Source organism: Ferrovibrio sp. (assembly GCF_964218355.1).
In the GTDB taxonomy this organism is placed as follows: domain Bacteria; phylum Pseudomonadota; class Alphaproteobacteria; order Ferrovibrionales; family Ferrovibrionaceae; genus Ferrovibrio.
The window spans coordinates 165,192-222,862 of the sequence record NZ_CAXPMC010000026.1 but is presented as its reverse complement, the minus strand read 5'-3'; the positions used below and the strand labels follow the sequence as shown (position 1 = coordinate 222,862).

Sequence of the window (57,671 nt, the reverse complement as noted above, 5' to 3'; positions counted from 1 at the left end):
GCGCCGGCAGCCGCTCGTTCAGGGTCTTGGCCATACCGGAGCCAAAGGCCGATTCCTCGTGGACGATCATGACCGTCTTCGCCGGCTTGCCTGCCTGGTTGTTCAGTGAGACCAGATTCTCGATTGCCGTGTCCACGATCTTGCTGAGGCCCGGACCGAAGCGGAAGGTGTTCTTAAGGCCACGGGTGACCACCTGATCCACCACGCCGACATCGACAATATGGGGAATGTTGTGCTTGGCCGCCGCCTGGGTCGTGGCCAGCGCAATACCTGAGGCAAAGGGACCGACAATGGCCGAAACACCGGCCTCATTCAGCTTCTCGACCTCGGCCACACCGACATCGGGCTTGGACTGCGCATCGGCATAGATCGGCTCGATCTTGGCGCCACCCAGCGAGGCAATGCCGCCGTTGGCATTGATCGTATCAATCGCAAGCTTGGCACCGAGACGGCATTGCTGGCCCGACGGGGCCAGCGGACCGGTAACCGGATGCAATACGCCGACTTTCAGGGTCTTGCCCTGGGCCTTCACGATGGCAGGAAAGCCTGTAACACCGGCCGCCGCAGCCACGGCGGTGCCGGCAAGGAAATGCCGGCGGGATACGCGGATTCTGGACTTGTGCTCGCTCATCTTTTTTTCTCCCCGTTGGTGGATTGCGCTGAGGTCTTATCCCCTGCTGCCGGCTGCGCGATGCTGGCCGACCAGGTATTGCTGTCTGCTCCCCGGACCCGGTCGAGGCTCATGCGGAACTGGTAGCGGTCTGGCCGGTACAGACCGACGATGTACTCGACCGGCCGCCCGGCCTGATCGTGTACGGCACGGCTGATGCGGATCAGCGGTGCACCAACGGCGGTTTCCAGCAGCGGCGCCACACGCGTATCTGCAAGGGTGGCCGCAATGGTCTGGTCAGCGCCGCCGATCACCACACCGGAGCGCTCCAGCAGGGCCAGCAGCGGCGCCTGTGCAAGTTCCTTGCGGCTGAACTTTCGACCGATATCTGCCGGCACATAGGTGGTCAGGTAGGAGAATGGCCCCGCTTCCAGCGAGCGGACACGTACCGCGCGCTGCACCTCCTCACCCGGCGCCACCTGCAAAGCCGCGGCAACATCAGGGGCGGCTGCCTCATAGCCGAACTCTATCAGACTGACCCGGGTCTTCAGGCCCATGGCCAGAAGGTTTTCCAGCAACCCCTCGACGCCCGCGCGGATCGGCGGCGGATCGTTCCGTGGCGCCACATGGGTGCCGCGTCCACGACTGCGGGTCACCAGGCCCTCGGCTGCCAGCTCACCCAGTGCCCGTCGCGCAGTGATGCGGGACACATTGAACTGGCGCGCCAGCTCTTCCTCTCCCGGTACCAGGGCGCCCTGCGCCAGTCGGCCTTCAAGGATCTGGCCACGCAGGATCAGGAATATCTGGTGATAGAGCGGCGTCGGCAGCCGCTCGTCGATTGTCGCTGCCGTGCTGGATTTAGCCATGTCGGCCGCTCCGCTGCATCTTTTTCATATTGTTATACTCATATGACATTTAAGGCGACGTCAAGGAGATTCATTGCCCTTTCATGAAATCGCCAGGTCAGGAGCTTAATCGCGATGCCGCGGGTCCAGTGCGTCGCGGAGGCCGTCGCCGAGCAGATTGAACGACAGGACCACAACGAAGATCGATAGGCCGGGGTAAATTGCCATCCACGGCGCCTGGGTCAGGAAGTCCTTGGCCGCATTCAGCATGCTCCCCCAGCTCGGCGCCGGCGGCTGCTGGCCTAGACCAAGGAAGGACAGGCTGGCCTCGGCAATGATTGCCGAGGCGATGGTCAGGGTTGCCTGCACCAGCAGGGCGGGCCAGATATTCGGCAGGATGTGCCGCAATGCAATCCGCAAGGGCGGATTGCCGATGGCCCGGGCTGCCTCGATATAATCCTCCACCTTCACTGCCTGCACCTGCGCCCGGGTCAGTCGCACGAAGACCGGTGTTGCCGACAGGCCGATAGCGATCATCGCATTGCCGAGACTCGGTCCAAGAAAGGCTGCCAGGGCAATCGCCAGAATCAGGAAAGGCACGGCAAGCATGGCATCAGTCAGCCGCATGATCAGGCCGTCGAGCAGGCCACCCGCATACCCGGACAGCAGCCCGACCGGAATCCCGAGCAGCAGCGCCAGCCCCACCGATATGACACCAGCCAGCAGCGAGGCGCGGGCGCCGAAAATCACCCGTGACAGCACATCCCGCCCCAGTTCATCGCCGCCGAAAGGATGTGCCGGCGTGGGCGCCGCGCGCAAAGCAGACCAGTCGGCTTCGGTCGGGTCATATGGTGCCACCAGCCCGGCCAGAGCCGCCACCAGGATGAACAGCGTCACCACGAGCAACCCGATCACGGCGCCCTTTCGCTTCAGCAGACGGCGAAAGGCCCGCCGCGCCGGACTTTCCTCCGTCGATCGCATCGCGGAAGCGGAGATACCGGCGGTTTCCGCAGTCATGCGCGCAGCCTCGGGTTTACCAGGTAATAGGCTATATCTGCCAAAAGGTTCAGAACGATATAGGCGGTCGCCGTACATAGCACCACGCCCTGCACCACCGCATAGTCGCGGTTGAAAACAGCGTCGACAATCAGCTTGCCGAAACCCGGAATCGCAAAAATCTGCTCGGTCAGAACCGCACCCGACAGCAGCTGGCCAAATTCCAGCGCCCCCAAAGTGATCACCGGTACGGCCGCATTGCGCAGGGCGTGTTTCCCGATCACCACACGTTCGTACAGACCCTTTGCCCGCGCCGTGCGGATGTAGTCGCTGGACAGGACCTGCAGCATGGCGCTGCGGGTATGCCGCATCATCACGGCGGCAATCCCCGTGCCGAGCACGAAGGCCGGCATGATCATGGCTTCGAGATTCTGCAGCAGATTCTCGCCCGGGCTGACATAGCCCGAAGCCGGAAGCCAGCCGAGCTCAACGGAGAACAGCAGAATCATCATGATGCCAAGCCAGAAATTCGGCGTCGACAACCCCCACAGGCCAATAATATTGGCGGCATAATCGACCCAGCGTCCGTTATAGAGGGCCGACAGCATTCCCGCAGGCAGGCCGATTAGCAGGGCGATCAACATCGACAGCACCGCCAGCTCAATGGTCACCGGCAGCTTTTCCACCAGCAGCTGACCGACCGGCATCTGAATGCGGATCGACTCGCCAAAATCACCTTGTATGACACCGGTAATCCACAGCCAGTATTGCTGTGGCAGCGGTTTGTCGAGATTGTATTTCTCGCGAATCTGCTGGATCGCAACCGGGTCACGCTCCTCGCCGGCCATGGCCAGGGCCGGATCGCCAGGCAAAAGCTGCTGCAGTCCGAAAATGATCATCGAAACGAAGATCAGAGTCGGCAGGATGATGGCCAGGCGGCGGATCAGGAAGCGCGTCATGACGGAGAATGGGGGCTGGCCGCGGCCCTGACCGCGGCCAGCCGCCTGTTCACATCTTCATGCCGGTAAAGCGGATCAAGCCATCCGGATATTCCCTGAACCCGGCCAGCTTGGCATTATAGGCCCACATCCATTTGCGGTGCAGCAGATAGATGATCGGGCGTTCAGCCAGCACGATTCTGGCCGCCTTTTCCCATGCTGCCTGGCGCTGGGCCATGTCGGTGGTGAGGCGGGAATCGTTCAGCACTTCGTCCAGCGCCGGATTGCACAGACCGGCATAGTTCAGCGGCTGCTTGCATGCGTGGAAGCTGTACAGGTTGCCGTCCGGATCCGGCCGCCCGCTCCAGGCCAGGATATAGGCCTCGAAATCTCCCTGATCGGCCATCTTCAGCGAGGTGGCAAATTCGGTGGCCTGGATACGCACATCGAAACCGGCCTCCTTGGCCATCGCCTGAACGACCTGAGCGATGTTGCGGGCATCCGTGGTGGTCGGTGTTACCAGGTTGACCACCGGGTTCGGGTTGCCGGCTTCCTTCAGCAATGCCTTCGCCCTGGCAACATCCCTTTTCGGCACCGGCAGCGATTTCGCATAATACGGGCTGTTCGGCGCGACCCACTGGTTGCCCGGCGTCGCCAGACCATCAAACACCACCTTGTTGATGCCGTTACGGTCCAGCGACAGTTCAAAGGCTTCACGGATCTTCTGGTTCGATCCGAGCGCAGATGTCTTCGCCTTGTCGCTCTTGCCGATATTGATGGTGATACCGTAATAGCCGATTTCCGTAATCGAACCGAATTTCAGCTTCTTATCCTTCTGCACACCCGGCGCGTCAGTGGCAGCGAGGCGCTCCAGCATGTCGAGCTGACCGGACCGGAGGTTTGCCAGGCGGACAGTGGCGTCGGTGAAGGGGCGGAATTCGATTTTCTGGAAGTGGATGTTATCCTTGTTCCAGTAGCCGTCATACTTCTCCAGCACGATCCGGTCCTGGGCAATACGCTCGACAAACCTGAAGGCACCGGAACAGACCGGCGCAGTGGCAAACTTGTCCCCCAGTGCGGCGCCGGCCTTGGGCGAAATCATCATGCCAGCGCGATCGGTCAGGGTCGCCAGCAGCGGAGCGAAGGGTGCCGCAGTGTTGATTCGAACCGTCAGCGGATCGACGACATCGACACTGGTAACCGCCGACAGCTCGCCACGGCGCTGCGATCCCTGCATGGTCTTGTGTCGTTCGAGATTGTACTTCACTGCTTCGGCATCGAACTTCTCGCCGTCGTGGAAGGTCACGCCTGGGCGCAGCTTGAAGGTCAGGCTCTTGTTGTCGGCTGACCAGCCCCATTCGGTTGCCAGTTGAGGAACGATCTTCAGATCAGGCGATATATCGACCAGCTTATCGCACATTGCCGAAAACACGATGCGGCCAACGAATGTACGGGCCAGCGTCGGGTCAAGGGCGTCGGGATCTTCCGCCAGGCCGAAATGCAGGGTCTGGGCCGCCGCCGGCATGGCCGCAAGAAGGCCCGCTGCCGTCAGCAGGCCGAATGTGGTTTTACGCAGCATCTGTCTCTCCTCTGTCTGTGACTCCGGCATTCTTCAGGCCGGCATGTTGGTTTGATTGTCGGCGGTACGGACAAATTGAGCCTGCAGACGGGCCAGCCGTTCGGCTTCAGGCCCCGAGCCTGATGACGGCAGCGGCGCTGCGGCAGGCAGCCCGCCCCAGTGGTGGCAGGCAACCTGGTGATCCGTGCCATCGCCCGATAATTCGGGCCCCTCCTTCCGGCACAGGTCAGTGGCAAATGCGCAGCGTGTGTGGAACCGGCAGCCGGACGGTGGATTGATCGGGCTCGGCACATCTCCGGCCAGCATTTCGCGCTGTTGGCGTACACCAGGCACCGGCACCGGAATGGCCGACAGCAGGGCGCGGGTATAGGGATGCCGGGGTGCGGCAAACAGCGCCCGGGTTTGCGCAATCTCGACAATCCGGCCGAGATACATAACGGCGATGCGGTCGGCGATGTGGCGGACCACAGCGAGGTCGTGCGCGATGAAGATCAGCGCTATGCCGAGTCGGGCCTGCAGGTTCTTCAGCAGATTCAGAACCTGGGCCTGTACTGACACGTCTAGCGCCGAAACCGCTTCATCGGCCACGATCAGATTCGGCTCCACCGCCAGAGCGCGGGCAATACCTATGCGCTGGCGCTGACCGCCGGAAAACTCATGGGGATACCGGCGGGCATGCTGTGGCGACAATCCGACCATCTGAAGCAGATCGGCGACCCTTTGCCCCCGCATGGCCGGCGGCGCCAGCCCATGCAGCATCAGGGGTTCGGTCAGGATATCACCGACCGTCATGCGCGGATTGAGCGAGGCGTAAGGATCCTGAAACACCAGCTGCATCTCGCGCCTCAGATCACGCAGCGAACTGCCTTCCAGGGTCGTGATATCGCGGCCATCATAACGGATAGTGCCGGCGCTGGGTTCCAGAAGCCGCAGCACCAACCGGCCGGTCGTGGATTTACCGCAGCCACTTTCGCCGACCAGCCCCAGCGTCTCGCCGGCCGCCAGGGTAAAGCTGATGCCATCCACGGCACTGAGATGATGGGTCGGCCGCCCGTACCAGTTCGACCGCACGACAAAGCGCTTGCTGAGACCGGAGACGTCCAGCAGCGGTATCATAGCGGCGCCCTCCGACAGGCCACGGCATGGCCGGGCTGAATGGCACGCAGGGCCGGCTGTGCCGTGTGACATTCCGTATCGGCAAACGGGCAGCGGGGCGCGAACCGGCAGCCAGGCGGGGGATTGCTCGGGTCTGGCACGCTGCCCTCGATGGCAGCAAGCTGTAACTGGTCATAATCAAGCCGCGGGATCGAACCCAGCAGACCGATGGTATAGGGATGCTGCGGCGCTTCGAACAGGCGAGCAACCGGCGCCTGCTCGACCACACGGCCGGCGTACATCACTGCCACCTCGTCCGCCATTTCGGCGATCACGCCGAGATCATGGCTGATCAGCAGGATAGCCGCGCCGCTGTCCCGCTGCAGGTCGCGCAGCAGATCGAGAATCTGCGCCTGCACGGTGACATCGAGTGCCGTGGTTGGCTCGTCGGCGATCAGCAGCTCCGGTCCGCAGGCCAGCGCCATGGCGATCATGGCCCGCTGCCGCATGCCGCCGGAAAGCTGGTGCGGATAATCGTCGACGCGCTGTTCCGGTGCCGGGATTCGCACCTGCCGCAGCATTGCGATCGCCGCGTCACGTGCAGCCGTGCGGCTCATCTGTCGGTGCCGGATCAATCCTTCCATGATCTGGTCACCTATAGTGAAGGCCGGGTTCAGCGAGGTCAACGGCTCCTGGAAGATCATGGCCAGCCGATTACCGCGCAAATCCCGCCTGGCACTCTCGGCAAGTTCCAGCAGATCGACGCCCTTGAACCTTACACTGCCGCCGGCGATACGCGCCCCCCGGGCCGGCAGCAGACCCATCACCGACAGCGAGGTCACCGACTTGCCGCAGCCACTTTCCCCGACGATGCCCAGCGTGCGACCGGCATCGACGGAAAATGTCACACCATCGACGGCACGGATCTCGCCGCGGTCGCCTGTGAAGCAGGTCTGCAGGTTCTCGACCTCCAGCAGCGCCATCAGACGCCCCCTCCTTCGGTGGCCAGGAGAGCCTCCCGCCGCGCCACTTCCGCCTCGATCACGGCACGGTCGAAAATGCCACAGGGGTTGTCCCGGGTCGGCAGGAAGCTCATGAAGGCCGCGAACCGGCCACGCGATATGCCGTAGAGCCGATGCAGTTCGGCCAATGGATTGACGTGGTCATCAGCCCTCAGCGACAGGGCCGGATATTCCTCGGTGGTGTGAATCACCAGACAGGCAGATTGCCTGCCGCGCTTGTCTCCGCCAGCGGCCTCTCCTGCCTGCATGGCCATGAGGAATCGTTCGGCAAAGGGCCGGTCGGCCGCCTGTCGGAACGCGGCAAAAGTGGCATCGACCACCTCGGGCCCGGCCAGCATATTGCCGGCCACCGACAGGTTCTCGTCGCCGCGATGGCCACACCAGCCGATGCAATCCACACCGGTATGGGCAGCAACACGGCCCTGGCGGTCAACAATATGCAGCTGCCGTGCCGCCCTGCCGGCATCGCCAGCCAGCATTTCCGCCAGAACCTCGCCGGCACCGTACCCCGCATTCAGCAAAGCCAGCCCGCGCGGACCATAGGTCGGATTGATCAGGGCTTGTGTCGACAGCGCGCCAGCACCAGGCCGGATATGCGGACAGAGTGCGCCAACGGCAAAAAAGCGTGAGGCAACCGCCACGCCATAGCTGCCATCTGCGGGGTCACGGGCAACGATCGACCAGGTCATGATGCGCGCCCCCGTTTCGCTATCTCAGCGTCCGACCGCGTAGCCTTGCATGCCGCGCGGATTGGCGCCTGCACGCAACAGCGTGCCTTCGGACGTTTCATCCGTCGCCGTTGCACAGAGCCGGCCTTCCGACCAGTCGCCGCCCACCTCGACCTTATGGCCGCGGGTCTGCAGCGCTTCGACCGTTGCCTGCGGAAAGCGTGCTTCGAGCCCGAGATGGCCCGGTTTCGCCGCACGCGGATAGAATGAACTCGGGAAATGCTCGGTATGCCAGGCTGGCGAATCAATCGCCTCCTGCAGATTCATGCCGTGATGCGCGATTTTGAGGAAGAATTGCGGCGACCACTGGTCCTGCTGGTCACCGCCCGGCGTGCCGAATGCAAGGGCCGGCTGGCCATCATACAGCGCCATCGACGGCGACAACGTGGTCCGCGGACGCTTGCCGGGCTTCAGGGAATTGGGCAGCCCCTCTTCCAGCCAGAACATCTGAGCGCGCGTGCCAAGACAGAACCCGAGTTCCGGAATCACCGGCGAGCTCTGCAGCCAGCCACCCGACGGGGTGGCCGCCACCATGTTCCCCCACCGGTCGATCACATCGACATGGCAGGTATCGCCGCCGACCGCGCCACGGCGGCTGACGGCCCCGTCACTCGCCGCAAGGCGGCCTACCGTCGGCTCTCCGATACCGGCCCCTCGCGCGGTGCCTGCCTTCACACTGGCAAGGCGGGCACCCAGGCCGGCGGGATTGCCCGGTCGCAGTTCCAGCGACGCCTGCCTGCCGATCAGGCGGCGACGTTCATCATTGTAGGAGTCCGACAGCAGCGCATCCATCGGCACATCGACATGATCGGGATCGCCGTACCAGGCTTCTCGGTCAGCGAAGGCCAGCTTGGCAGCTTCTGTCACCACATGCACAAAATCAGGGCCGTCGGCAGGCATGGCCGCGAGATCGAACCCCTTCAATAATGCCAGCTGCTGAAGAAAAGCCGGCCCCTGGCTCCAGGGGCCGCATTTCGCCACCGTCCAGCCGTGATAATCATAGGTCAGCGGTGCTTCGATATGCGCCTGCCAGCCGGCCATGTCATCACCCGTCAGCACCCCGCGGTGCCGGCGGCCCGATGAATCCATCGCCTCGGTATTGCGGCAGAAGGCATCGACTGCTTCAGCGACAAAACCTTCCCGCCAGGCACGGCGCACAGCTTCGATACCTTTCTCCCGGCTGCCGCCGGCCTGTTCGGCCATCTGGGTAAACCGGACATAGGTGGCGGCCAGTCTTTCCTGCCGGAACAAGTCATAGGCCTTCGGCAAGGCGCCCCGCGGCAGCCAGACTGCGGCCGATGTCGGCCACTCCTCGCGAAACAGCGCCTCAACGGTGGCGATGGTATCGATCACACGCGGCACCAGGGGACACCCCCGGGCGGCATAATGGATCGCCGGCGCCAGCGCCTCCGTCACACTGATCGTTCCATAGTCACGCAGCATCAGCAGCCAGCCATCCACTGCTCCCGGCACGCAGGGAGCCAGCAGGCCGGAACCGGGAATCAGGTCGAGCCCCAGCGTGCGGAAATGTGCGATCGTCGCCTGCTGCGGTGCCGGCCCCTGACCACAGAGTGCCTCGATCCGGTCCCGACGGGCATCCCACAACAGTGCCGGCAGGTCGCCGCCCGGACCGTTCAGATGCGGTTCGGCCAGGTGCAGCACAAAGCCGGCCACCACCGCCGCGTCGAAGGCGTTACCACCACGCTCCAGAACCCCCATCGCTGCCGAAGATGCAATCCAGTGCGTGCTGGACACCACGCCGAACGTCCCCTTGATTTCGGGCCGGGTGGTGAAGGCAAACGGGATACTGGTCATGTCAATCCTTGTGCTGGAACGGGCATCGGGGATGATAACGGCGTAGTCGGTCAGGCAGCGTCGGTATTCATCGCCCGGTTCAGCGCCTCCTGGTGGGTCAGGATATGCTGGCGCATGATGAGGGCGGCGCGTGCTGCATCACGCTGGGCAATGGCTTCGGCAATCTGCAGATGCTGCTGGCCCGACGTGGCGCGCCCTGCCGGTGTGCGCGCCCGCGCCCGGGTGCTCTGCCACAGCGGGTCGAAGCGGATCTTGTCGATCACCTCAAACAGGTCGAGGAACAGTCGATTGCCGGCCGCTTCGGCGAGGCTGCGGTGAAAGGCGCTGTCCCAGCGTTCCAGCGTCGAGGCATCGACCTCGGTATTGCGCGCAGCCAGCCGCTCGGCCAGCTTGCGGATCATGGCGATCTGGTCGGGGCTGGCCCGTTGTGCGGCGAGTTGCGCGATGCTCGGCTCGAGATGCAAGCGAACCTCCATGATTTCATAGAAGTTCGTGCGGCTGGCCAGCCGGCCCAGATTGGGTACCGAGGCGGCCGGCGCGGGCCCGACAAAGGTCCCCTTGCCCTGACGGCGCCAGATCTTGCCCTCGGCTTCCAGTCCGGCCAGCACTTGGCGGACCACCCGTCGGCTGACGCCATACCGTTCGGAGAGGGCGCGCTCCGTCGGCAGCGGTCGTTCCGGCGCCGCGGCCTGGACGCGCACCAGTTCGCGCAGGCCGCGGTCGACCCGTTCGACTGCGACCGTACTGTCGGGATGCAGCAGGCTCTTGTCCATAACAATTGAACCTAAAAGCAATGGTTCGATGACGCAAGCCAGAAAACCTCGACGCCATTGCCAGTAAATCAGTAATTAAGCCAAGATTTTAAGCATGTTGCCGCTTCACTGTGCCGAACCATTGATATTGGTTTGGCGCGAGCGAACCAAACCTGTCTCGGGTGGCTTGCCGAGGCTGCCAACTGAAGCAGGGAGAATGAGAGAACCGCAGGCAATACAGCCGGCCAGCACGACGGAACGGGATGGCGCTTCGATCAGCGACCCGGATGCGGCGTCATGCCCCGCGTGACAGGCAACAGCCGTTCCTGCGCCGCCTTATAAAGGCGACACCTAGATAACCAGATAAGGATGCGGGACGAACAGGGAGGAGAAAATGGCGCGCCCGAAGAGATTCGAACTCCTGACCCCCAGATTCGTAGTTTTCGGCTCTATATCTACGTTGTTGATTTTATTCGGCCCGCTGCCCGGCAGCGGGCCTCGAATGCCCCTGAATGGCCCCCCAGTCCCAGCCAAAGTCCCAGCCAGACAAAGCTCGGCAGTTAGGCATCAGCAACTGCGGCTGACCCAGCTTGGTGCGTATTCCAGTATGCTTCACATACCGCCCTTAAGCGCGCCTCGAGCTCTTCTCCGCTCTCATTGTCCAAGCATTCGATTAATACCCGAGGCCGCTCGACCTGCCGGAGCAGAAGTTCAAGCTTCTTGTCAGAGTGTCGAAAATTGAGGTTCCGGATATTTTTAAGAGGGATAATCTCAATGTGTTGCTTCTGGAGCAGAAGCATTTGATACGATGTCGCATCGATGCTGACCGCGCATGTATCTCTTGAGTTCACAGTGGAGAAATCGATTCCCAGACCTCTCCGTGAGGCCTCAAAATTAAGCCGCTTAAACAATCGTCGATCTCGCGCCTCGGCCCACCTGAACAGCAAAAGAACTGGCCCAAATATCAGCGCTGGGATCGCCAGCAGCGCACCGGTTGTCCCACCGGCCCAACCAGCCAAAGCGACGATGCCGATGCTAAGCATGAAGTAGACGGGCAACGCTACAATAGATAACAGCGACAAAATAATCGACTTCAAAGCCCCCTCCTGTCTGCCCCATCCACCGCTGGATACCGGCATGCTCGTTCAGATTTGTTCCATAACTATATTATTGGTCTTTTACGACCTACAATAATCACTTGCAAGCTGGTCGCCTCCACTTATGGATGCGACAAAAATAGTTGGCTGGAATCTAAGGAAAATTCGGGTTGATCGCGGCCTGACGCTGGAGGACCTTGCAGGCGCAGCAGAGGTGGAATCCTCTTTTTTGGCCAAAGTCGAGCGGGGTCAGGCGAACCCTACTTTGGCGTTCCTGGACAAGCTGGTGAAGGTCCTCAAGATTCGCTTGGTGGAATTATGCGTTGAGCCGGTTCCGGGAGCCCCGAGGCCGAAGGCAATGCCGAGGGGACGAAAGCCAGGCAGATAGCCGACGGTCTGACGGGTGAGCCCGGTTACGCCAGTGCCATTCTGCAATCCACGCCTGGTTTCTCTCAGATGGTGAGGTGCTGGGATGCCGTAAGTGCAGCTACCGCGGGCTTGCGAGATTGCCAAAGTAGCAGATCCCAATGCGGAGAAGATTGCGGAGGCCAGGGCACCCCAAAGCCGCTCTCGACCCTCGGCCCAGTTGCCAGCGTTCGGAGAAGCCGGGAATACCGAGAAAATACCCCGGAACTACTATTGGGGTTTAGCAGAACTTGCCCTTACCTGATCGGAACGTCAGTCCTCGTCAATGGACCCTTCACGTCCGACACATGGGTCCGACCGCGATTCCTCGGCCACTCTCACCAACTGATAGTGGCTATGGTGTAATCGAAGGCAGCCAGGAGGCGCCGGCGCGGTGGATGGCTCGATCGGGCCAAACTCGAAACTCCGAACTGACCGGCCGTGCCCTAGTATCACCGTTTCACCCAACGGGCCGGGATGAAGATCGGCAGTCAAGATTCCATCCCGGACGTCCAAGTTGGATATCTGCACTCCTCCGCCCAACGCCGCGGAGGCTGAGCAAAAATCGCACCAACGAAGGCCATCCGAATAAGGAACAAAAACGCCACCTGGCAAAGAGAGGACGCTCACATCATCATCTATAGCGGCATAAGCTGCGATATGCTCCCCACGCGTTTTGGCCTCTTCAAGCCAGTATCTTATTTCCTGCGCACGGGTAGCACCCAGTTTCCGAAAGTCTGTCCTCCATTTCGGATGCAGCCACTCACCTGGAATCCCATTCTCCTCCAGAATAAATTCCATGTTCCGCCGCCCAACTTTTTGCCAACTGGACGAGATTACGATGCGTGCGGAATGCCCGATAGTCAGTCGCCGCAACAATTCGCACGCTACGGGATCAAAGTGACGTATCCGATCAGCTCCCTCTTTGATTGGCCCTATTGGACGGTCAAACGCCTCCGGTAGAGGCGGGACATTCGTCCTGCACCATTCAATCGCATTCTGCGGAAGAAATCGCGTGCGATGAGATAGCAGGGGGCCGTCAATATCCAGGAAGATGACTTTCACGGTGTACTGGCAGCGAGATCGCCCCTGGCTTCGCTCCGCCCTACGGGCGCATGTGTCTCGCGCGCCCGAAGGGCATCCCGGGGGAAAAAGCGATCAATTACGCTCATCAGGCCAATCCAATCCGCCATACGCTGCAACACCCCTATCCCAAATTGCAAATCGTTGCTTGCAAGCCGTATTTATATAGTTGATCGACCAAACCAGGACTCACCGAAACGGTGTGAAACACCACGACATTCCGTCGCTCAAAGCCGTAGAGGCCAAGAATCGTCTGTTGCAGGCCGACGCCGGCTCTGACCAGGATCCGAGCCACTTCGATGAAATTGAAGTCGGACTCCCGCAGCATTTCGATCCGCAACGAAAAGCGCCCTCTGATCAGCGACGCATCATATGCTGGTCTTGGCTGCCGGGGGAATGTGGATGGCCACCGCATTCAGACACCACCTTCTTCTGTTTTCCTCATTCAATACGGAATGGGTCTGTATCACCCCACTACAATGCCGCCAATTCATGCTGAGCAAGCACATACGGCGAAGTATCATGCACACGGTTAAACGAAAACATCTTCAAATAGCACCTGTCCAATGCCTCATCAGGGTCGTAAGGCGTGAGACGATAGTGACAACCGTCCTTTATTGATACGGCCAGTTTGTGCACCAAGTTGAAGTAATACACTCTGTCTACAAGAGGCCTCGACTTGGGTGAGTTTTCGCTCTGCCTCGCGAAACCAATGATATAGAGATCACCCCCTGATGCTATCAGCCTCCATGGCTCAACATAGAGATATCCCGCTCTTGGCAAACAGAACGGATCCCGATCCCGCTGCCACTTATCTGCCCCATACCTGTAAATTCGACGGGTATCGCTTAGACGGAAGACCGCATACTTAGTCAAATCGAACTCTGGCTCTGCCCAATCCAAAACAGACCAGCTGCCGCGCACACTGGAGATCCGTCCCGCTTCATAGTCAACGAACGTGATTGACCCTGTGGACAGCGGAACTCCGTGGTCGCTCACACCAAACGCAAATATCTCGAAGCCTGACTGCAGCAATACTGCCTTTCGGAGAGCGATACCCTGAGTCCCCATGAATATTACCTCGCTTCGCTTATCTGAGCGAAGATATGAAGGCGCAAGTTTTCACGTCAAGCCTTATTGGTCCCTTATAACCTGATTTCTCTTTCGCTTCACTTCTGTTTGAGATATCATGGCTTCATTGAAGGCCCTTCCGCAGAACCCGCTTCGGGGGCTTCCTTCAATTCAAAATCCTCTTCATAAAACTCCAACCCGCCTCCTATTTTGTGTGGAGTATATTTCTCATCCGCGCTCTCGTTACCTGACGTTTTGCCAGGAACAATGTGGTTGGCATCGGCCATTCCTGATTCATTTGAGGCGCTAAGCCACGCCGAATAATCTCGCGCATTTGCCAAACGCATTCGCTCAAGGAACAGTTCGCCGACGTCACGCTTTACCTTCTTTATCGCCCTATTGATGCGCCTGAATCCGGTCAGTTTAACGCCACCTCTGTAACGATGCTCTGAAAGCATCTCAACCAGCGGACTCGCGAGAAGTGAATTGTAGCATCGATCAATCGGCTGATTGGGATCACCGCTGGACAACCGTATCGCCTCAGTTAGTGCCTCCAGGATTGAAACACTCCCCCCTCGAAGAAGCCGGGACCAAAGGCTTTTTGTAGGCGAAACCTTCCGTAACCGCAGCTGCTCCCGCGACATCGTTTCCCATAGTCGGCTGAGTTCTCCCAGGCTAAGGCGATATCTACTGAAGGACTGGCGCCAGGCGGCCCATTGAGCGGTAATGTTCGACCGTTTTGCATTCCTTGTCTTCAAAGCGGCGTATCTTTTGCTTTCGCCGGTCGTTTTTGCAAACTTTGTTATTTCTGCTTTGCGTCGGCTGAACTCATCGAGAAGCGCGACTGGCAGTCCGACGACATGCGGAACAAGGAGATTATTGGTCTCCCGCACAAACGTGATCGGGATTTTAGCACCGACTAAAGCGTCGCTAACGGCCTTTTGGTACGCTTGACCGAGGAGAAATACAGCATCACTGCGTAAAAAATACTTACTGTTCAGAGTTCGGCACTTCTGGCCATCGAAATGCGAGTTGTAGATGACGGCATGCGTGTGGAGGTGGGGGTCTCCCAACTGCTCGCCTTCTGGACGGCTGTCATAGTGATGGAATAGCGCTCCTGCAATTGCCCCCTGCGCGATCTCCTGCGTTCCATGCCGCCCAGTTCTCGTGGTTGCAAGGTTCTGAGCGAAGAAATTCAGCGTAGCCCTAACTGCAGATATGTGAGCTCGCCAAAATAGCTTGGCTGCATTCTCGTTATGAGCGGTCGCGGCGAGCGCCCAGCTCACAGACAACGGCTTGGGAGCAGGAAATAGTAATTCGAATCCAGGAACCGCATCTCCTCCTTGTTTCTGCCGCAAAGTACGGCCGGAATTGGACTTACCGCTTATGAGCCTCCGGTATATTTTATCATTGAAACCGAGGCCATCCCGTATTCCGAAAGCTACTTCCCCTTCTGGTGCACTCAAATAAAACTCCGCCGTCTCACCACCTGGAAAGAAGCTAACGGCTGGGCCCAGTTCGACCTTAAGAAACTCGGCCTCAATGCGCTGGCGGGCGATTTCATCGAGATAGTATGTCGTGCTGGCTGGTAATCCGATTCTAAGCATTATCGTTCCCGCTGAAGCGCATTCATTTCATCCAGGCGCTCTCTGAGTTCGTGCAACAACTTTTCCACTGCGCTAAGCCTGCCCGTCATACTCTCGCGCCTCTCCAGCATCACGGCGATCCGCTCAAGGACCTCGCAATTTCGACGGATGAGATCTGGGCTGGCTGTATGAGAGACCTGACCCTCGATGGCTAGCCACCTCTTCAAAACGGACAGCAGAAGATCTTGGGTTTTAGGTGAGCCGTATATGCTTCGCGCCATCCGAAGTGGCTCGTTGAATTCCGCGGACAGGTAGATGCGCTCACCAGGCATTGTGTCAACTCCAGTTAAATTGGTTTCTGGTAGCGGATTGAACTACGGTCAAACTCCCAAAACGCAAGCTGACCAACGTAAGTATTTCATTAATCAACGAAACGTGGACACTTTGACCCAATAGGTGCCTTTGGTTCAGGGCGGAGGAGTTTGATCGCACAAGAATGGAGGCAACACTCTCACTGATCCGCCGAGTTTCTGCTCTTACACCCCATCGTCGTAAGTTCGCTCTGTCAGGCGATTGTGCCGACAGAGAAAAAGGAACTTCCAAAATGGGCTTCGATCCCCAATCACTCCGTAAACTCATCGAGCAGAAACACACGGCGATACTTCAAAGGCGGGCACGAGAGTTACCCGCGGAAGCCGTTGGGCTTGCCAGGGAACTTTATCGGGACGGTGTCGCAATCCGGACGATCCACGAAGGCCTGAAGGAGCAGGGCCTCGTAATCAGCACTCACAAGCTCTCGAAGCTCATCCGGGCGCGCCGCGCTCGACGCACCGGGGGTAACGGAGGCAACGGCCACCCCGCTTTGAGCGGCTCACTACCTTCAAACCCTAATCACCCTCAAACGTCTGCTGCCGCAGAAGTGCCGGGGCGGGATTCTCGAACGCTTATGGATGAGCTTTCGAAAGCAGTAGTTACGGAGCGGACACAGCGAGGGCCGCAGTTTTGATCACCCCTGACGAGGGTCAGTCACCTCGAGCCTGCCCGGCCCTCGACTTGGGTTTTCAAATCAACACCGTATATCGCCTGCAGAAGCGGACGAACCAACCCATGACTGACCTCATCCTCAGATACGCGTTACCGACCAAAGAGGCTGCCAAAGTGCTCGGCTGCGATCCCAGCCGGGTTCGCAAGCTGGTCAATCAAGGCCTCCTCGAGGGTTTCAAGGATGGCGCCTCGACCCGTGTATATGTGGATAGCCTAATAGCATACCAGGTCAGCCGGGCGGTTGGACAGTGTCTCCCTCTGCCCGCTAAGGGTGACGTCACGCCACATCACACCGGACACCGTCAGGCGATGCAGCGCCTGCAATCCCGTGGACTTCTGACAGGATTCGTTTCATGAGCGTGTATTTCCGAAAGTCACGGAGACAATGGACGTATGACTTCACCCTCAAGGGTGAACGGCATGTTGGATATTGCAAGCATACTGACACCGGGCAGCCTGCACGCAACAAGCGGGAAGCAGAAGCAATCGAAGAAACTCTGAAGGTCGCGCTCAGGTCCAGGCCCGCTAATTCTCTGTCCTCCACGCCGGAATACACGATTGCCGAGTGCTTCGCCGATTGGCTTGATTCAATCCAGGGCACCTCCAATTACCACAACGCGGCCGACCACATTGCCGAGTTTCTATCATGTCCGGAATTTGCACCCGACAAGCCAGTAACAGCGATCTCCGATACTGACATTGAGCGATATGTCCAGCGGGCTCGACAGCACAAGCTGCGCATATGGATAGGCGGGCCCGACCGAGACCGCGCCATCCTGCAGCATAAGCAACACAACCGACCTCTATGGAAGGATTCCGATCGGTTGCGGTCGGCATCGACGATTAACCATTATCTCGCAACCCTGTCGGCCGCCCTTAGGCGCGCTCACGAAACCCGCAATCCAGCAACCGGCGCACCCCTGCTACCGATGATGCCGCGGATCAAGAAGTTGAGAGCAAGCCAGCGTCTTCCCAGGCAGCTGCCGGATTCAGTGATTGGAGCACTGATACGCAACGAAGGGGTTAAGCGTGTCCGGACCAGGGTGGGCACAAAACTTGTAGCCCGGAAGCCCCCCGCGCAGCACGTTGTAGATGCCGTCATGCTCTGTCGTCTCATGGGATTCCGCAAGAATGAGGTCGTCAATCTCGACTTGCGTCAAATGGACGACGAGCATCGGAGCTATCGGCTGCCGGGCGACGCGACGAAGGGAAAACGTGATGAATTTGTTCGAGCCAACCCGCTTGCATGGGAGATTCTCACGCGCCTCCGCAAGCAGGCGCTCGAATCCGGCAATACCCGGCTGATCCTTGTGCGAGGGTCACGCGGGCAGAGTAAGACGGAGCCCCTGCGACCAATCAAAAGTTTCCGCTCTGCATTCGACCGGTTGATGGACGACATGGAGCTGAAGGGCATCTACATGTTCCACAACACGAAGGCGACCTATGTCACATCGATCTCGAAAGTGACTGACAGTGCCACCACACAGAAGCTCGCACGGCATATCGACTACAAGACGACCCAACGGTACATCGATCTGGTCGATGAAAGGACAAAGTCTGCTGTAGAGGCCATGGATGTCCGCATCGACCTTACCGCCCGGGCGCCTGATCTCGATGGTTGGTCGTCGATCGTAACAAAACACCTGTTCGTGCTTCTGGGCGAAGCCATTCGGCGGTCGCCGGGAGAGTATGAATGATGACTTCAGAAAGAAATGAGGTGAACCATGCCAAAGCCCAAGCGAATCATCGATCGCAGCGAAATTTTCCACGGCCTGATATTGAAAAACGTCCTTGACGGGTTCGGTGAGTATTTCGGCGCGATCGAAGTTGACGGCGAAACAGTCAGCTATTGCATTGCCGAGGGTGAACCAGTCTGCCCAACCTTTGCAACAGAGCTGATGATCTCAATTGAGGCAATCGCAACCCGCTTTCCACAACCCTGGGCCCTGCCGGCGGCTATCCACGTATCGGAAGACGATGGTTTATACCGTTGTAGCATTACCACCAGAACCGCAGATGAAGCCAAACATTTCTGCTCTGCAGCCGTGATTGAGGAGCTGTTTCGCCTCCATTTACCGAGGCCAACAAATCTCTACATGCATATCTTTATCGGAGAATATGAAAGGCACAGGGAGTTTCATCTGCATACAGCTGCGTTCTTGTGAATGTCATGAGTTCACTTGCGAAGTGGTTCGTCGAGTGAATTCTGGCGCAAGAAATTCATAGAACTCTTACAGGACCGATACTCGGAGTGATATCGATCTCGCGGCCTTTGACGGCCAGGCTGGTGTGGCCATCCTGCGCCCGGTGGCGTTCGGCGAATCGAACCTGGCCATGATCTTCAGCCGTGACACCACGGCGGCTCGGCTCTGCGGCGGCGCCTTCTCCACCTTCTGCAGTACGCCATCAATACGATAGTGCAACACCAGGATGGCTTCAGTGGATTCCAAATGCACGCCGCGCTCGACCGCATACTCGATCCAGCGGTTGACCATCCGGATCACCGGTACTTCCGTACTAATGAATAACAAGGTCGGCAACTTCACACGCTTTGCGCATCTCATGAGGCTGCTGGCCGAGCGGAATTCCGGCTCGTTCGTCGGCTTGAACTCGATTAACTGACGAATACGCGGCTTGGAATTTTTGAGCCTATATCTCTCTCGCTTTCCATTTCTGGAAAATCATGGGCGCTTCCGAGTTTCGTCGTCGTTTTGGTGTTTGTCATTGCACTACCGCCTGTGCGCCATGGGGTTTCTCTCGTAATTTCGCGACCCCGCACTCTGGGAACAAAAAGCTAGACAGCCGCTTCTCAGCTACATGGGGACCGCTCCTTAGCTGCCTGCTCTGGCTGGCCGGTGCAGTTGACCGAATTAAAGGCTCAAAACCTCAAAGTTTTGGCCGTGGGTTCGGGACTGGTGGCTTCGTTCCCGGTTTTCCACCAGGGTCTACCCCCCAGCTTCCGCCGCTGACCGTCGGCTGCCTGACCACTTCCGGGAGATCATCGGGTCGCACTTGCCCCGCGGTAGCGAACGTAGAATGGGTGAGGGAAGTACCGTTTGCGCGTGCAATGCCCCAGCGGTACCACACTGCTGCAATTCAACACCCGCCAGCGCGGCGCCTTTTGCGATCGCTTCTTGAATGGTCAAAGACCCTCCGTTTGCGCCTCCATAAGCAAGCTGTAGCAGGAGCCTGTCAAACATTAGGCAGACCCTGCCGCCATATGTACAGATTTCCTAGATAGTTTACACACTGGACATAGACACACTTGGGGTCCGTATTTCCGTAATGCAAATTATCCAATTGGTGGGACGTTCTAAAGGGTGTTGCCTTTTGCTGTTCCATGATCGCTGAGAGCAATGGGGTCAGCCGCGGAGCCCCCAATAGCTCAAGCGGATGGCCCCATTGCGGATCGAACAGCCGCCGGCCTATGTGACCACTGACGGTCCAATGTCGGGTTCAGGTGTGCGGTCTCGATGACTCTAAAAAATATCAAATCAGCGTCAGTCCCGGATGCGCTCCAGGGATACTGCCTAATTGACAGTTTGCGGCCCCGCTATTGGCCCACAGTCTGGGCAGCAACTGCTGGAGCACGCCTAGCCCCAAGCACGTTGTCACAGAGGCTTTCGCATATTGACCGCCTCTACGCATTTAGCTGCCAGCTCCAGGGCTCCGATACCCTCGACCAACATCTAGCGCATCTCGATTTTGATCAGATCGAGACATGTCTTACGTCGTACTTTTCATACGTCCAGAACGCTGGGGCGCGACAGCCAGAAAAGCATCCTATGGCTTGGCCGGCCGCTTATCGGTTCGTATTGGATATCCTGACATGGCTCACACAGGTTGAGGCCCAGAGCCATAAATTGACGTCACTGTTTCGCCGGTTGAATCGCCTTACAAGCCTATACCAGAACCTAAGACCTCATCGGTCTCGCTCATACCGGAATGTGCGCGCATTACCATCAAGCGTCATTGAGGAGGTATACGAAGTCTCCACGCCCGATAGTCGCCGAAATCCATTTCGGACCCAAGCAGCTCAAGAGAGAAACTATGCTCTTATTCTGCTTTTTCTACATCAGGGACTGCGCAGATCTGAAGCTTTGTTGTTGCATGCCAACCCGGTTAATAGAGCAGACAGCAGCATAAGAGAAAAACAATACACCTGGCTCAATATAGTTGATTATAGCGGGCCACTCGACAAGAGATCGTTCCGGCCTTCACTTAAAACAACTGCATCTCAGCGTCAGATACCAATCTCGTCGCCACTGGCAGATATTGTTACAAACTACTCTGATAACTGGAGGGGCAAGCAGCCTCATCCCTTCTTATTTAGTAATAATCGACATCAACCGATGTCGGTAAGGAATGTCAATCGAATATTCTTCTCCCTCTCCTCGTCGCTGTCAAAAGGCGCTGCGGCCGATTTATCGAGAGTACTTGGAAGGCAAGTAATCACACCTCATGATCTTCGCCATACATGCGCTGTCGTTCGACTAACCCAGTTTATTGATGCTGGCACTGAGATGGCTGTGGCTCTCCAAAAGCTAAGAGCATTTTTTGGATGGTCATATGCTTCAGAAATGCCACGGCATTACGCTCGTGCATATTTTGAGAATAGATTGTCGACAGTCTGGTCAGATCAATTCGATATTCACACGGACGCTTTACGGCGGTTAGAGAGCACCAATGGTTAGTGCATCTCCCACTAATCCAACAAACGACTACAGCACTGTACTGAATGTGGTGCGCACCTCCCTTCCCGTTATGCCGACAGTTATCCGATACGAAGACGACTACGCGGGAAAGATTCGATCTGTTTCAACAGAAAAAGACCCCAATGTTTGGGAAATAATTGCCGACGGAAAGCGCAAGATTATTCGATGGGATACGCTTCCATTAGAATCTGTGCCGTTTTTAAAGGGGTGGTTGGCGTGGCATTTGGCTCGGCATGACGCAACTTCGTCATTGTATAGAGCCTCTTCAATGGCATCCCAGGCAACAGATCTAGCAGTATTCTTGGGAGGGCTTCTCAATGAACCGCATGTATCAGCGGCATACTGGCGAGATGTCGTAGTTACTACGGCTCGCCATTCGAGTCAGCTAGAACTGTTAAAATCAATTCTCCAGTTCTTCTGTGAATCGTTCGTTGGCCCCTGGACGCCGGCGCATGCAGACATGGTTCGTCAATGGCCCTGGGGAATCCGGAAAGATTTTAGAAAGACAGTCCGGACAGGTGAAGCATTCCTGACAATGGATGAAGAGCGCCTCATTATATCTTACTTTGACGATTTAAACCGACAGATTCATCAGGGACATTTTGTCAGTTCCGCTGAACTCCGTTCGGCTTGCATTCTCTACTGGTCATATCAACATGCTTTCCGGACGATTCAGATCGCTTCCCTAAATGTAGAAGACATTACTATCAGAGAGCCTTTTTCATCGGGTCCGCCCACAATTCACGCTAAGTTTTATGCGGCGAAGCAAAGAACAAGCGAAAAGCGTGTTCCAATGCTTCGGAAGGTTAAATCTGAGTGGGCGTCAATGATGGCTGAGTATCAACGAAGAAGGATTGCTTCTCCGAATATGTTTGTAACCGAAAAGGACAGACCACAGTCTTTTTTCGGCCTGCCGCCCCAGAGAATCCAAATTATCATTAAGGCCGCAACCTTCAAAGTTACCGCGATAGAGCGCACGCAAACTGAGCTCAGGCATACGGGTGCTCAGAGACTAGTAGATGCTGGTGCCACCGAAATTGAGCTAGCCGATTATCTCGGGCATTCTGACATCACGAGTGGGCTTGCATACTTCGAGGCATCTCCCACACAGGCAGATAGAGTCAACAAAGCATTGGGCATATCCCCAATATTTGGAAACATCACAAGTTTTCTGAGCACCAGTATGCTTCGTAAAGAGCAGCTACTAAAGCTGCCTCCTGATAGTCAAGTTGGAGCTGTCCCTCATGGAATTGCTATTTTTGGCATAGGTGGTTGCTCCCAGGGACAATCTCTTTGTGAGAAGAATCCGGCTCTTTCCTGCTACACATGCAGTAAATTTTTGCCTTTAGCTGATAGCAAAATTCACAAGGAAGTCCGTGACCATTTCCAAGGAGTGGTAAAGTTCTTCGCCGATGAATCAAAAGGAGAGTCCGCCAGCCCAGCATTCATGCAATTGCGCCGAACTCTCGAGGCTGTCGAGTCATTGATACTGACGATCGAGGAAGAAGAATGAGTGAGGAAAGGTTTAAAACGATAGTAGATGCCGCTAAGTCTGTATGTGAGAACCGAGGTCTGGAGTGGTTCATCACTCCTGATCTAGCGGGAAGAGTCGATGATAAAATTGCATGGAATCTGACGTCATTATCTGGCTTGGCCCCTCCCCCCATACACTATCTCAATAATTTCTTCGCCATCTCCATCCTTGTTGAAGCGGCACATCAATTACAGCCGGAATTAGTCGACTCCAGCAGTCCATTTGTAATTTCTAATCCTTGGCAAGAAATGATCAAGGCTGCAGTTGTGGACGGTTTATTCCGACGACGCATTCAGCCGGCATCAATCTATGGAGCAACCTATCGGCCCCTTCTCGCATTGGCTTCGGTTTGTAAGGACATTCCGCCATGGAAATTGACAAGAGCACATGTAGATCTCGCTGCGCGCGCCGCCAAACAGGTTCAGGCATCTGGAAAGCTATCTATCGACATTGGAGGTATTGTTTCTCGACTCTTCGACAATGAAGGTCTCTCCGAATATTGCCCTCTATCAGCGCTAAGTGGTCGCGGCAACACAAAGACAACAATGCGCCCCAGATCGGCGAAGGCCATAAAGAGATCGTTGGAAGAGCGTTCATCAAAAAACAAGCTCCCTACCGAAGCGGCCTTTTGGGAGATCTTACGAATTTCCTACGAATCACAGCCAATCAGCATCTTGGACAAGCTTCGGTTCGCTGCAATTAAGACACTTATCTTCACTGGACTACGTGTGAATGAAGTCTTCACCATTCCTTCTCAATGGGCGAAATCGCGAGATTATTTTGACGTTCGCGGAAATCTAGCCGGCAACAGTGGCGGAATAAGCACTTCACTGATGGTGCGATACTTTGGCGAGAAGCAGAGGCTGTCAGACGCAAATAAGTTGGCGCTATTTCCGACTGCGCAGCACGTTCCTAGTATATTTGAAGCCGAAATAGAGAAGACATTGAATGACGTCGTTGAGCTTACTTCGCCCTTGCGATCTAGGCTTGAAATGCAATGTCAGTCCGGAAGAATTTTTCCGGAATTTGAGTTGCAGGAACTGATCTCGGTGACAGACCTATATACTCGCTTAACTGGAGACCCATTTCCATATGTTGATCCGCATCGTTCTTCTTTAATAGATGAATATAAGAAGGCCTATAAGACAGACATTCTTGATGAGATAGGGGGACGACAGGAAACGCTAAGGAGGTCTGGAGCAAGGATCGATAATAGAGTTCGATACTATTTCTCCACAAAAGGCGGCAGCATTGATTTGAGAAAATTCGCACGTGATTGGTGTGGCGCACCGATGGAAAGTATGAGTTACGAGGACGCCCACTTTTTAGTCGATGACCTCGAGAATAACCTTCCAACATCTCTTCCTTCGAAGATGTCAGATACTATTTCGCTTCCACTATTGGAAAGCACCGGTTTATCTCCTGCGGATCTGCTTTTTCTAATGCCGAAGCGAGCAATCGCGGAAGAACGGAACGGCGGTATTTGTGACCTTCGACGCTATGCTTTTGTCGGAAGAATGATTTCGTCAGACCTTGATCGCTCTCTAGGGGACCTGGTCACTAGCCGATCGTTATTCGCAAAATACTCGGATATGGAAGAGGTTAAGAACTTTTCGATTAACACGCATATGTTTAGGCACTTGCAGAATACTGAGCTCTTTCGACTAGGTGTCGCTGACACAATCATAACAAAGCGGTTCAATAGAAAGTCCCTCGCTCAGTCGTATGATTATGATCATCGAAGTCTTGCCGAAGAGCTCGCCGATATGAGCATCCCAGGGGAAATTCAAGATCTATTTAACGACCGTTCGATTAGTGCTCTTAAGTTAATCAGGTCTGGTCGTGCCGCGGGTCCAATCGTGGATGAATTTAAAAGGATACAAGTCACGGAAGGAGACGAGGCTGCCTTTATTTTTTTAGCGACCGAAGCAGACGGTTTTCATACAACGCCCTACGGACATTGCCTCAATTCATTCACAGTCGATCCGTGCCCGAAATCCCTAGAGTGTTACTCAGGCTGCCGGCATCTCACGGCGACTAATATATCGCATCATACCAGGAACCTGACTGCACTTCGTGATCGATATAAGAAGCTCATTTCCAGCATTGATGATCATCCTGCTCCGCCAATTGGAAAGGAGAACATGTTAGCGCACGCAATTAAACGACTAGAGGGTATAGAAGCGGCTCTAACGACACAGCCAGGACAGCAAGTGTTTCCTACTGGAGAAGATTTGTTCGTTGCCGTCAAACAAACATTTAAAGGACCATTTAGAGATGCCTAGAGTTCGATCAAAGGCAGCAACTTCTCGCGATATCCAGCTTTCTGATACGTTGGCGTCAATGCTCAACGAGGGAGAGCCGATTACTGCTCGTTCAGTTGCTAGAAAATTTAAACTAGCACCAACTTCACTCACTAGAGACAAATTGCGTATGTCTCTAATTAGTGCCGCGGTCAATCAGCAAAGTCAGAATCTCGCATGGCTCGCGACGCAGAAGAAGTAGTCGAAGGAATCGCTTGCGAGAGCCCTTGGTTTAAGAGATGCCAAGATTGAAGAGTTAACGGCTGCAGTAGAGGTACTTCAGGCAAGCCATAAAGCTATGATCCTTGCGATCGGAGAGATTGGCGGCTTTAAAGCCTGGCAGAAGTTCTTTGATCAATGGTCTGAAGTGTCTTCAAACACCGCTCTCATCGCCGTAGTAAAAAAATGTAAATAATCACTCCCCTTTTTTGACGGCAAAGGACTTTTCTTTTCAGGCCAACTAATGCTGGTGGAATGCCACCTGTATTAGTTGCGTCCAAGCTGCTCGTTTGCAGTCATGGATGTGAAGAAAATTGTCGGCCGCAATCTGCGTAAATTGCGTGTCGAGCGTGAAATGACGATTGAGGATCTCGCCGGCGAAGCCGAGGCTGAGGCCTCTTGGACCGCTCGGATCGAACGGGGCACAGTCAACGTCGGGATCGATCAACTGGCGAGATATGCAAAGGTCCTCAAGGTCAGGATCGGCGATCTATTCATTGAGCCTGCGCCAGGTGCAGCTGCACCGAGGCCCTTGAAGCCTGGTCGACGGCCATCAAAGACAACGACAAAACGACCTTCCCGCTGATCCAGGACTGATTTCTCCCATTGTTGCCACGAGGGGCTGTCCCGCATTGCCGGTAGCATACATTAGTATGCGACTCGACTTAGTTTTAGACCCCAGCAGAAACAAGATGTTGTGGTCGGTGGGAAACTGCAGGTCGGTCGGATTTATTTTTTGCCGACAACCCCGAGTCGCATCCGATTCGTTACAAGTCGGATACTAGTTTAAGTATTAAGCGGTTGACCAAAACCATATTTAGGGGTACTCGGGCAGAGCGATATACATTGGGTGGCCTATCGGCCCATTGTACCCGGTGCTCTAGCTTTTTCCGAAATAGCCTGTATAGATTGAGGGGCGAGACTTTGCGGGTCCCGCCCCTCACGAAGTGGTGTCCAGGAGTTTGCGGCCCTTGGATACCACCTGTGGTTCGTCACGCAGTGCGGACGCTCCAGACAAAGCAACCGTACTCCGTGACGCGCCAATGTGCAACGGCCGTCTGGAGAAAAGTCGTGGCTTTTCAACGTACTACTACGTGTGATTGGGCGTATAACGCCTTCATTCAACGCGAAAAATCGCCCAAAACTACAGCTAAGCTGCCTCTCGCCAAGGTCGTAACGACCAAGGCCGGAGAAGCCGCATTGGCGCCCGTTAAGACGTCGTCCCACCACTCCTGACCTGGGACTCGGTCCTCAGGCTGCTTGGCAGCCCGGGCCGGACGATGTCATGACGACGACCTTCCACTTCCTCAACGTAGGCCATGGGGATTGCACGATCATCGAGCACGATGACGGTCAGTACACCATCGTCGACATCAACAATGGCAGCGACCTGAACTGGAACAGCCGGTTCGAGATTGCGGCCTCGATGGGTGTTCTGTCGGCCCTGGAGCTGCTTGTTTTCAGGTCGGCCAATATCGCACCGCCGTCCTATTCCCAACTGGAGCAGGCTGGATATCACGTCCGGCTCACCAACCCGGTCGACTACATTCTCCGCACCTTCAAGGGGAAGCGCCCCTGGCGTTTCATCCTGACCCACCCCGACTTCGACCACATGCGTGGTCTGGCCGCTTTGATCCAGCAGGGCCTGGCCCCTCACAACTTCTGGGACCTCCCTCACGACAAAGAGATCGCGGAGAATCTGCAGGATTGGGACGAACCTGATTTTCTCGCCTATCAGCGCCTCGCGCGTGGCGACTTTGGCAACGTCTTACAGCCGATGCGCGGCAGTTACGGATACCGCTTCAACCGCGACATCGACGGTCTCGCCGGCGGCCACGGGATCGAGATCCTCTCTCCTTCGCGCAAACTGGTCGATCAATGCAACGAGTATGGCGACTGGAACGACCTCAGTTATGTCCTCAAGGTCACCGATCACGGCCTGACAGCAATCCTGGGCGGCGATGCCGAAGATGTGGCGTGGGACTCGATTGTACGGGCCCACCGGCCGGCGGACCTGAAATGCGATCTGCTTAAGGCCTCGCACCATGGCCGGCGATCGGGATTCTACGAACCTGCCCTGGCTCTTATGCGGCCGCAGATGACCGTCGTGTCTGTGGGGAAGAAACCGAACACCGACGGTTCACACAAATACCGCCGATACACGAAGAACGAGCTGGTCCTGTCCACGCGCTGGAACGGCAACATCACCGCGACCTTCGCCCAGGACAGTTTCAAATACTGGAGGGAATATGAGCACTAAGTCGCCACTCAATTCGTATGAACTGATCGCAACGGCTGTGCCCGGGGCAATCGTGATCTTCGCCGCAACGTTCGTTGCTCCTGAACTACGGGAGTATTTTGGCAAGGATGCGCCGTCGATCGGCGGGTTCGGCCTATTCCTGATCATGGCGTATATCGTCGGTCAGTTGCTGCAAAGCGGTGGGAACCTGCTCGAGGCGATCGTCTGGTGGTTCTTCGGCGGGATGCCGAGCGCCTGGCTCCAGACTGACCGATGCAGCAAGCTGCTCTCCAAGACTCAGTGCGCGGCTCTAGATGCGGCACTGCAGAAAATGTTGCCTGGCTGCACCGCAATCAAGGATATCCAGCCTGATGAATGGAAGGGAATCACGCGACAGGTCTTTGCCGCAGTGAATGCCGCTGGCCGTGCCAGTCGCGTCGACTCATTCAACCAAACCTATGGCCTCATGCGCGGCATTGGTGCTGGCTTCTTCCTAGCAGCCGCAGCTGTATCCGTAATCGACATCGCTAATTGGAAGTTGTCGGCCTTGCTTGCGGCCGCCGGCCTCCTTGCGACCTACCGCATGTACCGGTTCGGTAAGCATTACGCACAAGAGTTGTTTGTTCAGTACTTGGATTATTCGACACCGTCTTCGAATGGTTCGAAGGCGGCGGCCTCCAAATCCTAATCAAGGACATACAGACATGACCGCGACTCTGACCTGCTACAACGTTGGCACCGCCGACTCTTCGCTCATCGAACTGGTGAGCGGCTGGAAAGTCTTGATTGATTACGCGAATTACAACCCCGATAGCGATCCGAGCGAATCGCGCATCAACCTTGAAGTCGAACTTCGCAACAATCTCCGTAAGGATGGACGCAAGGGATTCAATGTCGTCGCGTTCACCCATCTGGACGATGACCACATCCACGGTTTTTCGGATGCGTTCTGGCTCGATCACGCGAAGGCTTATCAGGACAATGATCGCTTCAAGATCGACGAACTGTGGGTGCCCGCGGCAGCGATTACCGAGGAAGGTCTGAAGGGAGAAGCACGGATCCTGCGCGCTGAGGCGCGGCATCGCCTGAAGCAGGGCAAAGGCATCCGTGTGTTTTCGCGCCCGGAACATCTGAAGGCGTGGCTGGAAAGCGAGGGGTTGACGCTCGAAAGCCGCCGTCATCTGATCACCGACGCAGGCCAGACGGTGCCCGGCTTCACGCTGACTGGAAATCATCAGGTCGAGTTCTTTATCCATAGCCCGTTCGCCTGGCGCCAGGATGAAAGCACTCTCATCGACCGTAACGAATGCAGCCTTTGCTTCCAGGCGGTCTTCCAGGAGGGCGCCCAGCAGACGAAGGTGCTGTTCATGGCCGACACCACTCATGAAATGTTGAACGAGATGGTGATCGTGACCAGGGATCGACACAAGCGGCCGGAACGCCTGGAGTGGGACATTTACAAGAGCCCGCACCACAGCAGCTATCTCTCCGTTGGGCCGGACAAAGGGGTCGATGAGACAAAGCCGATTCCTAACGTCAAATGGCTGCTGGAAACTCAGCGCCGTGCCTCGTGCCTGATCATCTCCAGCTGCGATGCCATTCCACTTAAGGGCACCGCCGAGGACGAGGATGCCTATCCGCCGCACCGGCAGGCGCACAACTATTACAAAAAAACTGCGGCGGGTGGTGATGGTGAAGTGCGCGTCACGATGGAGTTCCCGAACAAGATCAAGCCGAAACCGACGATCGTAACTATCAATTCGTGGGGCGCTACCCTCTCGAAATCGACACCGGCCGCAGCGGCGGCGATCGCAGCAGCTGCACCCCGTGCGGGATGCAAATGAGTTTGGAAAAGGACTGGATTGCCAGCAACCTGGCTACCATCGATACCACCGCTCTCGCCCGTCCGCGGGCGAGAGCGGTGGCTGAATTCTTCCGTGTCTTCGGCGATCAATATGGTGTCCAGCAGCTCGAGTGCTACAGATCAGAAATATTGAGTGCCGATGCCATCTCTGTCGATTTTCACGTCGACCGACCTCAGTTGCGAGCAGTCGAGATACACAAATCTGAACAGCTTCTTTTAGTCTTTTCCGACAGTGACATTGCGCCGTCTGTTTTCTCTCTCCGAGATGATTTCCCATTTACTCCTCATCAGAACTCTGTTCCTGAGGGGTGGCCATTCTCGCTTTGCATAGACGATCGGCCGTGGCCTGAAGCAAAGACGAGCTGGTCACCTAGTAGCTTTGTCCAGAGAATTCGGTCGTGGCTGACCAAGGCCGTTACCGGGCAATTGCACCATCCAGCGCAGGCACTCGAGCCCCTCTTTTATGGCACAGGAAGAGCCATCATCGTGCCGAGGAGCGTGATAGGCGATACTTCGGGTGACGGCATCAAGCGGCTCGTTGGATTCGTGGACTCCAGGCCAAATGCCAATCCGAATATCATTCGGACAAGAGTGATAGATGGTCATTTCAGAGAGAACGAAGCCGGCGGACGGATTGTGATATTGCCGATTCAGTTTCCAGACCAAACCATGTCCGGCATGCGGCATATTCCGAGATCCTATCGATCACTTGCGAAATTTCTTCAATCCTTCGGTATTGACCTCCCTGCCTTGATTTCCGATCAGATCTGCGCTTGGTCCGAATGGACATCAAAAGATTCTGATCTTCTTACCGGGCAACTGGCAGTATGCCTCCTTGGTGGTGTCGTAGATGGTGGGCGGCGCTTATCTGATGTTCGAATGCTTCTGTTCCCTTCGATGCGAACGTCCGAGTTTGGTGAAGGACTGGGTCTGATTGGCAAGGTTCCAAATTCGAACATTTATGCGAAAATATTGGGTGCAAAACCTTCAGAAACGTTCGATACCGGTATCTTCCCTCTCGATGTTGTATTGGATTTTGACCGACAGTTGGCTGCGGATGCATCCGGCTACACTGCCCCCTCATCTGAGCGCATCGCCTTGATTGGCGCTGGCGCGATCGGCTCCCATATTGCATCCAGTCTGAGCAAGCGAGGCGCATACACGTGGTCAATCTATGACAGCGATACCCTGTACCCGCACAACCTAGCACGGCACGCTCTGAACCGCGGGTATGTCGGGCTGAGAAAGGCCCCTGCTCTCGCCCATTTCATTCGAGTGAACTTTGGGGTGACTAGTGCTGCCAATGGATATTGGCTGGATGTTCTGCAAGAACGAGCGCAATGGCCGACGGATGCAACATCAGCGTTCGAAGACGCTGATTTAATCTTGGATGCATCAGCATCCGTAGCCGTATCTCGCAGTATATCGGATGCAGATGTTAAAGGAAGAAAGGCTTCAGTTTTTCTAAATCCAACAGGCACAGCGGTTGTATTGTTGTGCGAAGATGTCGCCAAGTCGATTACGCTGCGGGATTTGGAGGCGCAATATTATGAACTCATCCTTAGAAGTGAGCCACTAGCAAATCACTTGTCGGCAGGTCCAGAAGGTGTAGCGTACAGCGGATCTTGCAGGTCTCTGTCGAGCCGAATTCCAGGTAGTTCTATTTCTGCATTGTCAGGCCTCATCGATACAGAAATATCAGCGGCGTTTGAGTCAGAAAGGGCCATCATTTGCATTAAGACGATCGAAATCACTGGAACCGTCAGCGTCAGTAAGGTCATCGGTAGTCCTGCCCAGCGAAAATCTATCACTGGCTGGGAAGTTTCAGTTTCTGGTTCTCTAAAGGCGGCGTTGTCGGCGGAACGAATTAAATACCTACCGAATGAAACCGGTGGCGCCCTCCTCGGAATTATCGATCATGCCACACGCCACATACATGTCACGGGGTTCATTTCTGCCCCGCCAGACAGCTCTGGAACGGACATTGGTTTTGAACGGGGCATTCAGGGATTACTCCCCGCTATCAAAGACGCTGGAGAAAAAATCCTCGGACAAATTCAATATGTCGGCGAATGGCACTCCCATCCGAATGGGTCGTCTACAAAACCGAGCGCGACCGATATCAAACAAATCGCCTGGCTTGCAGCGAATCTGCACGCGGACGGATGCCCAGCAGTCGTCGCAATTGTTGGGGATCGTGATATCAATATTGTCGGCGGTCAGGCGATAAGTCTGTAATTATCGAACAGGCGGTGTCGGGGGCAATGATGAAATTTAACGATCAATACGGCTGGATGATGCCGATTGGTATTCTTTACGGCGTTATCTTGGCCCTGACTCTGGTGATGTTGTTTGAGAACAAAGATTTGGATGATGGCGTTGCAACTCTGCTCGCGGGCATCTTTGCCCTATTTGGTGGTGCACTCGCTTTTTTTGGTGCCAAAGGGCAAGCGCAATCCGCAATAACGGCTGCACAGAATCAGTCAGATACTCAGCTAAGAATTGAGCGAGATCGCCGCGATGATATGCGACGGAATCTTTCTGTTTCATTCCGGGCAATTGCGGTTGAGATCAAGAAGCTGATGCTGGAGCGGATTGAGCGAACTTATTACTATAAATCGACCGACACTGTGACGCCGGAGACCAATCTGGATGTCTATAAGGATGCTATGCGTAGCTTGATTGTTACGACACATAAGCTGTTGGCGGCAGACTTACAGACAATTTCTGTATTAGGTGGGCCTGTCGCTGAAGCAACAATAGCGCTCTACAGTCTGACAAATCGGTATGACCGCTATATAGATGAGTGTTTAGCGTATAGCGAAATTCCAGAAAGATACCTTGAATACTACGACGGTCTTTCTGTGTGCGCTATAAACTGCGTTGGCGGCGCTGATACGCTTATAAAGGCCATTGATGCATGGCAGAGCGAAAATCCAGTTCTGCCGATATCTGAAGCCGGAATGTTACCATCATCATGGCATGATTGACGCTTCCGCTCAGAGTTTTTCTGCCCAGTAGGGTGCCTGTACACATCATTATTAGAGAAATTATACTACCGGCCCTCCGATGACTACCGTCCGAACCCTCATCAGATCTTGCGCTGCCTTATGGGCATCTTCGTTTTTACCGTCCCGGCAGTAGGTCGAAATCCGTCCGATCTGCCGGTATGCCGCCATCCGCCTGGCCGCCGGCAGCTCGTCTTCCACTAGCCGGAAGGCGTTATCGATCGTCCGCAGATTGTCGCATGTATTTTCCTTCGAGAAGCTCGCCATGCCTGGCGGAGCTGCGACCACAATCGACAGCAGAAATACCAATGAAAGCAGCTTCATTATTTCGGGGTCGAGGCTGATGTCCTGCGATCAGAAACCCTGGTTTCCTCAGGCTTGCGGAAGAACGTGTAGCTCAATGTGATTTCAGCCACATCGCGGGTTTTCGGGTTCTGCAGCATTTCCGGGTCGACAAAGAACGACACGGGCATGTCAACGGTCTGGCCCGGCTGCAGCACCTGCTCCTCGAAACAGAAACAGGCAATCTTGCTGAAGTATTGTCCGGTCTTCTCCGGCGAGACATTGAAGCTCGCCTGACCTGTAACCGGCTCTGCTGTCGGGTTGGTTGCCTGGTAGAAGGCGAGCGTTTCCTCACCCGGCTTTACCTTGATCTGCCGCTGAACCGGCTGAAACTTCCACGGTAAATCCGGAGCGGTCGTGGCATTGAAGCGTACAGTCACCATGACGCCGTCGGTGTCGGCCGCGCCGGGTGCCGATTTAGCCCGCAACGGCGTGCCGGCGAAGCCGGTGACCCGGCAGAACATGTCGTAGAGCGGGGCGGCGGCGAAGGTAAAGCCGACCATCCCCGCAAATACGACAGTGCAGGCGAGTGCCAAGCGGCGGTTTCTTTTCTGCAGATCGGCACTCATGCTCACACCTCTAAGCCGCGTCTCTATTGGACACAGCGCACGATATAGCCCGGGCCGTCGGAGGCTTTTTCCGAGGCCACATATGTTGCCCCTCTGGGGCATGTCGGCTGTGCCGAGCGTATAGCTGCGACGCGGACCCCGAGTTTCTCGGCAATTTCGGCGGGGGACATGTTCATGCTGACAAGCTCCCGGACTCTGGCTGCTTCCAGGGCCTGGCCGGTCAGCGTCATACCGTAACAGTCGGTATAGACCTCATATCCCTCGTCATAACCGCGACAAACCTGCGGCGTGAAAGCCCCGGCGGATACAGACGCACCGGAAACCAAAAGGAAGGCTACGACCGCAGAATGCAAACTCTTCATATTTTACCTGTTCTATTGGGAGGTTGATCAAAGTGTCGCGCGTCGAAGGACTTCGTTTTTATTGTGCTACGAATTTGTCCGATAAAAATGTGGGAGCGGAGAAAGGACCCCCCAAACTCCGCTCCCGAGGCGCCGACAGAGCTTCTACGCTGCCGGCACGCTGTTATCGGGCGCTGACATCACCCGACAACAGCCCTCCTCTAATGTTCGATATCTCCCACAGTCAGCGCGATCGGTTTCTCACGTCCGCCGGCCAGATCGAGATGCACCTCGATGGTCTCACCATGCACCAGATCGCGGTTCAGCCCAGTCAGGCGAATCCATGCTGCGTCTTCCAGATCAAGCGTTTCGCCGGCGCGGATCGGCAGGGACCCAATCTGGGTTGCGCGCCCGGATGCGATCTTGACTTCGATGATGCTGTCTTCCGCCACGTCACTATGCAGACCCATCACTTGACGCGTACTGCCGCCGAGGTTTTCCAATCGCAGGCGCGCAATCGTGTCGTCGCCTGCCTTTGCCGGTTCGACGTAATGCTCTGAGATCAGGATGCTCCCGACTTCCTGCTGATGGGCACTCGCCGAACCACAGCCGAGAAAGGTTATGATCGCCGCTTCAACAGCAAACCGGACACGACGCAAGACTGTTAAACTCACCAACTCAATGGCCTCCTATTCCATGTAATGCTGCCAGCTCACCGGCCGCTTATACGGCTTGGCGCCAGGCTCTCGAGCCATGTCTCGCTGTAGGGCCTTGGCGCGACACTCCTTGAACGGCATCGTGTCACGCACAAACCCCTGCTCTTCGCATCGTTTCTCAATGCTGGCGTGGTAGTTCCGTTGCGACTGCTCGGGGCTGCAGCCTCCTATGGCTGCCGCTATGAGCAGTAACAGAGCTTTGGTGGCCTCATTCATGAAAACCTCCTTGCATGCCTATAACTGTCCACCCTTGGCGGCTTGTGCCCGCAGGATGGCGATGCCGTCTGTCCCGAACAGGGGTTGCTGAAGCGCATCTTCCAAGACTTCGAGCGCCTGGCGTTGCTGAACGGTTGCGTCGTACTTCGCCAGAGCTGCTACGCCGAGCTCGATGTCAGCCGACATCAATGGCGATCGGTCCATCTCGCCCAGCTGGACAGCGCGCTGAAGCTGCCCACGCCGGGTGTTCTGGCGGTTGAACTGGTCATCCGCCATTTCTGACATCCGAACCGCAGCACGATGATTGGCCAGCGCGACGTCGATGCCGTTGATGATCTGGGCCTGCAACACGATGAGCTTTGCCGCTGCCTCACGCCGCTTCGCCGTCATCTCGGCAATCGGCCCCTGATTCTGGTTCAGGATCGGCAGTTCCCCACCAATCTCAAAGGAGAACATGTTCTCCCCCTGGTCATAGGTGTAGCCCGGACCGAGATTGAGATTGGGGATCTGCTTGGCGACTTCGAGCCGAAGGGCCGCCTGGGCAGCCTCATATTCGGCCAGCAGGCCGAGCACATCGCTCCGGGTTGCCAGAGCAATCCGCCGATACTCAGCCCCCGAAGCCGCAGCCATCAGGGCCGGCGGGACAGGCCGGTCGAATTCGGCCAACGACGGCTCTATACCATTCAGCGACCGGGCCGGCACGCCCACAGCCGCGGCCAGTTTGGCGCGCGCTTCGTCCTCCTGACGGGCCGCCTCGGCAGCCAGCAAGGCCAGCTGATTGAGGTTGATACGCTCACGCGACAGGTCGAGCGCGGTGACCTCGCCGATGGTGAAACGCCGCTCCAGGGCATTGACGAAATGGTCCTGCGTTGCCGTGCGCTGGTTGATCAGGATCGTGCGTCCCTTGGCCGCCCAGAGCGACAGCAGGGCAGTCCGCACCTGTCCCCGGACCTGCCATGATGCCGTGGCGAGATCCTCACGCGCCGCCTGGACCATGGCTTCCGACTGCTCGATCTTTGCTGTCCGCTGGCCGGACACATCGACCAGGAAGCTGATCACCGACCCAATCGTCCAGGGCGATGGTGTCGATACCGTGGTGTTGTAGGATGGCAGGAAGCTCAGGATCGGGTTCGGCCGCTGCTTCGCGGTCAGAACAGCGGCTTCAGCAACCGCCAGCTTGGCCCGCGACAGCTCCATCTCCGGGTGGAAGTAGAGCGAGGCCAGGGTCAGGCTGGACAGATTCCAGTCCTTTCCCGCACCAGGTTTGGCAGCCTCGATGAACTGCGCCAGCCTGGGATCGTCCAGGCGGCGGGCTTCCAGAGCGACCGCGGTTTCCGCCGGTCGGATTGGCCGATCCTCATATTTGGCACAGCCAGCGAGAACACCGACCGTGCCTGCGAGCAGCAGAGCCGAGGTGAGAGTCCGGTAGTTCGGCCGGAGACCGATGCGCTTGGTTCGCATGTTAGACTTCCCCTGAATCTGAAATGGTGCTGATCCGATAGACCACGTCTCGGCCGGAAAGCGCCTGCCTGACGCTCTCAAGTGCCGCCTTGGCATGGGGTTGAGGCAGTACAAGACTGACCTCAACGGCACGGACGCGCCCGTGCACCTGCTCCATCGCCGTGCGATAGGTGATGTGCGCGCCGTAGACATTCACGTCACGGGTACTGAACCCGGCCGCCGATGCGTTTTCATCGGCCAGCAGGGTGTCGATCAGCTTTTCCTCAAAGGCTTTGGCGGCCGTGAAAGTGAGGCGGACGTTCTGGTTGCTCATGCGAGACTCTCCCGGCGCGACATGCCGAAGCGGCGATAGAGGACCGGCAGCACCACAAGCGTCAGCAGAGTGGAACTGACGATGCCGCCGATGACCACGATAGCCAGCGGCCGCTGGACTTCAGAGCCCGGTCCCGTGGCGAACAGCAGCGGCACCAGGCCAAAGGACGTGATGCTGGCGGTGAGAAGCACTGGCCGCATACGGCGCAGGGCGCCTTCCACGACCAGCACTGCCTGCTCGATGCCCTCTTCACGCAGTTGGTTGAAGTGACTGACCAGCACGAGGCCGTTCAGCACCGCGATACCCAGCAAGGCGATGAAACCGACCGAGGCCGGCACCGACAGATATTCGCCCGAGAGCCACAGCGCGAATACGCCACCGATCATCGCAAACGGGATGTTCACGAAGACCAGCACCGCCTGACGCACCGAGGCAAAGGTGGCGAACAGGATGACGAAGATCAGCCCCAGCGCAATCGGAACGACGACCTGCAAACGGGCCGCGGCACGCTGCTGGTTCTCGAACTGGCCGCCCCATTTCAGGCTGTAGCCCGAGGGCAGCGGCACATCCTTCTCGACAGCCAGCTTTGCCTCTTCGACAAAACCGACAAGGTCACGGCCGGCCACGTTACTCTGCACGATGGCCATGCGCAGGCCGCTTTCGCGGTCGATCTTCACCGAGCCATCCACCCGCTCCAGTGTCGCCACCGACGAAAGTGGAATCGAGCGGCCGTCATCCAGGATGACATTCAAGTTGGAGAACAGAGCCGGCGACTGCCGGATGGCTTCGGTACCGCGCAGGATGACAGGCGTGCGACGGCCATCTTCCAGAACGATGCCAAGGTCCTGTCCGACGATCTGTGCACGCAAGGCACCAGCAATGTCGTCCACGCTGAGGCCGAAGCGACCTGCACTCATGCGATCGACCTTGACGCTGAGATACTGAACACCCTCGTTCAGCGTGGTGAACACATCCTCGCTGCCGGAGATTTTCTCGATACGGGCGACGATCTGCTCGGCCAGACGGTTCAGAGTCGGGATATCCGGGCCAAAGATCTTGACGGCCACGTCACCGCGGACGCCGATGATCATCTCCTGCACACGCATGTCAATCGGCTGCGTGAAGCTGTAGGAAATACCCGGAAGCTGATCGAGTGCACGACGCAGCTCGCTCATCATCCATTCCTTGTCCTGTTTGCGCCACTCGCTTTCCGGCTTCAGGATCAGGTAGGTGTCGGTCTGGTTCAGACCCATCGGATCGAGACCGAGTTCGTCCGCGCCGGCACGCGCCACGATGCTCACCACTTCCGGCACTTCCTTCATCGGCATCTGATGAATATTCATGTCGATGGCGGCAGTCTCTTCCAGACTGACCGACGGCAGTTTCTCAATGCCGACGATGATGCTGCCTTCATCCATGGTCGGCATGAAAGTCTTGCCGATCTGGGTGAACACTCCGCCTGTTGCCAGCAGCAGGACCACGCCGGCAATCAGCACCGGCTTCTCGTGGCCGAGCGCCCAGCGCAGCGCCGGCAGATAGATCGCCGATGCCTTGCGGACCAGCCACGGGTCCGAATGACCCTTCCGCTTCAGGATGAACGAGGCCAGCACCGGCAGCACCGTCAACGACAGGAGCAGCGAACTGCCCAGGGCGAAGACGATGGCCAGGGCGACCGGGACGAACAGCTTGCCTTCCAGACCCTGGAGGGTCAGAAGCGGCAGGAAGACGATGATGATGATGGCAATACCGGACACCACCGGGATCATCACTTCCTTGGTCGCGCGATAGATGGTGTTGAGCAATGGCGTCTTCGTTGCGCCCTTGTCGTGCTCAAGATGCGAGACGACGTTCTCAACCACCACGATGGCCGCATCGATCAGCATGCCGATGGCAATGGCCAGACCGCCAAGGCTCATCAGGTTGGCTGACAGATCCATCCAGCGCATCAGCAGGAATGTGCCGAGCGCTGCAAGCGGCAGAGTCAGGGCCACCACAAAGGCTGCCCGCCAGTCACCCAGGAACAGCATCAGCAGGATGAGAACGAGGACGATGGCTTCCAACAGGGCCTTGGAAACCGTGCCGACGGCACGGTCGACCAAGCTGCTCCGGTCATAGAAGACCTCGATGAACACGCCTTCCGGCAGGGTCGGCTTCAGTTCTTCCAGCTTCGCCTTCACTGCATCGACAACTTGCCGGGCATTGGCGCCACGCAGGCCAAGGACCAAACCTTGTACGGCCTCACCCTTGCCATCCTTGGTGACAACGCCATAGCGGGTGACGCTGCCGATCTTGACCTGCGCCACATCGCCCAGCCGGACAATGCTCTTGCCATCCGACGCCACGACAATCGAACTCAGGTCTTCGAGGGACTGGACATTGCCCTCGGCACGGACGAGCAGAACCTCTTCGCCATCACCGAGACGGCCGGCGCCGTCGTTCTTGTTGTTCGCCTCGATTGCAGTGCGAATTTTCTCGATCGACACGCCATGTGCCGCCATGGCGCCGTTGTTCGGCACCACCTCGAAGCTGCGGATCAGGCCGCCAAGGGCGTTCACGTCGGCCACACCCGGCAGGGTGCGGAGCGCCGGACGGATGGTCCAATCCAGCAGCGTACGACGCTCGGTCAGCGTGAGATTGCCGCCTTCGATGGTGAACATGAACATTTCACCGAGCGGCGTGGTGATCGGGGCCAGACCGCCGGTCACGCCGGACGGCAGGTCCTTGGTGATGCCTGCCAGGCGTTCGGCCACGTGGTTGCGCGCCCAGTAGATATCGACGCCTTCTTCGAAATCGATGGTGACATCGGTCAGCGCATACTTGGTCACCGAGCGGACAATCCGCTTATACGGGATACCGAGCATTTCGATCTCGATAGGCGCGGTGATGCGGGCCTCGACCTCTTCGGGGGTCATGCCCGGCGCCTTCATGATGACCTTCACCTGGACAGGCGAGACATCCGGATAGGCGTCGATCGGGAGCTGACGGAAGGCATAGCTGCCGCCAGCAATCAGCATGACGGTCAGCAGCAGGACAAAGAGACGCTGTGCGAGGGAGAACTCTACGATTCTGGAGAGGAAGGACATTACTCGCCCCCACCCAGACCGCGCATGGCGCCCTTCAGAGCAACTAGACCACGAACCGCAATACGGTCTTCGCCCTTCAGTTCACCGGACACGGTGACGACATCAATGGACTCGAACTGAACATTGACGGGGATCGGCTGATATCCCGTCTCGATTTCCTTCAGGATGTAAGTGTCGGCCCCCATCCGCACGATCGAGCCTGACGGGACGCTCCAGACGCCCTGACCGTTTGCGCCGGCGGGAACACGGGCTTCGACGAACTGGCCCGGCCGCAGCCTGCCGTCCTGATTGGCGATCTCGGCCCTCACGACGATGGCCTGGCTGCCGCCATCAACCGCGCCGCCGATGGCAGTGACCATGCCCTTGGTCGCGATGCCGGGGACAGTGACCTCAGAGCCCAGGGCCACGCGGCCGAGATGGGCGGCCGGCACCTGCATCTCCAACCAGAGCGTGGACAGCTGGCCGATCTTGAATTGCGCGCCCGGTCCTTCAACGCTCTGGCCGGCCACTGCGGCAATCTCAAGCACTGTGCCGTCGAATGGCGCCTGGATGGTGGCAGAGCCGGTCGGCACCTTGCTGCCGGCCAGTCCAGCGATGGCCTGATCCGACATGCCGCTCATCTGCAGGGCCAGGCGGCTCTCGGCGGTCTTGGCTGTCGCAATGGCGAGTTCGTTGCGGGTCGCCAGGATCTGCTTGGGCGACACCATGCGATCCGCTGACAGCGCCTGTTCGCGGCCGAGGGTCTCGCGCAGATACTGTTCCTGCGAGATGGATTGGATGAATTCGAGCTGGGTCTTCAGCAATTCCGGACTGGTGATCTGGGCGAGCGGCTGGCCCTGCCGGACAGCCTGGCCTGGCACCACCATCAGATTGTCGACCCGGCCACCGGCCATGGCGCCGACATAGCGGACCTGTTGCGGCGGGATGGCGATGCGCGCCAGGAAGCCCTGGCTGGCAATACCTGCCGTCTCGGACAGCGTCGCCGTATCGATGCCGACCAGCTTGGCCTGATCCTTGGTGATCTTGAGTGGCTCTGCGGCGATGGCCGGCAAAGCTGCGAGCAGTCCACCGAGAATGGCGACTGAAGCAGTGCGATAGAGAATCCGACGGTCTTTCATTTTGACTTCCCCAGTCTGGCCTGCCGCGAAGGTTCGCGAGCAGGCCAGTGTTGATTGGAATACGCGGTTACATCCGCTTCATGCTGGTGTGCGGGCCCGTGACCTTGATTTTCACGGTCACGGGAGCCTTGGTGCGGTTACGCCAAAACCAGCCGTGATTGCCGTCGAAGGCAGCGGTGATCATGCCTTCGTCTTTCGTGACACCACGGCCCTTCTTGTAGCTGGTTGACTTGCCGGAGCCGTCGGCATGCATGTCGTAGTTCACTTCGTCGGTGGCGACCCACTCATAGGTGGATCGGTCACCACGCTTCATCTCCAGCTTCACCTCCACGCCTTCGCCAGGCTGGAGCGTGAAGGACCGCTCATCGACACGGTTTTGCCCTGCGGGCTGGGCCATGGCCGATGAGATGAAGAACGAGCCAAGCCCGCTGCCTGACATCGAACGGCGCTCCGGCGCCGGTGCAGGCGTACCCTGCTGATCGCGGATCGCGTCCTCTTCAGACTCTTTGGCGAGCTGGACCTTGATCTCACCCATTTCGGCAAGACCAAGTGCTCGCCCGATGCCGGTCGGGTCGATGTTGTATTCTGCGGGCAGAACGATCGAGACAAGGATTGCGGCAGCGGCAGCAATGGCGATCGCAGTCGACCGGATCAGCTGCTTGCTGCTCGGCAGTTCTGCACGGGTCGGCATGTCGGTGTTGTACATGGAGTGGGTCCTTCCGGATAAATCAGGAAACGAAATAGCCAGTGAGCTGAAGGCCGATCAGGACAAAGCCTGCAGTCATCATCACGACGTTGGCGGTATAGGCGTGGCGCAGGAAACTGGGCGTCCGGCGCCAGTAACCCATGACAATCAGGATTGCGCTGAGCGCCAGGAGCTGGCCGATTTCCACGCCCACGTTGAAGGCGATCAGATTCGGCAACAGGCCATCGGGCGAGATTTCATAATCGATGATCTTCGAAGCCAGGCCGAAGCCATGGAACAGGCCGAAGACCAACGTGGCGATCTTCGTATCCGGCTGGTAGCCAAACCACCGTTCGAACGCACCGAGGTTATCCAGCGCCTTGTAGACGATGGAACCGCCGATGATCGCATCGATGATGTAGCTGTTGATGCCGAAGTTGAAATAGACACCTAACAGCATCGTGGTCGAATGGCCGACCGCGAACAGGCTGACGTAGATGGCGATATGCTTCATCCGGTACAGGAAGAAGATGACGCCGAACAGGAAGAGGATGTGGTCATACCCGGTGACCATGTGCTTGGCACCGAGATAGGTGAACGGCAGCAGCAGAACGCCGCTCACTTCCTGGATATAGCCCTTGTCACCTTCGGCAACAGCATGCGCAAAGGCGGCGCTTTCGATCAGGAATACGAGGACGGCAGACAGAACAGGTATGGACAGACGCCGGCATATACATGCCAAGCGCTCCATACCCTCGATAAAGGGTACTTGCATCGAAACAGACCTTCTTCAGGTAAAGAGTGTTCGTAGAGAACGACTGCGATTACGCGAAGACGGCAGGTTTCGGCGGGCGATCCAGATTGGAGAGGGGTTTCGGGTCAGCGAAAGGCGCGGCTTTGGCGTGCCAGTCGCGGGCATTCGTGTGCGACAGCGACATACCGGCGGGTGGAGCGCCGGCCGTTACATGCGAGTGATCGACAGCATTGTGCCCAAGAGCGCTTTTCTGCGTCTTGGTGCTGCTATCTTCTTTGCCGTTATCGTCGCCGGCATCGTCGTCATCATGGTCATGATCGGCATGAGCGAAAATATCGCCATGATGGATGGCCGTCGGATCACCGAGAGGGTGATGCGAGACCGCGATGCCCAGGTTCGTCAGGACAAGCGCCACCAGCACCGCAAAAGCGATGATCGGTCGACGGCCGTTCCTGAGAATCACCTCAAGCATGCGTGGCTATTTTATGTGGCACCAGTGGGAGGTCAAGTTACTCGCTTGTCATATCCCCTCCGGGGGGATAGTGTCAAGGGATGAATGACCAGCCCCACCTCCACGAAACCCACCCCGAAATCGTCAAGCGGCTCCGACGGGCTGAAGGGCATCTGCGCGGCGTGATCGAGATGATCGAGAACGGCCGCGGTTGCCTGGATATCGCCCAGCAGCTGCAGGCCGTCGAAAAGGCTATCGGACAGGCGAAGAAGACGCTGATCCAGGACCATCTGGATCACTGCCTGGAAGATGTTGTCGGCGTCCTGCCGCGCAGCCAGAGGAAGACCATCGACGAATTCAAAGAAATCGCGAAATACCTCTGATTTAGAGAGATTTTGCAGCGGAGAGCAGCATGCTGCAGGTTCTCGCCAATCGCACATACCGCCACCTCTTTCTGGCGCAGGTGATTGCTCTGGTCGGCACCGGCCTCGCCACCGTGGCGCTTGGCCTGCTCGCCTACGACCTGGCTGGCCCGAATGCAGGCGCCGTGCTGGGCACGGCGCTCGCCATCAAGATGATTGCCTATGTCGGCGTTGCGCCTGTTGCCGGCGCCTTCGCCGATCGCTTTCCGCGACGCGTCATGCTGGTCGGCTTGGATCTCGTGCGTGCATTTGTCGCAGTGCTGCTGCCCTTCGTGACCGAGATCTGGCAGGTCTATGTCCTGATCTTCGTATTGCAGTCGGCCTCGGCCGCCTTCACGCCGACTTTCCAGGCAACGATCCCCGACGTCCTGCCGGACGAGAAGGAATACACTCGCGCGCTGTCGCTCTCCCGCCTGGCCTACGACATGGAGAGCCTGGTCAGCCCGATGCTGGCGGCAGCCCTGCTCACGGTGATCAGCTTCCACAACCTTTTCGCCGGCACCGTGGTCGGCTTCCTGGTTTCCGCACTGCTGGTGGTCTCGGTCGTGCTGCCCAGTCCCAAGGCGGCCGAGAAGCGCGGCATCTACGACCGCACGACCCGCGGCATGCGCATCTATCTGGCCACGCCGCGCCTGCGTGGCCTGCTGGCACTCACTCTGGCCGTCTCGGCCGCCGGCTCGATGGTGATCGTCAATACGGTCGTGCTGGTGCAGGCGCGCTTCGGCCTCAGCCAGGAAGCGACCGCAGTGGCGCTTGGTGCCTTCGGCGCCGGCTCGATGGCAGCCGCTCTGCTGCTCCCCAGTCTGCTGGACAAGATGCCCGACCGGCGCGCCATGCTGATCGGCACCGGGATTCTGGCGGCCGGTCTGTTCGCCGGCACCGCATTGCCAGGCTATGCCTTCCTACTGCCGCTTTGGCTCATCCTGGGCCTGGGCTACTCGCTGGCGCAGACTCCGGGTGGCCGCCTGCTGCGCCGCTCCTCCCAGCCGGAGGATCGGCCGGCGCTCTTCGCGGCACAGTTCGCCCTGTCGCATGCCTCTTGGCTGATCACCTATCCGCTGGCCGGCTGGCTCGGTTCAAAGATCGGCCTGTCGACGACCTTCGGCGTCATGGGTTGTATCGCCATCGCCGCGATCGTGATCGCGACCAGCCTCTGGCCCAGCCATGACCCCGACGAGCTGGACCATGTGCATCACGGACTTGCGCCGGATCATCCGCATCTCGCCGACGCCAACCAGATCGGCAGTGGCTATCGGCATCGGCACGCATTCGTGATCGACAGCCATCACCCGGAATGGCCGTATTCACTGGCCGGAGACAGCCGCTAGATACGCCGCGCTTGGCCTCAGCCCAGGGTGATGTACGCGATCAACATCGACCCCGCGATATAGAGCACGGCAGCCAGGCAAGCCGCTCCTGCGGTGATTTTCAGCAGGCGCGATATCTTCGGGAATTGCGGCATGGCCAATCCCTCTGGAAATCCGGCGGGCGATTTGTGTTGGCCGGGCAGTGCCGCCTTGGCTATTCTGCGCCCCGGACTGATTCAGGAACCCACGATGTATAACACGGATATGCCGACCCGCGCCGAACTGCCAAGCTCAAGGCAGCTGATCCGTTCGACCATCATTGCCATTCTCGCGGCGGCGGCAATTCTGGTGACCATCGTGCTTCCGGCCGAATATGGCATCGATCCGACCGGGATCGGCCGTGCACTCAGCCTGGCCGAGATGGGCGAGATCAAGCAGCAGCTGGCGCGCGAGGCTGAGGATGACCGCCGGCGCGACCAGCAAATCCTGCTCGACCGTCGCTCCAGCCTTGGGTCGGCCGTGGCCTCGCTCTTCATCAGCTCCGCCCGGGCCCAGATTGCAGCGCGCACCGAGGAAATGTCGGTCACGCTGAAACCGGGCCAGGGCGCCGAGATCAAGCTCGTCATGAAGAAGGACGCGAAAGCCTCCTATTCGTGGTCGTCAACCGGCAATGTCAATTACGACCTCCATGCCGAAGGCGGCGGCAAGACCACCAGCTACAAGAAGGGCCGCAACGAGACCAAGGATGAAGGCAGCTTCACGGCCGCCTTTGATGGCGACCACGGCTGGTTCTGGCGTAACCGCACGAGCGCGGATGTGACGGTGACCGTGAAGGCCACGGGCGATTTCAGTGGAATGAAGAGGCTGATGTAGTTAGCGGAGAATAAGATTTTCTTTATGCGTACTGCACAATACGCGACGCCACCCTCTAGTCGACATAACCCCTTCTGATCCGCAAACAGCACAGAGCGTAGTACTGGCCGCTTCTGTTTGTGAGATTAGATGATCAATCTCTGGTCCACAGTTCGCGATAAAACTGAGCCGGCCATATTTTTCTTTAACATGCAAAATTGAAAATCCATTCCGGCATGAAACATCAAGACTCTCGATCTCATCCGCTAACTTTTGCAACAAGGGAATCCATCCGTGCTCGAGTGAGAATTCCCCCGCAGTGCCATCATCAGTAAGAACCGAGAATCTTCGACGAAGAGCAGTTAATGCTTCCATCTCTCTTGCCTCATATCTTCAGATTTAGCTATCCGCACTAACTGGTAAGCGCTTTTGACGCAGCGAACACACCCAATTGGCGCTTCGCTCGGATCCATACTTATCGGCCCAAAATTATAACGTGCGGGAGTGTTGCCCAGTCGCTCAATGGGCTTCTCGCCGAGTGCGCCAGTCGAAACGTCCGCGACAAATTCTCCATCAACCAGGTCAAAGCCGTTTACGACAATACCTCCACCTAATGCTGCTGATGCTGAGCAAAAATCTGACCACCTCAAGCCATCCACATATGGGACTAAGATGCCGCCAGGTAAATTTAAGATATTGGGGTCGTCGTCAATTGCGGCGTAGCTAGTTACTTCCTCGCCTCGCTCACCTGCCTGTTGTAGCCAGGTTAAAATCTCAGCTGATCGAGTTGCAGTTAATCCGATAAAATCAGTCGACCATTTGCGGTGATGCAAGCACGGTGGTATTCCATTTACTTCTAGGATTGCTTCAATGTTGCTTTTTCCAATTTTGCGCCAACTGGACGAGACAACAATTTGTGCCAAGTGGCCAAATACTAACTTTTGAAGAAGCGATACAGCGATCGGATCAAAAGCCGGAATTCGTGTTTTCGCGAGATCAATGTCAAGTCCATCAAGATCAATCGGCTCAGGAAGATCGATGAGATACTCTACTTCCGCTGCCGACCTCTTGGGGATAAAATACTGACTTCGATGAGTGATTAACGGACCATCGAAGTCTAAGAAGATCACATTCATGGTTTTAGCACGTGGCAACGCCCTCTAAGATTGTCGAGGTCGTATATATCCAACACATAAACATCTGTTTCTGACGGTGTGGACGCCCTGACGTCAGCAAGTAAGCTTTCGAACATCCTTGCACTATTACTGTCCGCCATCACTCCGAGATGCCAGCGCTGTTGGTCTCTCGAAGTCACAACGAAATTTGTATCTAGGCACAAATGACTGATGGCTGGAGTAACGCCCCAGCCATCCTCATTACGTGGGTGACCCGTAAGCAAACCTGCGAGGTTTAATGTTTGCCCAACCGAAATAATGCCCCAAAGCTCTGCTTGAGCCGCAGCATCGGTTTCCCTTGGGGACCATCCGTACTTTGCTTGCCATGATTTAACAGCATGCCGGTGTACTCTCTTCCAGGAATCTCGTTTAAAGGTCTCCGGGAACGATACGCATGCAAGATCGAAGCTCGGGTCGGCCCAAGTAGCCTGATATCCGCAACCGTGGTAGTCGCGCACTACACCCTGGTCGAAGTCAACGGCAGCAATGTCGCCAGATCTGAACCAGAAGCCCTGCGGATCTATGCCGAACAGGATCAATTTATCTTGCTGTTCAAACAGCATTGCCTGCGAAACGGGAAGCTTCATTCCTCTAGGGACCATTGGTCATCAGAACATATAAGCGAAGTAATATTATATTGGTGGCTATCCACCAATATATTTGAAGATTCTTGGATGACTTATCATGAAAATTTACGCTGAAATTTCGCCGACTCATTGCCTGGAGCGTTTGCGAAAACGCAACAAATCGTGCCAATTCCAGGTCACAACAGAGCCTTCAACTGTTTTTTATATAAGTGTATATAATTATTATATTAATTCACCACAACGCCTACCCGTTTATCCCACTTTCCGATACGGATGAAATTTCGTGAGCTGTTGCGTTTTGGGGTCTCGCCCGGCCAAAGCAATGGGACTAGTTGCTGTCACCCTCATACGCGGCGCGCAGATTCGGCAATCGAAATTGAACGGCATTGCCCTCCCTGCCACAGACAGTCTGAAAAGACCCCAGAACAGACAGCCTGATGACAGGGAGGTCCCAGGCAATGACTCACCACTGCCTGAGAAGTCAATGCGCTAATTATGAATGGCAGTTTCCAGACTTGGACACATCAACAATCGTGCCGCCCTCGTCAACCTTGAATCGGGTCATGCATTTATGACGCGTGGGCCCCTTCGGAAATATGGCCGTCAGGCGGTGATCATCGGAAACAAAGATGAGTACGGACCCGCCAAAGAGAATCGACTGCTCCGAGTCCGGCGGGCCTTTTGCAGCGACAAGGTCAACTCTCGATTTCCCGACCCAAAGTTCTTGATCGACTGAAGAATCAAGAGTGGTTCCCGCACAGCCGGCCAAGAGAAGGAGCGCGATAAGCGAAGCAATCCTATTCATGGCCTTACCTCCTCTGAAGCACTGCGATTCTCGCGGAAATGTGCATGCGCTTCTATCTGGCGGTTTCCAGACAGCAGCGCTGTAAATGGGACCAGACCAATTTTGGAAATCTCGGTTGAGACACCATCAAGCTCGAACCATTGGTGAGATGAAGCGAGGTCAAGATGCTCATCTGAGCGCACAGTAATGCTCGACAGGATGGAAACTTTATCTGGGGAAGACCTGAAAGAAAAAGTCGCGCTAGTGAAATACTTCGACTCAACGCCAATGAGAGTTACGGCGCTACCAGAATTGTTCAGCAGCAGAAAAGACAAGTGGTGCTTCCCATCGTGAGGGCTTACCACTATCTGTGGCTGTTCAATAGAAACGCCACCAGCATCACTAATCTCATCTGCGCGGGCCACAATGGAGAAAAAAAGCACCCAGGCGACCAGCAAAAGACACGGAGTGGATCTCATGGCGCACCTGTTCATGGAGAGCGCAGCAGGAAGCCAGTATGGCCTCATGCTGCGCCTCACTAGAAGAACCTACTTGACCTGCTCCAGCAAAGCCAAAGCGCGAGCCTTGGCCTTAGGTGGCAATTTCTCGGCAGCCGTCTTCACCTCTTCAAGATTGACCGGATCGCCAACAATCACAAAGGCGATCATGCCCAGGCCAAAATGAGGCAAGCACTTAACTCCATAGATTCCAGGGGCGGAAAAAGTCACCGTTTCCGACTTATTGAACCCGGTTTTGAAGCGCTTGGCCCCCTGAGGAAGCATGCCTGGTATCGTTTCAGCATTGTGCCCGCGATCGGTAGCTTCAAAAACCAGGGAGTCGCCTGGTTTCAGCCGAACAAGTTCAGCGTCGAAAACGTACTTCTCTCCGCCGGACTGATTCAGCATCTTTACCGAAACCTCCTTCGCAGAGGCGGATACGCTGAGAGCTATGCCAGCCGAAGCCAGCAATATGGATTTCAGAAAGACCTTCATCGAACAATCCTCTCGTCAGAACCAGAACCGCAAGCCGACGACAAAGCTCAGGTTATCCGGCTCTTCTCCCTCGTCCTTGGCATACGAAGCGGTCTGTCCAAGCTTTCTTTCGTAATTGACACCGATGTAGGGGGCGAATTCTCGGAAGATCTCGTACCGAAGCCGGGCACTCAGGCCGACGTCATTGATGCCAGACCCGACGCCGCGCTCCTTGACGGATTGCAGCGCAATGTTTGTCTCGAAGCTTGGTTCCAGGATCAGCCGCTGAGTAAACAGAAGATCGTAGGACGCTTTCAGGCGTCCGGAGACCTCGCCATGGTCGCTGACAAATGAAGCGGCATCGACCTCGAAAAAGTATGGAGCCAGCCCCTGCACGCCCAGCACGCCAAAGGTTCGCTTGGGAACCGGCTTGAAGTCGTACCGAACGCCGGCCTGCACGTCGAAGAACGTTGATATCAGCCGGCTGTAGAGTGCCTGGACCTCGGCACTCTCGACCTTCCCATCCACAAGGCGCTCCCCTTCCGTCTTCAGCCAGAGCTTGTTGTAGTCTTCCCCGATCCAGCCCTCGGCATCCCAGTTGTAGGTGTCCTTTCTGTTGCTCGCCCGGTATTCCAGCTCGTCGACCTTCAGCATTGTGAACAGCTGATCGTCCTCAGCTGCCCTAACCGGCCCGGTCGCCAGCATGACAGCGGCTACACCAAAGGACGCAAGCGCAATGGCGCCACGCTCCCAGATCTTAAAATTCCTCATCGTTCAGCCCTCAATTTGCGGAAGCGGTTTTCTGTTCGACAATGACCTTCCTGAACATTCCGGTCGCCATGTGATAGATCAAATGGCAATGGAAGGCCCACTGACCCATGGCATCGGCGGGGACATCCACTGAAAGGGTAGTGCCAGGAGCGACATTTACGGTGTGCTTCAACGGATTGAAGCGTCCGTTGCCGGTGTCGAGATGCATCCACATGCCGTGTAAGTGCATGGGGTGGCTCATCATGGTTTCGTTAATGAACTTGAAGCGAACCCGCTCGCCATACCGAAGCCGAATAGGCTCCGCTTCAGAGTACTTCTTGCCATTGATGGACCAGAAATATCTCTCCATGTTGCCAGTAAGGCGCAGTTCGATAACCCGATCCGGGGTGCGGTATTCAGTATCGGGTTTCATGGATTTGAGGTCACCATAGACAAGGACCGTTCCATCGTTGTCGCCAACCTGAGACAGCCCACTGCCGGGAGCATAGTTATCACCACGAATGACGCCTTCATCGCCCCCCATGGCTTCCATGCCGGTCATCTTGGAGTGATCCATCCCCTGCATTTTGGAATGGTCCATGCCAGCCATCTTGGAGTGATCCATCCCTGCCATAGAACCGTGATCCATGGACATGCCCATGTCAGCCATGGTCAGAATGGGGCTCTCACCAAGCTTCGGAATTTCACCGCGCATTCCTTCCCGAGGGGCAAGGGTGCCGGCGGCATAGCCGGTACGAGCCAGGGACGCGGCGAAGATCGTATATGCCTGCTCTTGCTTCGGCTGAACGATGACGTCGTATGTCTCAGCGACGGCAATGCGAAACTGGTCGACAGTCTTGGGTTGGATGTCGTTTCCATCCGCCTGTACAACGGTCATCTTCAAACCTGGAATCCGCACATCGAAATAGGACATCGCGGACCCATTGATGAAACGGAGGCGAACCCGCTCGCCCGGCCGGAATAACGCGGTCCAGTTGGCTGCGGGGCTCTGGCCGTTGATCAGGTAGGTATACCCGCTGACATCAGCGATGTCTGTCGGAGCCATTCGCATCTGGCCCCAGGAGAGCCGATCGCTGACCGTCTCGCTGAAACCATTCTTTGCAACGTCAGAGAAAAAAGTACCAAGTGTACGCTGACTGTAGTTGTAGTAATCACTCTGCTTCTTCAGGTTCGAAAGGATTGTTTCGGCTTTTGTATCCGACCAATCCGAGAGCATGACGACATACTCCCTGTCGTACTTGTAGGGCTCTCGCTTGGCAGACTCGATCACCAAAGGCCCGTAGACCCCGGCCTGCTCCTGCAGGCCGGAATGGCTGTGATACCAGTAGGTGCCGGCCTGATTGATCTTGAAGCGATACGTGAAAGTTTCACCGGGCTTGATACCGGGGAAGCTGATCCCGGGCACCCCATCCTGCGTGTAGGGAAGGATGATACCGTGCCAGTGAATGGAGGTATCTTCGTCAAGTGTGTTCTTGACGTTGAGGGTCACCTCCTCTCCTTCCTTAAAGCGGAGAACCGGGCCAGGCAGTTGCCCATTGACGGTCATGGCAGTGCGGGGGCGACCGGTGATATTCACCTCCGTCTTGCCAATGGTCAGGTCATACGTGCCGGCATTGGCGCCGGACGGTGAAACACCGAGCAGGGAAATCGCTGCTGCGAACGCCGCCGCTCTGGTCAGAATTGGGATTGTGAGAGCCATGGGAATCTCCTCGATTTCCTGTGGAAACGGATCAATTGAACTTGAACTCGCCGACCATGCCGGCCTCGTAGTGGCCCGGAATGTTGCAGGCGAACTGAAGTTCCGTCGCTTTGGAGAAGGTCCAGACAATCTCGGCAGTCTTGCCCGGCTCAACCAGCTTGCTGTTGGGGTCGTCATGCTTCATCGGCATCGACATTTTCGAATGATCCATGTTCCCCATTTTCGAGTGATCCATTTTGGACATGTCATGATTAATGCCGGTCGGGGTAAGCATCCCATGCTCCACCATCATCGCCATTTCCTTCTGGTGTTCAGCATGCATGGCAGGCGTTCCGATGTTGAATTCATGAAGAAGCTCGCCGCCATTGCGGATGACAAAGCGGATTGTCTCACCCTTCTTCACGGTGATCTTTTCGGGCTCGTAGAAATTGTCACCCAGGGTGATTTCGATCGTGCGATTGGCCTTGGCGGCAACGCCAGGGGCGCCGATCGAAGGGCCTTTGCCATGTCCTGCGTCGGCAAAAGCTGGGGATACTGCTGAGGTAGCAAGGGCCAAAGCAGCGGCAACGGCAGCCTGGGAACGGTTCATGAAACGGATCATTTTTGCACCTGTCGTCGATAGATAAGAAGAGATGGTTCGGGGAATCTGTTCTCGCAGTCGCGAGAGCCGAACTAGCCGCGGATAGGAAATAGCCCATGAGAAACCGATACGGCAGGCGGGAAACATAGCTGTCCCAGCCCGTGGCGAAGGCAGACCCCGCCAATCAATCGGTTCGCAAAATTCAGAAGCAGTTGCTGTTCTGAGAATCAGCCAACATGCCCGAGGCTACAGCCTTCAAGGCCGTTCGGGTCAGGCTGTCAGGCGCGGCGGCCGCAACGGCGGGTCACCGAAAATGGAAACGGTAACCGCGGTATTTGAGAAACAGTAGCGATCGGAAAAAACGGAAGCCGACAGCTCAAAATGAGCATCGGAGAACATCATCGGCGAGCACGCCACCGCACAACAGGAGGACCCGCTTGCAGTCCCGGATTTCCCACCGTGCCGGCCCTCATGATGGCCTGGAAGCGAGCGTCTGTCTTGCAAGTTGCCGTGGTGGTCTCCGAAAACGGCAGAGCCTGCGTCAGCAGCAGGCCGGACTGATGCTGAAAGGCCAAAACTGGAGGAATCAGTCATGGAAGACATGGCAGTCGCGCCAAAGCTGCCGAGACCGATTGCGGCCGCCAGCATCAGTCCAAACAGGGCAAGTATGAGCTGAGTCTTCCTCATGACGTCGACTAATATGTACTCAATATGGGCGGATTTCAATGGAGAATGACCTGCCAAAGCAGGGAGGAACTACAAATATGTCCATAATTTAACCTGTTTAAGCTGAACCGCCGTGCCGTTCGAAATATGAGCCGGCAGAGCTGGAGCAAATGGTCAGGCATTCACCGGCTGGCGCCTACCCGATTGTCGACAGAACCGGAAAAGTTCTGAGAAACCAGTATGACAAGGCTGAAAGATCCCCGGTCAGCATTGCCACCCCCATTGCCATCATCGCAACACCGGCGGCAAGCTTGAGAATCCGCCCTGCCCGGCTGAACCTTCTCATTCCCGAAACAAGAAAGTCAGTAAACAGCGTAGACAGCAAGAACGGGATACCAAGCCCTAGAGAGTATACCCCCAGCAGAAACATCCCCTCAGCAACCGATGATGAGGTGGCGCCAACGGTCAGAATGGCTCCGAGGATCGGGCCAATACATGGCGTCCACCCGAACGCGAAGGCCAGTCCTAATATGTAGGCGGAGGCCGGATGTCCGCCGGCGATCGAGGAATGCCAGCGAGCGTCGCGCATCATCCAGGCCGGCCTGATCAGACCGGTCAGAAATAGGCCGAAGCCAATAATCACGACGCCGGCGACAATATTAAATTCATATCGGAAGTCGTTAAGCCACTGTCCAAGGACCGTGGCGCTAGCTCCCATCAGGACGAAGACTGTGGAAAAACCAAGAACAAAGCACAGGCTCAGTCCCAATGCCTGAAGGCGGCGCTTCAAGTCGGGTCTGTCAAGGGAGCTCAATGAATGGCCCGCTACATACGAAACATAGCCAGGCACCAGTGGAAGCACGCAAGGAGACAGGAAAGAGATGAATCCCGCAGCAAAGGCAGCAACAAGTGAAATATTTGACATGCGAGCTATGCCTTTATCGGACAGGAAAGGATCAAGAATTCAGCGTTTGTTACGGGCACGTTGAACCAGGGTCATGATCGTATCCAGATCCGCGGCGCCGCGAACAACTTCATTCCCAATCACAAAAGCCGGCGTGCCATTGATGCGAAGGGATTTGGCGAGCACTTCATTTCGTCTGATTTCCGCGTCGATCAGGGGATCCTTCATGTCAGCTTCCAATTTCTTCAGATCAAGCCCCAACTCTGAAGCAGCCCTGAAAACGGAGGCTTCATCAGCCTGTCCCTTAAGCGACATGAGGCGATCATGGAAGTCCGCATAACGACCCTGTGCATTCGCAGCAAGCGCAACCCTTGCCGCAAATACGGAGTTCGGACCAAGGATCGGAAATTCTTTGAAGACCACGCGGATGTATCCATCGGATTCTATGACCCGATTGAGAGTTTGCGCGACGCTGCGGCAATAAGGGCAATTGTAATCAAAAAACTCCACAATCGTCACATTTCCCGTGACATTGCCGGCAACCGGGCTATCCGGACTCTGAAACAATGCCGCAGAATTCTGCGCGATCATACGCGCTCCGTCACTTTGTTCTTCCGCCATGCGCCGCGCCTCGAGTGCCTGCAGGGCTTCAAGGATGACCTCCGGATTCGCAAGGAGATAATCGCGGACCCGCTTCTCGAACTCCACCTTCGAGAATGTATCGTGCCCACTCTCAGCCGCTGATGGGGACTCAGGACTGATAGCAAGTAGGCTACTGATGATGAGAGCCATCAGAACCAACTTCCTGACAGCCCTGAGCAAAGTTGCATGAAGCATAAACCAGCTCATCTCATTCCCCTCCTGCCGCGACCGCGGGAATTGCAGCATGCTAAAGCCATTTTCGGATAGTCGACCAGAACCCCTGCTCTTCAGGTTTAGCCTTCAATTTTGAATGCGCGTCGTTCGTAAGCGCATTGATGAAAAGAACCATATTGACAGGGGAGAATTTGAGGCCATGAAAATTGGCACGCCACTGACCATCCCTGTCAATGATATGCGTGACGATACCATGCGCCTGGTACTCGCCATTGACCGGTGTAAAGCGATGGCCATATGCCTCAGCGAGCATCCTGGTGCTCGACTCCAACTGGTCCGGTGTCTTGGTGAGGAAACGCCAGTTCGAATGGTCAAGGCCATGGACAGAACCATAACCCGCCAACACGACAGATGAATCATGCTCAGGATCGGTTGTTACTGAAATGAACTCAACAAGCTCTTTCATCGGGGTGCGATTGACCATGTCCTGAATCTCGGCAATGCGATCGGAATGAAGCGGACAAATATCCGTACAGCTTGCATAGATGAAATTGAGAACAATCACCTTTCCAGCGTATGAGGCCAGATCAGATCGCACACCTTGCGCATCCTGCAGCTGGAATGGCGGTGCGGGTTTGTTTATGACCTGGAAATAAGCCTCTTTTCTGGAAAGATTCCCCTCGAGTTCTGCAAGAGAATGTCCAACTGCAGGGCTCCCGACCAGTGCCAGGCCAATGACCGCTGCAGAGAGGAAAGCAGAATTCGTCCTAGCCATGATCGGCCCTGTCCGGCGACGAGTATCTACGAACCTTGTGCTCGTCACTCATCATCGAAGGTTCCGTACTCGAATCACCGTCACCGATCCTGGAACCGGAAAGCCTAACCGGCTCAGGTTCGGGTGGGAGCACCTCAACCTTGGGCGGGACATACGGCGGGCGGGGCTGATTGTCGCGGCCCTCAGCATCTGCAGTCTTCTTGTGCATCATGCACAAACCAAGAGCGCACATTACAGCGCAGGGAAGCACACTCAGAAGGATCGGCGCGATGCCGATAGCTGCAAGCCAGCCCCAGTTCAGAACCAAAGCGGCAACAAGTAAAATGCCGCCAATCAAGAACATTCCGCGGCGACCACGAAGGTAGTAGCGGGCAGCATTTACCCATTCAGAGCTCAGAGAGTTTTCTGAAATGGAGTTCAGGCGATTGTCTGACATCGTATCGTTATCCTTCCTAGTATCTGAGATTGTGGCCATGACCGCAGGAAATCAGTGTCATTGTCTGTATCGCTCAAGGAACGCGATCATCTCTGGAGCGTCCCACTGTGCAGGTCCGACAAGACGGCCGATTTCCTGCCCGGTTGTGTTGATCAGAAGCGTTGTCGGCAAGCCGGTTATTCCAAGTGCGCGAGAGACCTTGCCGGAGCTGTCCAAAAAAGGTGAAAGAAACCGGATGCCGGATTCCCGGAAGAACGTCTCCACTGCGGGCATACCAGCCCGGTCAATCGAGAGTGCGACCACCTGAAATCCCTTCCCACCCAATCTGGATTGCAAACTGTCGAGCGACGGCATCTCCTCTCGGCAAGGCGGGCACCAGGTTGCCCAGATGTTAAGGAGCACGGTTGATCCGCGGAAGTCCGACAAGTTCGTTGCCGAACCGTCATGCGTGACGAACTCCACCTGGTGAATCGGTCGGGGCCTGTCGTGAATGGCAAAACCAGGAGGAACCAGAGCATCACTGGATTGAGCGGCATCAGAAAGGCCAGGCACAAACAGGAGCAAAAGAGTCAGTACGAGCTGCGGTTTCATTGAAAGTCCTGCACAAGTCGCGGTGGCGAGAAAAAGGGAAGAATGATGGAGTCAACGGTCGCGCGCGTGAGTGGGCCTATCTGCTTGTGCAGTATCTTGCCGTCGACATCGACAACAAAAGTTTCCGGTACGCCATAGACGCCCCAGTCGATTGCAACGCGGCCGGTTATATCAGCGCCGGTTCTGGTATATGGGTCTCCAAACTCATCGAGCCACTGTTCAGCGTCTCGAGGAGCATCTTTGTAGTTGAGACCATAAACCGGAATCGATCCATCAGACGCGATGTCCATTAGGATCGGATGCTCATCTCGACAGGCGACGCACCAGGAGGCGAAGACATTGACAAGCGACCTGCGACCAAGCAGATCACTAGTCGAAAACCCCATCGATCTCCCTTGCACCGGGGGAAGGCCGAACTGCGGGGCAGGTTTTCCGATCAACACAGACGGAATTTCTCGCGGCTTCAGTGTGAGGCCGATACCAAGAAGTACCGACAAGACGACAAAAACAGCGACAGGAACGACAGCCATTCGGCGCAGTTGTCGCGGACCGACCATCGTCGCCTTCTTTGTGGACGAGAAATCCGTATCCATAGTCTTCTATCTGCTGAAAAGGAATTTGATCAATGCGGCAATCGCGAGCAGTAAGGCAACGATTGCCAACCCGATCACGCCTAGAGAGACCATTCCCATCCAGCCACAGTCGCCCCCGTGCATCATGACGAGCCTCCTATTCAGTTGCGTATAAGAAAGGCTTTCCACCATTCTTGGGGACCGAGTACACAGTGAACGGTCCAGACTTTTCGCCACCCATGCCCGGCGATCCTGCCGGCATACCAGGTAAGGTAATGCCGGCAATGTCCGGACGATCACGCAGGAGTTTTCGGACAATATTTGCTGGGACATGTCCGTCAACGACATAGCCATCAATGAGCATCGTGTGACAGCCCTCCAGGTGAGAGGGGATGCCCGCCTTCTGACTGATCTCCGACAAATTATGTACAGCCTTCACGTCGACCTGGAATCCATTCTTCCGCATGTACTCAGCGTAACCCTCGCAGCACCCGCATTGTGGGTTCTTGTACAGTATGGCAGGTGTCGACTGAGCCATGGCTGTCATCGGAAAGATGAGCGCCGATGCCATCAATGTTATGAAGTGGAAACGGTTCATGACGTATCTCCATTGGTTACTGAGAGCGGCGGTCAGGTGATGCGAAGGACAGTCATCAACCCGGATTTCTGGTGATCAGTGACATGACAGTGGAACATCCAGTCGCCCGGGTTGTCGGCAACAAAGGCAATTTCAACGAGATCCCGCGGCGCAAGCAGAACGGTATCCGCCCACTTTCGATGCGGTACACTTTCCCCATTCTTCTTCAGTACGAGAAAACTGAGACCGTGGAGGTGCATGGGATGCCACCAGGCGGTGTCATTACTGATTGATAAATGATAGGTACGATGCCGTTCCAATGTAGCAAGCGGCCGCATTCCGGCATGACCATCACCTGTCATGGAAGAGCCATTGATTGCCCAGGCGGCATTTGAAGAGGCTGTGCCCATCATGCCACCCATGCCCCCCATCATTCCGCCCTGGATGGTGATTCCGATCCGGGCAGCCGCTGCAAGATCCGGCTCAGGAAGCGGGTTGCGAGGCAGGGACCACTGGCCGATATCCCCGGGAGCGCGGCCCCGGCTGAGAGAGCCAATACAGACAAAACCAGACAGGTCGTAGGATAGGG

56 protein-coding genes (2 of these 56 cut by a window edge) are annotated in these 57,671 nt (G+C 56.6%); 16 read left to right on the top strand and 40 right to left on the bottom strand.

Annotated features, from left to right (window positions below):
* The 11 genes from ACEQZY_RS19070 to ACEQZY_RS19020 form a co-directional block, all read right to left on the bottom strand.
* Positions 1-631 carry the 5' portion of an ABC transporter substrate-binding protein gene (locus ACEQZY_RS19070; protein WP_370156513.1) on the bottom strand. The gene continues 605 nt to the left of window position 1, outside the view, so 631 of the gene's 1,236 nt are visible here — the first part of the coding sequence; its start codon is at positions 629-631; its stop codon lies off the left edge, out of view.
* The gene (locus ACEQZY_RS19065) at positions 628-1,476 is read right to left on the bottom strand and encodes a GntR family transcriptional regulator (RefSeq protein ID WP_341701880.1); all 849 of its coding nucleotides are present in this window, start codon (positions 1,474-1,476) and stop codon (positions 628-630) included. Before ACEQZY_RS19065 ends, ACEQZY_RS19070 begins: the two co-directional genes overlap by 4 nt.
* A gap of 105 nt (positions 1,477-1,581) precedes the next feature.
* A complete protein-coding gene (locus tag ACEQZY_RS19060; RefSeq protein ID WP_370156579.1) occupies positions 1,582-2,436 on the bottom strand; it encodes an ABC transporter permease in 855 nt (284 codons plus the stop codon).
* Between the two features lie 32 nt (positions 2,437-2,468).
* Entirely contained in the window at positions 2,469-3,410 is a 942-nt protein-coding gene (locus ACEQZY_RS19055) for an ABC transporter permease (protein ID WP_341701879.1), read from the bottom strand.
* Positions 3,411-3,459: 49 nt separating this feature from the next.
* Positions 3,460-4,968 carry an ABC transporter substrate-binding protein gene (locus ACEQZY_RS19050; RefSeq protein WP_370156511.1) on the bottom strand — a complete coding sequence of 503 codons (1,509 nt, stop codon included), beginning with the start codon at positions 4,966-4,968 and terminating at the stop codon, positions 3,460-3,462.
* 33 nt (positions 4,969-5,001) lie between these two features.
* The gene (locus ACEQZY_RS19045; protein WP_341701877.1) at positions 5,002-6,084 is read right to left on the bottom strand and encodes an oligopeptide/dipeptide ABC transporter ATP-binding protein; all 1,083 of its coding nucleotides are present in this window, start codon (positions 6,082-6,084) and stop codon (positions 5,002-5,004) included.
* The gene (locus ACEQZY_RS19040; RefSeq protein WP_370156509.1) at positions 6,081-7,046 is read right to left on the bottom strand and encodes an ABC transporter ATP-binding protein; all 966 of its coding nucleotides are present in this window, start codon (positions 7,044-7,046) and stop codon (positions 6,081-6,083) included. The genes ACEQZY_RS19045 and ACEQZY_RS19040 overlap by 4 nt, the downstream gene beginning before the upstream one ends.
* Entirely contained in the window at positions 7,046-7,774 is a 729-nt protein-coding gene (locus tag ACEQZY_RS19035; protein ID WP_370156508.1) for a DUF1028 domain-containing protein, read from the bottom strand. Before ACEQZY_RS19035 ends, ACEQZY_RS19040 begins: the two co-directional genes overlap by 1 nt.
* Positions 7,775-7,798: 24 nt before the next feature.
* Positions 7,799-9,628 (bottom strand): gamma-glutamyltransferase family protein, encoded by a 1,830-nt coding sequence (locus tag ACEQZY_RS19030; protein ID WP_370156507.1) that lies wholly within the window; start codon positions 9,626-9,628, stop codon positions 7,799-7,801.
* Between the two features lie 50 nt (positions 9,629-9,678).
* Entirely contained in the window at positions 9,679-10,401 is a 723-nt protein-coding gene (locus tag ACEQZY_RS19025; protein ID WP_341701873.1) for an FCD domain-containing protein, read from the bottom strand.
* Positions 10,402-10,940: 539 nt separating this feature from the next.
* Complete coding sequence (locus tag ACEQZY_RS19020) at positions 10,941-11,477, bottom strand: hypothetical protein (RefSeq protein WP_370156506.1); 537 nt, start codon at positions 11,475-11,477, stop codon at positions 10,941-10,943.
* Between the two features lie 124 nt (positions 11,478-11,601).
* On the opposite strand from ACEQZY_RS19020, the gene ACEQZY_RS19015 reads away from it, so the two are divergent.
* A complete protein-coding gene (locus ACEQZY_RS19015) occupies positions 11,602-11,865 on the top strand; it encodes a helix-turn-helix domain-containing protein (RefSeq protein ID WP_370156504.1) in 264 nt (87 codons plus the stop codon).
* Between the two features lie 290 nt (positions 11,866-12,155).
* Here ACEQZY_RS19015 and ACEQZY_RS19010 read toward each other — a convergent pair whose 3' ends face one another.
* Both ACEQZY_RS19010 and mobF read right to left on the bottom strand, forming a co-directional pair.
* Positions 12,156-12,947 carry an HAD domain-containing protein gene (locus ACEQZY_RS19010; RefSeq protein WP_370156503.1) on the bottom strand — a complete coding sequence of 264 codons (792 nt, stop codon included), beginning with the start codon at positions 12,945-12,947 and terminating at the stop codon, positions 12,156-12,158.
* A 1,205-nt stretch (positions 12,948-14,152) separates the two neighbouring features.
* Entirely contained in the window at positions 14,153-15,643 is a 1,491-nt protein-coding gene (gene mobF, locus ACEQZY_RS19005; protein WP_370156502.1) for a MobF family relaxase, read from the bottom strand.
* A gap of 1,086 nt (positions 15,644-16,729) precedes the next feature.
* On the opposite strand from mobF, the gene ACEQZY_RS19000 reads away from it, so the two are divergent.
* Genes ACEQZY_RS19000 through ACEQZY_RS18990 form a run of 3 tightly spaced genes read left to right on the top strand, consistent with a single transcriptional unit; the run spans position 16,730 to position 18,831 of the window.
* Positions 16,730-17,023, top strand: coding sequence for a helix-turn-helix domain-containing protein (locus ACEQZY_RS19000; protein ID WP_370156501.1), 294 nt, complete (start codon positions 16,730-16,732; stop codon positions 17,021-17,023).
* On the top strand, positions 17,020-18,363 hold the full coding sequence (locus ACEQZY_RS18995) for a tyrosine-type recombinase/integrase (RefSeq protein ID WP_370156500.1): 1,344 nt from the start codon (positions 17,020-17,022) through the stop codon (positions 18,361-18,363). Before ACEQZY_RS19000 ends, ACEQZY_RS18995 begins: the two co-directional genes overlap by 4 nt.
* Before the next feature lie 27 nt (positions 18,364-18,390).
* Positions 18,391-18,831, top strand: a complete 441-nt coding sequence (locus ACEQZY_RS18990; protein ID WP_370156499.1) for a hypothetical protein — start codon at positions 18,391-18,393, stop codon at positions 18,829-18,831.
* A gap of 66 nt (positions 18,832-18,897) precedes the next feature.
* Here the strand turns inward: ACEQZY_RS18990 and ACEQZY_RS18985 are convergent, their stop codons facing one another.
* Positions 18,898-19,170, bottom strand: coding sequence for a hypothetical protein (locus tag ACEQZY_RS18985; RefSeq protein WP_370156497.1), 273 nt, complete (start codon positions 19,168-19,170; stop codon positions 18,898-18,900).
* Positions 19,171-20,139: 969 nt separating this feature from the next.
* On the opposite strand from ACEQZY_RS18985, the gene ACEQZY_RS18980 reads away from it, so the two are divergent.
* From ACEQZY_RS18980 to ACEQZY_RS18940, 9 genes are all read left to right on the top strand, one after another.
* A complete protein-coding gene (locus ACEQZY_RS18980) occupies positions 20,140-21,360 on the top strand; it encodes a tyrosine-type recombinase/integrase (RefSeq protein WP_370156495.1) in 1,221 nt (406 codons plus the stop codon).
* The gene (locus tag ACEQZY_RS18975; protein WP_370156493.1) at positions 21,353-22,894 is read left to right on the top strand and encodes a tyrosine-type recombinase/integrase; all 1,542 of its coding nucleotides are present in this window, start codon (positions 21,353-21,355) and stop codon (positions 22,892-22,894) included. Before ACEQZY_RS18980 ends, ACEQZY_RS18975 begins: the two co-directional genes overlap by 8 nt.
* Positions 22,891-25,200, top strand: coding sequence for a hypothetical protein (locus tag ACEQZY_RS18970; RefSeq protein WP_370156491.1), 2,310 nt, complete (start codon positions 22,891-22,893; stop codon positions 25,198-25,200). The genes ACEQZY_RS18975 and ACEQZY_RS18970 overlap by 4 nt, the downstream gene beginning before the upstream one ends.
* 535 nt (positions 25,201-25,735) lie before the next feature.
* Complete coding sequence (locus ACEQZY_RS18965; RefSeq protein ID WP_370156489.1) at positions 25,736-26,023, top strand: helix-turn-helix domain-containing protein; 288 nt, start codon at positions 25,736-25,738, stop codon at positions 26,021-26,023.
* A 699-nt stretch (positions 26,024-26,722) separates the two neighbouring features.
* Positions 26,723-27,697: a ComEC/Rec2 family competence protein gene (locus ACEQZY_RS18960; protein ID WP_370156487.1), complete on the top strand. Its 975-nt coding sequence runs from the start codon at positions 26,723-26,725 to the stop codon at positions 27,695-27,697.
* Positions 27,687-28,364 (top strand): hypothetical protein, encoded by a 678-nt coding sequence (locus ACEQZY_RS18955; RefSeq protein ID WP_370156485.1) that lies wholly within the window; start codon positions 27,687-27,689, stop codon positions 28,362-28,364. Before ACEQZY_RS18960 ends, ACEQZY_RS18955 begins: the two co-directional genes overlap by 11 nt.
* A 16-nt stretch (positions 28,365-28,380) precedes the next feature.
* Complete coding sequence (locus tag ACEQZY_RS18950; RefSeq protein WP_370156483.1) at positions 28,381-29,520, top strand: hypothetical protein; 1,140 nt, start codon at positions 28,381-28,383, stop codon at positions 29,518-29,520.
* Complete coding sequence (locus tag ACEQZY_RS18945) at positions 29,511-31,778, top strand: ThiF family adenylyltransferase (protein ID WP_370156481.1); 2,268 nt, start codon at positions 29,511-29,513, stop codon at positions 31,776-31,778. The genes ACEQZY_RS18950 and ACEQZY_RS18945 overlap by 10 nt, the downstream gene beginning before the upstream one ends.
* Before the next feature lie 26 nt (positions 31,779-31,804).
* The gene (locus ACEQZY_RS18940) at positions 31,805-32,530 is read left to right on the top strand and encodes a hypothetical protein (RefSeq protein ID WP_370156480.1); all 726 of its coding nucleotides are present in this window, start codon (positions 31,805-31,807) and stop codon (positions 32,528-32,530) included.
* A 341-nt stretch (positions 32,531-32,871) separates the two neighbouring features.
* Here the strand turns inward: ACEQZY_RS18940 and ACEQZY_RS18935 are convergent, their stop codons facing one another.
* From ACEQZY_RS18935 to ACEQZY_RS18890, 10 genes are all read right to left on the bottom strand, one after another.
* Complete coding sequence (locus tag ACEQZY_RS18935) at positions 32,872-33,459, bottom strand: cytochrome c oxidase assembly protein (protein ID WP_370156478.1); 588 nt, start codon at positions 33,457-33,459, stop codon at positions 32,872-32,874.
* Positions 33,460-34,021: 562 nt separating this feature from the next.
* On the bottom strand, positions 34,022-34,474 hold the full coding sequence (locus ACEQZY_RS18930; protein WP_370156476.1) for a copper chaperone PCu(A)C: 453 nt from the start codon (positions 34,472-34,474) through the stop codon (positions 34,022-34,024).
* Between the two features lie 15 nt (positions 34,475-34,489).
* Positions 34,490-34,732 carry a hypothetical protein gene (locus tag ACEQZY_RS18925; RefSeq protein ID WP_370156474.1) on the bottom strand — a complete coding sequence of 81 codons (243 nt, stop codon included), beginning with the start codon at positions 34,730-34,732 and terminating at the stop codon, positions 34,490-34,492.
* A gap of 18 nt (positions 34,733-34,750) precedes the next feature.
* Positions 34,751-36,193: a TolC family protein gene (locus tag ACEQZY_RS18920; RefSeq protein ID WP_370156472.1), complete on the bottom strand. Its 1,443-nt coding sequence runs from the start codon at positions 36,191-36,193 to the stop codon at positions 34,751-34,753.
* 1 nt (position 36,194) lies between these two features.
* Positions 36,195-36,506: a DUF3240 family protein gene (locus tag ACEQZY_RS18915; RefSeq protein ID WP_370156470.1), complete on the bottom strand. Its 312-nt coding sequence runs from the start codon at positions 36,504-36,506 to the stop codon at positions 36,195-36,197.
* Positions 36,503-39,589 carry an efflux RND transporter permease subunit gene (locus ACEQZY_RS18910; protein WP_370156468.1) on the bottom strand — a complete coding sequence of 1,029 codons (3,087 nt, stop codon included), beginning with the start codon at positions 39,587-39,589 and terminating at the stop codon, positions 36,503-36,505. The genes ACEQZY_RS18915 and ACEQZY_RS18910 overlap by 4 nt, the downstream gene beginning before the upstream one ends.
* Positions 39,589-40,707, bottom strand: coding sequence for an efflux RND transporter periplasmic adaptor subunit (locus ACEQZY_RS18905; RefSeq protein ID WP_370156466.1), 1,119 nt, complete (start codon positions 40,705-40,707; stop codon positions 39,589-39,591). The genes ACEQZY_RS18910 and ACEQZY_RS18905 overlap by 1 nt, the downstream gene beginning before the upstream one ends.
* 67 nt (positions 40,708-40,774) lie before the next feature.
* Positions 40,775-41,413, bottom strand: coding sequence for a transmembrane anchor protein (locus tag ACEQZY_RS18900; RefSeq protein ID WP_370156464.1), 639 nt, complete (start codon positions 41,411-41,413; stop codon positions 40,775-40,777).
* Between the two features lie 22 nt (positions 41,414-41,435).
* Positions 41,436-42,167: a HupE/UreJ family protein gene (locus ACEQZY_RS18895; RefSeq protein ID WP_370156462.1), complete on the bottom strand. Its 732-nt coding sequence runs from the start codon at positions 42,165-42,167 to the stop codon at positions 41,436-41,438.
* Positions 42,168-42,216: 49 nt separating this feature from the next.
* Positions 42,217-42,618 carry a hypothetical protein gene (locus ACEQZY_RS18890; RefSeq protein ID WP_370156460.1) on the bottom strand — a complete coding sequence of 134 codons (402 nt, stop codon included), beginning with the start codon at positions 42,616-42,618 and terminating at the stop codon, positions 42,217-42,219.
* Positions 42,619-42,698: 80 nt separating this feature from the next.
* Between ACEQZY_RS18890 and ACEQZY_RS18885 the strand changes: the two genes are divergently transcribed.
* From ACEQZY_RS18885 to ACEQZY_RS18875, 3 genes are all read left to right on the top strand, one after another.
* Entirely contained in the window at positions 42,699-42,980 is a 282-nt protein-coding gene (locus tag ACEQZY_RS18885; protein WP_370156458.1) for a metal-sensing transcriptional repressor, read from the top strand.
* Between the two features lie 29 nt (positions 42,981-43,009).
* Positions 43,010-44,347, top strand: a complete 1,338-nt coding sequence (locus ACEQZY_RS18880; RefSeq protein ID WP_370156456.1) for an MFS transporter — start codon at positions 43,010-43,012, stop codon at positions 44,345-44,347.
* A gap of 228 nt (positions 44,348-44,575) precedes the next feature.
* On the top strand, positions 44,576-45,199 hold the full coding sequence (locus ACEQZY_RS18875; RefSeq protein ID WP_370156454.1) for a transmembrane anchor protein: 624 nt from the start codon (positions 44,576-44,578) through the stop codon (positions 45,197-45,199).
* 341 nt (positions 45,200-45,540) lie between these two features.
* Here the strand turns inward: ACEQZY_RS18875 and ACEQZY_RS18870 are convergent, their stop codons facing one another.
* From ACEQZY_RS18870 to ACEQZY_RS18795, 16 genes are all read right to left on the bottom strand, one after another.
* Positions 45,541-46,314 (bottom strand): HAD domain-containing protein, encoded by a 774-nt coding sequence (locus tag ACEQZY_RS18870; protein WP_370156452.1) that lies wholly within the window; start codon positions 46,312-46,314, stop codon positions 45,541-45,543.
* Entirely contained in the window at positions 46,311-46,940 is a 630-nt protein-coding gene (locus ACEQZY_RS18865) for a hypothetical protein (protein WP_370156450.1), read from the bottom strand. Before ACEQZY_RS18865 ends, ACEQZY_RS18870 begins: the two co-directional genes overlap by 4 nt.
* 493 nt (positions 46,941-47,433) lie before the next feature.
* Positions 47,434-47,745, bottom strand: a complete 312-nt coding sequence (locus tag ACEQZY_RS18860) for a hypothetical protein (protein ID WP_341702056.1) — start codon at positions 47,743-47,745, stop codon at positions 47,434-47,436.
* Positions 47,742-48,203 (bottom strand): hypothetical protein, encoded by a 462-nt coding sequence (locus ACEQZY_RS18855; protein WP_341702055.1) that lies wholly within the window; start codon positions 48,201-48,203, stop codon positions 47,742-47,744. Before ACEQZY_RS18855 ends, ACEQZY_RS18860 begins: the two co-directional genes overlap by 4 nt.
* Positions 48,204-48,272: 69 nt before the next feature.
* Positions 48,273-48,716, bottom strand: coding sequence for a pseudoazurin (locus tag ACEQZY_RS18850; protein WP_341702054.1), 444 nt, complete (start codon positions 48,714-48,716; stop codon positions 48,273-48,275).
* 15 nt (positions 48,717-48,731) lie between these two features.
* Entirely contained in the window at positions 48,732-49,349 is a 618-nt protein-coding gene (locus ACEQZY_RS18845) for a copper resistance protein B (protein ID WP_341702053.1), read from the bottom strand.
* 127 nt (positions 49,350-49,476) lie between these two features.
* The gene (locus ACEQZY_RS18840; RefSeq protein WP_370156445.1) at positions 49,477-51,165 is read right to left on the bottom strand and encodes a copper resistance system multicopper oxidase; all 1,689 of its coding nucleotides are present in this window, start codon (positions 51,163-51,165) and stop codon (positions 49,477-49,479) included.
* A gap of 31 nt (positions 51,166-51,196) precedes the next feature.
* Positions 51,197-51,754, bottom strand: a complete 558-nt coding sequence (locus ACEQZY_RS18835) for a cupredoxin domain-containing protein (RefSeq protein WP_341702050.1) — start codon at positions 51,752-51,754, stop codon at positions 51,197-51,199.
* A gap of 853 nt (positions 51,755-52,607) precedes the next feature.
* Positions 52,608-53,336 carry a cytochrome c biogenesis protein CcdA gene (locus ACEQZY_RS18830; RefSeq protein ID WP_341702049.1) on the bottom strand — a complete coding sequence of 243 codons (729 nt, stop codon included), beginning with the start codon at positions 53,334-53,336 and terminating at the stop codon, positions 52,608-52,610.
* Positions 53,337-53,375: 39 nt separating this feature from the next.
* The gene (locus tag ACEQZY_RS18825) at positions 53,376-54,164 is read right to left on the bottom strand and encodes a DsbA family protein (RefSeq protein WP_370156443.1); all 789 of its coding nucleotides are present in this window, start codon (positions 54,162-54,164) and stop codon (positions 53,376-53,378) included.
* A gap of 40 nt (positions 54,165-54,204) precedes the next feature.
* Positions 54,205-54,906, bottom strand: coding sequence for an SCO family protein (locus ACEQZY_RS18820; RefSeq protein ID WP_370156441.1), 702 nt, complete (start codon positions 54,904-54,906; stop codon positions 54,205-54,207).
* Positions 54,899-55,342: a hypothetical protein gene (locus ACEQZY_RS18815; RefSeq protein ID WP_370156439.1), complete on the bottom strand. Its 444-nt coding sequence runs from the start codon at positions 55,340-55,342 to the stop codon at positions 54,899-54,901. Before ACEQZY_RS18815 ends, ACEQZY_RS18820 begins: the two co-directional genes overlap by 8 nt.
* 57 nt (positions 55,343-55,399) lie before the next feature.
* Positions 55,400-55,933 (bottom strand): TlpA disulfide reductase family protein, encoded by a 534-nt coding sequence (locus tag ACEQZY_RS18810; RefSeq protein WP_341702045.1) that lies wholly within the window; start codon positions 55,931-55,933, stop codon positions 55,400-55,402.
* Complete coding sequence (locus tag ACEQZY_RS18805) at positions 55,930-56,526, bottom strand: DsbE family thiol:disulfide interchange protein (RefSeq protein WP_370156437.1); 597 nt, start codon at positions 56,524-56,526, stop codon at positions 55,930-55,932. Before ACEQZY_RS18805 ends, ACEQZY_RS18810 begins: the two co-directional genes overlap by 4 nt.
* A 136-nt stretch (positions 56,527-56,662) precedes the next feature.
* Positions 56,663-57,103, bottom strand: coding sequence for a DUF411 domain-containing protein (locus tag ACEQZY_RS18800; protein ID WP_341702043.1), 441 nt, complete (start codon positions 57,101-57,103; stop codon positions 56,663-56,665).
* A 32-nt stretch (positions 57,104-57,135) separates the two neighbouring features.
* Positions 57,136-57,671: the 3' end of a multicopper oxidase family protein gene (locus tag ACEQZY_RS18795; protein ID WP_370156435.1), read on the bottom strand. It continues 919 nt past the right edge of the window; only the last 536 of its 1,455 coding nucleotides appear in the window; the start codon falls outside the window, past its right edge; the stop codon is at positions 57,136-57,138.

Coding starts and splice junctions, on each gene's coding strand:
- ACEQZY_RS19040 (WP_370156509.1), bottom strand. CDS start 7,046: ATGGCGCTGCTGGAGGTCGAGAACCTGCAGACCTGCTTCACAGGCGAC.
- ACEQZY_RS18920 (WP_370156472.1), bottom strand. CDS start 36,193: ATGCGAACCAAGCGCATCGGTCTCCGGCCGAACTACCGGACTCTCACC.
- ACEQZY_RS18815 (WP_370156439.1), bottom strand. CDS start 55,342: ATGTCAGACAATCGCCTGAACTCCATTTCAGAAAACTCTCTGAGCTCT.
- ACEQZY_RS18910 (WP_370156468.1), bottom strand. CDS start 39,589: ATGTCCTTCCTCTCCAGAATCGTAGAGTTCTCCCTCGCACAGCGTCTC.
- ACEQZY_RS19065 (WP_341701880.1), bottom strand. CDS start 1,476: ATGGCTAAATCCAGCACGGCAGCGACAATCGACGAGCGGCTGCCGACG.
- ACEQZY_RS18915 (WP_370156470.1), bottom strand. CDS start 36,506: ATGAGCAACCAGAACGTCCGCCTCACTTTCACGGCCGCCAAAGCCTTT.
- ACEQZY_RS18895 (WP_370156462.1), bottom strand. CDS start 42,167: ATGCAAGTACCCTTTATCGAGGGTATGGAGCGCTTGGCATGTATATGC.
- ACEQZY_RS18980 (WP_370156495.1), top strand. CDS start 20,140: ATGACTCTAAAAAATATCAAATCAGCGTCAGTCCCGGATGCGCTCCAG.
- ACEQZY_RS18855 (WP_341702055.1), bottom strand. CDS start 48,203: ATGAGATCCACTCCGTGTCTTTTGCTGGTCGCCTGGGTGCTTTTTTTC.
- ACEQZY_RS18905 (WP_370156466.1), bottom strand. CDS start 40,707: ATGAAAGACCGTCGGATTCTCTATCGCACTGCTTCAGTCGCCATTCTC.
- ACEQZY_RS19015 (WP_370156504.1), top strand. CDS start 11,602: ATGGATGCGACAAAAATAGTTGGCTGGAATCTAAGGAAAATTCGGGTT.
- ACEQZY_RS18850 (WP_341702054.1), bottom strand. CDS start 48,716: ATGAAGGTCTTTCTGAAATCCATATTGCTGGCTTCGGCTGGCATAGCT.
- ACEQZY_RS18955 (WP_370156485.1), top strand. CDS start 27,687: ATGAGCACTAAGTCGCCACTCAATTCGTATGAACTGATCGCAACGGCT.
- ACEQZY_RS18935 (WP_370156478.1), bottom strand. CDS start 33,459: ATGAGTGCCGATCTGCAGAAAAGAAACCGCCGCTTGGCACTCGCCTGC.
- mobF (WP_370156502.1), bottom strand. CDS start 15,643: ATGCTTAGAATCGGATTACCAGCCAGCACGACATACTATCTCGATGAA.
- ACEQZY_RS18960 (WP_370156487.1), top strand. CDS start 26,723: ATGACGACGACCTTCCACTTCCTCAACGTAGGCCATGGGGATTGCACG.
- ACEQZY_RS18820 (WP_370156441.1), bottom strand. CDS start 54,906: ATGGCTAGGACGAATTCTGCTTTCCTCTCTGCAGCGGTCATTGGCCTG.
- ACEQZY_RS18970 (WP_370156491.1), top strand. CDS start 22,891: ATGAGTGAGGAAAGGTTTAAAACGATAGTAGATGCCGCTAAGTCTGTA.
- ACEQZY_RS19045 (WP_341701877.1), bottom strand. CDS start 6,084: ATGATACCGCTGCTGGACGTCTCCGGTCTCAGCAAGCGCTTTGTCGTG.
- ACEQZY_RS18800 (WP_341702043.1), bottom strand. CDS start 57,103: ATGAACCGTTTCCACTTCATAACATTGATGGCATCGGCGCTCATCTTT.
- ACEQZY_RS19055 (WP_341701879.1), bottom strand. CDS start 3,410: ATGACGCGCTTCCTGATCCGCCGCCTGGCCATCATCCTGCCGACTCTG.
- ACEQZY_RS18945 (WP_370156481.1), top strand. CDS start 29,511: ATGCAAATGAGTTTGGAAAAGGACTGGATTGCCAGCAACCTGGCTACC.
- ACEQZY_RS18950 (WP_370156483.1), top strand. CDS start 28,381: ATGACCGCGACTCTGACCTGCTACAACGTTGGCACCGCCGACTCTTCG.
- ACEQZY_RS18865 (WP_370156450.1), bottom strand. CDS start 46,940: ATGAAGCTTCCCGTTTCGCAGGCAATGCTGTTTGAACAGCAAGATAAA.
- ACEQZY_RS19030 (WP_370156507.1), bottom strand. CDS start 9,628: ATGACCAGTATCCCGTTTGCCTTCACCACCCGGCCCGAAATCAAGGGG.
- ACEQZY_RS18885 (WP_370156458.1), top strand. CDS start 42,699: ATGAATGACCAGCCCCACCTCCACGAAACCCACCCCGAAATCGTCAAG.
- ACEQZY_RS18825 (WP_370156443.1), bottom strand. CDS start 54,164: ATGAGCTGGTTTATGCTTCATGCAACTTTGCTCAGGGCTGTCAGGAAG.
- ACEQZY_RS19000 (WP_370156501.1), top strand. CDS start 16,730: ATGACTGACCTCATCCTCAGATACGCGTTACCGACCAAAGAGGCTGCC.
- ACEQZY_RS19035 (WP_370156508.1), bottom strand. CDS start 7,774: ATGACCTGGTCGATCGTTGCCCGTGACCCCGCAGATGGCAGCTATGGC.
- ACEQZY_RS18880 (WP_370156456.1), top strand. CDS start 43,010: ATGCTGCAGGTTCTCGCCAATCGCACATACCGCCACCTCTTTCTGGCG.
- ACEQZY_RS18845 (WP_341702053.1), bottom strand. CDS start 49,349: ATGCTGAAGGTCGACGAGCTGGAATACCGGGCGAGCAACAGAAAGGAC.
- ACEQZY_RS18805 (WP_370156437.1), bottom strand. CDS start 56,526: ATGGATACGGATTTCTCGTCCACAAAGAAGGCGACGATGGTCGGTCCG.
- ACEQZY_RS18965 (WP_370156489.1), top strand. CDS start 25,736: ATGGATGTGAAGAAAATTGTCGGCCGCAATCTGCGTAAATTGCGTGTC.
- ACEQZY_RS18835 (WP_341702050.1), bottom strand. CDS start 51,754: ATGAACCGTTCCCAGGCTGCCGTTGCCGCTGCTTTGGCCCTTGCTACC.
- ACEQZY_RS18840 (WP_370156445.1), bottom strand. CDS start 51,165: ATGGCTCTCACAATCCCAATTCTGACCAGAGCGGCGGCGTTCGCAGCA.
- ACEQZY_RS18830 (WP_341702049.1), bottom strand. CDS start 53,336: ATGTCAAATATTTCACTTGTTGCTGCCTTTGCTGCGGGATTCATCTCT.
- ACEQZY_RS18975 (WP_370156493.1), top strand. CDS start 21,353: ATGGTTAGTGCATCTCCCACTAATCCAACAAACGACTACAGCACTGTA.
- ACEQZY_RS18810 (WP_341702045.1), bottom strand. CDS start 55,933: ATGAAACCGCAGCTCGTACTGACTCTTTTGCTCCTGTTTGTGCCTGGC.
- ACEQZY_RS19050 (WP_370156511.1), bottom strand. CDS start 4,968: ATGCTGCGTAAAACCACATTCGGCCTGCTGACGGCAGCGGGCCTTCTT.
- ACEQZY_RS19060 (WP_370156579.1), bottom strand. CDS start 2,436: ATGCGATCGACGGAGGAAAGTCCGGCGCGGCGGGCCTTTCGCCGTCTG.
- ACEQZY_RS18890 (WP_370156460.1), bottom strand. CDS start 42,618: ATGCTTGAGGTGATTCTCAGGAACGGCCGTCGACCGATCATCGCTTTT.
- ACEQZY_RS19025 (WP_341701873.1), bottom strand. CDS start 10,401: ATGGACAAGAGCCTGCTGCATCCCGACAGTACGGTCGCAGTCGAACGG.
- ACEQZY_RS18995 (WP_370156500.1), top strand. CDS start 17,020: ATGAGCGTGTATTTCCGAAAGTCACGGAGACAATGGACGTATGACTTC.
- ACEQZY_RS18870 (WP_370156452.1), bottom strand. CDS start 46,314: ATGAATGTGATCTTCTTAGACTTCGATGGTCCGTTAATCACTCATCGA.
- ACEQZY_RS18990 (WP_370156499.1), top strand. CDS start 18,391: ATGCCAAAGCCCAAGCGAATCATCGATCGCAGCGAAATTTTCCACGGC.
- ACEQZY_RS18925 (WP_370156474.1), bottom strand. CDS start 34,732: ATGAATGAGGCCACCAAAGCTCTGTTACTGCTCATAGCGGCAGCCATA.
- ACEQZY_RS18900 (WP_370156464.1), bottom strand. CDS start 41,413: ATGTACAACACCGACATGCCGACCCGTGCAGAACTGCCGAGCAGCAAG.
- ACEQZY_RS18860 (WP_341702056.1), bottom strand. CDS start 47,745: ATGAATAGGATTGCTTCGCTTATCGCGCTCCTTCTCTTGGCCGGCTGT.
- ACEQZY_RS18875 (WP_370156454.1), top strand. CDS start 44,576: ATGTATAACACGGATATGCCGACCCGCGCCGAACTGCCAAGCTCAAGG.
- ACEQZY_RS18940 (WP_370156480.1), top strand. CDS start 31,805: ATGATGAAATTTAACGATCAATACGGCTGGATGATGCCGATTGGTATT.